General features: G+C 32.4%; 61 protein-coding genes and 2 tRNA genes (2 of these 63 cut by a window edge). 57 read left to right on the forward strand and 6 right to left on the reverse strand.

The genetic code is table 11. The annotated features are described in order from the left end of the window. From ACWJJT_RS16565 to def, 9 genes are all read left to right on the forward strand, one after another. On the forward strand, positions 1–1,873 hold the 3' portion of the coding sequence (locus tag ACWJJT_RS16565) for a V-type ATP synthase subunit I (protein WP_462955484.1). It extends 95 nt beyond the left edge of the window; only the last 1,873 of its 1,968 coding nucleotides appear in the window; its start codon lies beyond the left edge, outside the window; the stop codon is at positions 1,871–1,873. Positions 1,874–1,886: 13 nt separating this feature from the next. Next, complete coding sequence (locus ACWJJT_RS16570) at positions 1,887–2,363, forward strand: V-type ATP synthase subunit K (RefSeq protein WP_462955485.1); 477 nt, start codon at positions 1,887–1,889, stop codon at positions 2,361–2,363. A gap of 33 nt (positions 2,364–2,396) precedes the next feature. Further along, complete coding sequence (locus tag ACWJJT_RS16575) at positions 2,397–2,996, forward strand: V-type ATP synthase subunit E (RefSeq protein WP_462955486.1); 600 nt, start codon at positions 2,397–2,399, stop codon at positions 2,994–2,996. A 79-nt stretch (positions 2,997–3,075) separates the two neighbouring features. Further along, entirely contained in the window at positions 3,076–4,077 is a 1,002-nt protein-coding gene (locus ACWJJT_RS16580) for a V-type ATP synthase subunit C (protein ID WP_462955487.1), read from the forward strand. Next, the gene (locus ACWJJT_RS16585) at positions 4,070–4,378 is read left to right on the forward strand and encodes a V-type ATP synthase subunit F (protein ID WP_462955488.1); all 309 of its coding nucleotides are present in this window, start codon (positions 4,070–4,072) and stop codon (positions 4,376–4,378) included. The genes ACWJJT_RS16580 and ACWJJT_RS16585 overlap by 8 nt, the downstream gene beginning before the upstream one ends. Positions 4,379–4,395: 17 nt before the next feature. Continuing rightward, positions 4,396–6,168 (forward strand): V-type ATP synthase subunit A, encoded by a 1,773-nt coding sequence (locus tag ACWJJT_RS16590; protein ID WP_462955489.1) that lies wholly within the window; start codon positions 4,396–4,398, stop codon positions 6,166–6,168. After that, positions 6,161–7,543 (forward strand): V-type ATP synthase subunit B, encoded by a 1,383-nt coding sequence (locus ACWJJT_RS16595; RefSeq protein WP_462955490.1) that lies wholly within the window; start codon positions 6,161–6,163, stop codon positions 7,541–7,543. The genes ACWJJT_RS16590 and ACWJJT_RS16595 overlap by 8 nt, the downstream gene beginning before the upstream one ends. 2 nt (positions 7,544–7,545) lie before the next feature. Further along, complete coding sequence (locus ACWJJT_RS16600; protein WP_165411874.1) at positions 7,546–8,217, forward strand: V-type ATP synthase subunit D; 672 nt, start codon at positions 7,546–7,548, stop codon at positions 8,215–8,217. A 150-nt stretch (positions 8,218–8,367) separates the two neighbouring features. Continuing rightward, the gene (gene def, locus ACWJJT_RS16605; RefSeq protein WP_462955491.1) at positions 8,368–8,838 is read left to right on the forward strand and encodes a peptide deformylase; all 471 of its coding nucleotides are present in this window, start codon (positions 8,368–8,370) and stop codon (positions 8,836–8,838) included. Between the two features lie 54 nt (positions 8,839–8,892). Here def and ACWJJT_RS16610 read toward each other — a convergent pair whose 3' ends face one another. Next, complete coding sequence (locus tag ACWJJT_RS16610) at positions 8,893–9,729, reverse strand: SDR family oxidoreductase (protein ID WP_462955492.1); 837 nt, start codon at positions 9,727–9,729, stop codon at positions 8,893–8,895. A gap of 301 nt (positions 9,730–10,030) precedes the next feature. Here ACWJJT_RS16610 and ACWJJT_RS16615 point away from each other — a divergent pair, with 301 nt between their 5' ends. Beyond that, positions 10,031–11,206, forward strand: a complete 1,176-nt coding sequence (locus ACWJJT_RS16615; protein WP_462955493.1) for an FprA family A-type flavoprotein — start codon at positions 10,031–10,033, stop codon at positions 11,204–11,206. 224 nt (positions 11,207–11,430) lie between these two features. Next, on the forward strand, positions 11,431–11,829 hold the full coding sequence (locus ACWJJT_RS16620) for a hypothetical protein (RefSeq protein WP_462955494.1): 399 nt from the start codon (positions 11,431–11,433) through the stop codon (positions 11,827–11,829). Positions 11,830–11,845: 16 nt separating this feature from the next. Here the strand turns inward: ACWJJT_RS16620 and ACWJJT_RS16625 are convergent, their stop codons facing one another. Next, positions 11,846–12,022, reverse strand: coding sequence for a Spo0E family sporulation regulatory protein-aspartic acid phosphatase (locus ACWJJT_RS16625; protein ID WP_462955495.1), 177 nt, complete (start codon positions 12,020–12,022; stop codon positions 11,846–11,848). Between the two features lie 334 nt (positions 12,023–12,356). Here ACWJJT_RS16625 and ACWJJT_RS16630 point away from each other — a divergent pair, with 334 nt between their 5' ends. The 3 genes from ACWJJT_RS16630 to ACWJJT_RS16640 all read left to right on the forward strand — a co-directional run bounded on the left by ACWJJT_RS16630 (position 12,357) and on the right by ACWJJT_RS16640 (position 15,020). Beyond that, positions 12,357–12,524 carry a DUF896 domain-containing protein gene (locus tag ACWJJT_RS16630; RefSeq protein WP_462955496.1) on the forward strand — a complete coding sequence of 56 codons (168 nt, stop codon included), beginning with the start codon at positions 12,357–12,359 and terminating at the stop codon, positions 12,522–12,524. A gap of 53 nt (positions 12,525–12,577) precedes the next feature. Beyond that, a complete protein-coding gene (hprK, locus tag ACWJJT_RS16635; protein WP_462955497.1) occupies positions 12,578–13,498 on the forward strand; it encodes an HPr(Ser) kinase/phosphatase in 921 nt (306 codons plus the stop codon). Between the two features lie 115 nt (positions 13,499–13,613). Beyond that, positions 13,614–15,020 carry an aminopeptidase gene (locus ACWJJT_RS16640; RefSeq protein ID WP_462955498.1) on the forward strand — a complete coding sequence of 469 codons (1,407 nt, stop codon included), beginning with the start codon at positions 13,614–13,616 and terminating at the stop codon, positions 15,018–15,020. A 293-nt stretch (positions 15,021–15,313) separates the two neighbouring features. On the opposite strand, the gene ACWJJT_RS16645 is transcribed toward ACWJJT_RS16640, so the two are convergent. Next, positions 15,314–16,147 carry a PHP domain-containing protein gene (locus tag ACWJJT_RS16645; RefSeq protein WP_165415000.1) on the reverse strand — a complete coding sequence of 278 codons (834 nt, stop codon included), beginning with the start codon at positions 16,145–16,147 and terminating at the stop codon, positions 15,314–15,316. Positions 16,148–16,504: 357 nt separating this feature from the next. Between ACWJJT_RS16645 and ACWJJT_RS16650 the strand changes: the two genes are divergently transcribed. From ACWJJT_RS16650 to folK, 12 genes are all read left to right on the forward strand, one after another. Further along, a complete protein-coding gene (locus ACWJJT_RS16650; protein WP_462955499.1) occupies positions 16,505–17,131 on the forward strand; it encodes an ABC transporter ATP-binding protein in 627 nt (208 codons plus the stop codon). A gap of 198 nt (positions 17,132–17,329) precedes the next feature. Next, positions 17,330–18,022 (forward strand): response regulator transcription factor, encoded by a 693-nt coding sequence (locus tag ACWJJT_RS16655; RefSeq protein WP_216301741.1) that lies wholly within the window; start codon positions 17,330–17,332, stop codon positions 18,020–18,022. Continuing rightward, entirely contained in the window at positions 18,012–19,121 is a 1,110-nt protein-coding gene (locus ACWJJT_RS16660; protein ID WP_462955500.1) for a sensor histidine kinase, read from the forward strand. Before ACWJJT_RS16655 ends, ACWJJT_RS16660 begins: the two co-directional genes overlap by 11 nt. Positions 19,122–19,236: 115 nt before the next feature. Then, a complete protein-coding gene (locus ACWJJT_RS16665) occupies positions 19,237–20,100 on the forward strand; it encodes an ABC transporter ATP-binding protein (RefSeq protein WP_462955501.1) in 864 nt (287 codons plus the stop codon). A gap of 2 nt (positions 20,101–20,102) precedes the next feature. Further along, positions 20,103–21,320: an ABC transporter permease subunit gene (locus tag ACWJJT_RS16670; protein ID WP_462955502.1), complete on the forward strand. Its 1,218-nt coding sequence runs from the start codon at positions 20,103–20,105 to the stop codon at positions 21,318–21,320. Between the two features lie 4 nt (positions 21,321–21,324). Beyond that, positions 21,325–22,440: a hypothetical protein gene (locus ACWJJT_RS16675; RefSeq protein ID WP_462955503.1), complete on the forward strand. Its 1,116-nt coding sequence runs from the start codon at positions 21,325–21,327 to the stop codon at positions 22,438–22,440. A gap of 146 nt (positions 22,441–22,586) precedes the next feature. Then, the gene (locus ACWJJT_RS16680; protein WP_462955504.1) at positions 22,587–23,180 is read left to right on the forward strand and encodes an anthranilate synthase component II; all 594 of its coding nucleotides are present in this window, start codon (positions 22,587–22,589) and stop codon (positions 23,178–23,180) included. A 9-nt stretch (positions 23,181–23,189) separates the two neighbouring features. Next, positions 23,190–24,539, forward strand: coding sequence for an aminodeoxychorismate synthase component I (gene pabB, locus ACWJJT_RS16685; protein ID WP_462955505.1), 1,350 nt, complete (start codon positions 23,190–23,192; stop codon positions 24,537–24,539). A 73-nt stretch (positions 24,540–24,612) separates the two neighbouring features. Then, the gene (locus ACWJJT_RS16690) at positions 24,613–25,386 is read left to right on the forward strand and encodes an aminotransferase class IV (protein WP_462955506.1); all 774 of its coding nucleotides are present in this window, start codon (positions 24,613–24,615) and stop codon (positions 25,384–25,386) included. A 35-nt stretch (positions 25,387–25,421) separates the two neighbouring features. Beyond that, positions 25,422–25,928 (forward strand): HD domain-containing protein, encoded by a 507-nt coding sequence (locus tag ACWJJT_RS16695; RefSeq protein ID WP_462955507.1) that lies wholly within the window; start codon positions 25,422–25,424, stop codon positions 25,926–25,928. A 39-nt stretch (positions 25,929–25,967) separates the two neighbouring features. Next, positions 25,968–26,774 carry a dihydropteroate synthase gene (gene folP / locus ACWJJT_RS16700; RefSeq protein ID WP_462955508.1) on the forward strand — a complete coding sequence of 269 codons (807 nt, stop codon included), beginning with the start codon at positions 25,968–25,970 and terminating at the stop codon, positions 26,772–26,774. A 33-nt stretch (positions 26,775–26,807) separates the two neighbouring features. Next, on the forward strand, positions 26,808–27,623 hold the full coding sequence (folK, locus tag ACWJJT_RS16705; protein ID WP_462955509.1) for a 2-amino-4-hydroxy-6-hydroxymethyldihydropteridine diphosphokinase: 816 nt from the start codon (positions 26,808–26,810) through the stop codon (positions 27,621–27,623). Positions 27,624–27,649: 26 nt separating this feature from the next. On the opposite strand, the gene ACWJJT_RS16710 is transcribed toward folK, so the two are convergent. Both ACWJJT_RS16710 and ACWJJT_RS16715 read right to left on the reverse strand, forming a co-directional pair. Then, complete coding sequence (locus tag ACWJJT_RS16710) at positions 27,650–28,135, reverse strand: DUF4883 family protein (RefSeq protein WP_462955510.1); 486 nt, start codon at positions 28,133–28,135, stop codon at positions 27,650–27,652. A gap of 419 nt (positions 28,136–28,554) precedes the next feature. Next, a complete protein-coding gene (locus tag ACWJJT_RS16715; RefSeq protein ID WP_462955511.1) occupies positions 28,555–29,442 on the reverse strand; it encodes a LysR family transcriptional regulator in 888 nt (295 codons plus the stop codon). A gap of 455 nt (positions 29,443–29,897) precedes the next feature. Between ACWJJT_RS16715 and ACWJJT_RS16720 the strand changes: the two genes are divergently transcribed. From ACWJJT_RS16720 to ACWJJT_RS16760, 9 genes are all read left to right on the forward strand, one after another. Beyond that, positions 29,898–30,686: a CoB--CoM heterodisulfide reductase iron-sulfur subunit B family protein gene (locus ACWJJT_RS16720; protein WP_462955512.1), complete on the forward strand. Its 789-nt coding sequence runs from the start codon at positions 29,898–29,900 to the stop codon at positions 30,684–30,686. A 19-nt stretch (positions 30,687–30,705) separates the two neighbouring features. Next, complete coding sequence (locus tag ACWJJT_RS16725) at positions 30,706–31,116, forward strand: 4Fe-4S dicluster domain-containing protein (RefSeq protein WP_216301752.1); 411 nt, start codon at positions 30,706–30,708, stop codon at positions 31,114–31,116. Between the two features lie 47 nt (positions 31,117–31,163). Then, positions 31,164–33,149, forward strand: coding sequence for an FAD-dependent oxidoreductase (locus tag ACWJJT_RS16730; RefSeq protein ID WP_462955513.1), 1,986 nt, complete (start codon positions 31,164–31,166; stop codon positions 33,147–33,149). Continuing rightward, a complete protein-coding gene (locus ACWJJT_RS16735; RefSeq protein WP_462955514.1) occupies positions 33,140–33,604 on the forward strand; it encodes a hydrogenase iron-sulfur subunit in 465 nt (154 codons plus the stop codon). The genes ACWJJT_RS16730 and ACWJJT_RS16735 overlap by 10 nt, the downstream gene beginning before the upstream one ends. After that, the gene (locus tag ACWJJT_RS16740; RefSeq protein WP_165412858.1) at positions 33,592–34,575 is read left to right on the forward strand and encodes a 4Fe-4S dicluster domain-containing protein; all 984 of its coding nucleotides are present in this window, start codon (positions 33,592–33,594) and stop codon (positions 34,573–34,575) included. Before ACWJJT_RS16735 ends, ACWJJT_RS16740 begins: the two co-directional genes overlap by 13 nt. Then, positions 34,572–35,624, forward strand: coding sequence for a 4Fe-4S dicluster domain-containing protein (locus tag ACWJJT_RS16745; protein WP_462955515.1), 1,053 nt, complete (start codon positions 34,572–34,574; stop codon positions 35,622–35,624). The genes ACWJJT_RS16740 and ACWJJT_RS16745 overlap by 4 nt, the downstream gene beginning before the upstream one ends. Beyond that, positions 35,608–36,465 carry an FAD/NAD(P)-binding protein gene (locus tag ACWJJT_RS16750; RefSeq protein WP_462955516.1) on the forward strand — a complete coding sequence of 286 codons (858 nt, stop codon included), beginning with the start codon at positions 35,608–35,610 and terminating at the stop codon, positions 36,463–36,465. Before ACWJJT_RS16745 ends, ACWJJT_RS16750 begins: the two co-directional genes overlap by 17 nt. 61 nt (positions 36,466–36,526) lie before the next feature. After that, a complete protein-coding gene (locus ACWJJT_RS16755; RefSeq protein ID WP_462955517.1) occupies positions 36,527–37,207 on the forward strand; it encodes a 4Fe-4S dicluster domain-containing protein in 681 nt (226 codons plus the stop codon). Between the two features lie 51 nt (positions 37,208–37,258). Beyond that, entirely contained in the window at positions 37,259–38,869 is a 1,611-nt protein-coding gene (locus ACWJJT_RS16760; RefSeq protein ID WP_462955518.1) for an FAD-dependent oxidoreductase, read from the forward strand. 282 nt (positions 38,870–39,151) lie between these two features. On the opposite strand, the gene ACWJJT_RS16765 is transcribed toward ACWJJT_RS16760, so the two are convergent. Continuing rightward, positions 39,152–39,238: transfer RNA gene (locus tag ACWJJT_RS16765), tRNA-Leu, on the reverse strand. Positions 39,239–39,429: 191 nt separating this feature from the next. Between ACWJJT_RS16765 and polA the strand changes: the two genes are divergently transcribed. The 22 genes from polA to ACWJJT_RS16875 form a co-directional block, all read left to right on the forward strand. Continuing rightward, positions 39,430–42,045, forward strand: coding sequence for a DNA polymerase I (gene polA, locus ACWJJT_RS16770; RefSeq protein WP_462955519.1), 2,616 nt, complete (start codon positions 39,430–39,432; stop codon positions 42,043–42,045). Further along, positions 42,046–42,657, forward strand: a complete 612-nt coding sequence (coaE, locus tag ACWJJT_RS16775) for a dephospho-CoA kinase (RefSeq protein WP_462955520.1) — start codon at positions 42,046–42,048, stop codon at positions 42,655–42,657. Further along, on the forward strand, positions 42,657–43,217 hold the full coding sequence (locus ACWJJT_RS16780; protein ID WP_462955521.1) for a lytic transglycosylase domain-containing protein: 561 nt from the start codon (positions 42,657–42,659) through the stop codon (positions 43,215–43,217). The genes coaE and ACWJJT_RS16780 overlap by 1 nt, the downstream gene beginning before the upstream one ends. 119 nt (positions 43,218–43,336) lie before the next feature. Then, positions 43,337–43,418 (forward strand) — tRNA-Leu (locus ACWJJT_RS16785). 178 nt (positions 43,419–43,596) lie between these two features. Further along, on the forward strand, positions 43,597–43,719 hold the full coding sequence (locus tag ACWJJT_RS16790; protein WP_258280648.1) for a hypothetical protein: 123 nt from the start codon (positions 43,597–43,599) through the stop codon (positions 43,717–43,719). Between the two features lie 144 nt (positions 43,720–43,863). Beyond that, a complete protein-coding gene (locus tag ACWJJT_RS16795; RefSeq protein WP_462955522.1) occupies positions 43,864–44,382 on the forward strand; it encodes a hypothetical protein in 519 nt (172 codons plus the stop codon). A gap of 193 nt (positions 44,383–44,575) precedes the next feature. Further along, on the forward strand, positions 44,576–45,088 hold the full coding sequence (locus ACWJJT_RS16800) for a GNAT family N-acetyltransferase (RefSeq protein WP_462955523.1): 513 nt from the start codon (positions 44,576–44,578) through the stop codon (positions 45,086–45,088). A gap of 140 nt (positions 45,089–45,228) precedes the next feature. Continuing rightward, on the forward strand, positions 45,229–45,981 hold the full coding sequence (locus tag ACWJJT_RS16805) for an SPOR domain-containing protein (RefSeq protein ID WP_462955524.1): 753 nt from the start codon (positions 45,229–45,231) through the stop codon (positions 45,979–45,981). A gap of 202 nt (positions 45,982–46,183) precedes the next feature. Then, a complete protein-coding gene (locus ACWJJT_RS16810; protein ID WP_165412872.1) occupies positions 46,184–46,444 on the forward strand; it encodes a DUF4321 domain-containing protein in 261 nt (86 codons plus the stop codon). Between the two features lie 10 nt (positions 46,445–46,454). Next, positions 46,455–47,030 carry a Maf-like protein gene (locus ACWJJT_RS16815; protein ID WP_462955525.1) on the forward strand — a complete coding sequence of 192 codons (576 nt, stop codon included), beginning with the start codon at positions 46,455–46,457 and terminating at the stop codon, positions 47,028–47,030. A gap of 11 nt (positions 47,031–47,041) precedes the next feature. Continuing rightward, a complete protein-coding gene (gene radC / locus ACWJJT_RS16820) occupies positions 47,042–47,728 on the forward strand; it encodes a RadC family protein (RefSeq protein ID WP_462955526.1) in 687 nt (228 codons plus the stop codon). 20 nt (positions 47,729–47,748) lie between these two features. Then, positions 47,749–48,756, forward strand: coding sequence for a rod shape-determining protein (locus ACWJJT_RS16825; protein WP_462955527.1), 1,008 nt, complete (start codon positions 47,749–47,751; stop codon positions 48,754–48,756). 2 nt (positions 48,757–48,758) lie between these two features. Then, positions 48,759–49,610, forward strand: a complete 852-nt coding sequence (gene mreC, locus ACWJJT_RS16830) for a rod shape-determining protein MreC (RefSeq protein WP_462955528.1) — start codon at positions 48,759–48,761, stop codon at positions 49,608–49,610. A gap of 10 nt (positions 49,611–49,620) precedes the next feature. Beyond that, the gene (mreD, locus tag ACWJJT_RS16835; protein ID WP_220285969.1) at positions 49,621–50,112 is read left to right on the forward strand and encodes a rod shape-determining protein MreD; all 492 of its coding nucleotides are present in this window, start codon (positions 49,621–49,623) and stop codon (positions 50,110–50,112) included. Between the two features lie 40 nt (positions 50,113–50,152). Next, positions 50,153–53,014: a penicillin-binding transpeptidase domain-containing protein gene (locus ACWJJT_RS16840; RefSeq protein ID WP_462955529.1), complete on the forward strand. Its 2,862-nt coding sequence runs from the start codon at positions 50,153–50,155 to the stop codon at positions 53,012–53,014. A 232-nt stretch (positions 53,015–53,246) separates the two neighbouring features. After that, on the forward strand, positions 53,247–53,879 hold the full coding sequence (gene minC, locus ACWJJT_RS16845; RefSeq protein ID WP_462955530.1) for a septum site-determining protein MinC: 633 nt from the start codon (positions 53,247–53,249) through the stop codon (positions 53,877–53,879). A 14-nt stretch (positions 53,880–53,893) separates the two neighbouring features. After that, positions 53,894–54,700, forward strand: coding sequence for a septum site-determining protein MinD (minD, locus tag ACWJJT_RS16850; RefSeq protein ID WP_462955531.1), 807 nt, complete (start codon positions 53,894–53,896; stop codon positions 54,698–54,700). A 14-nt stretch (positions 54,701–54,714) separates the two neighbouring features. Next, positions 54,715–54,978, forward strand: coding sequence for a cell division topological specificity factor MinE (minE, locus tag ACWJJT_RS16855; protein ID WP_462955532.1), 264 nt, complete (start codon positions 54,715–54,717; stop codon positions 54,976–54,978). Positions 54,979–55,076: 98 nt separating this feature from the next. Further along, entirely contained in the window at positions 55,077–56,186 is a 1,110-nt protein-coding gene (gene rodA / locus ACWJJT_RS16860) for a rod shape-determining protein RodA (RefSeq protein ID WP_462956808.1), read from the forward strand. A 33-nt stretch (positions 56,187–56,219) separates the two neighbouring features. Continuing rightward, positions 56,220–56,591, forward strand: a complete 372-nt coding sequence (locus ACWJJT_RS16865) for a methylglyoxal synthase (protein ID WP_165412883.1) — start codon at positions 56,220–56,222, stop codon at positions 56,589–56,591. Positions 56,592–56,740: 149 nt separating this feature from the next. Then, a complete protein-coding gene (locus tag ACWJJT_RS16870) occupies positions 56,741–57,127 on the forward strand; it encodes a hypothetical protein (protein WP_462955533.1) in 387 nt (128 codons plus the stop codon). A gap of 171 nt (positions 57,128–57,298) precedes the next feature. Beyond that, positions 57,299–57,671: the 5' portion of a M50 family metallopeptidase gene (locus tag ACWJJT_RS16875; protein WP_462955534.1), read on the forward strand. The gene runs 488 nt beyond the window's last position; the window shows 373 of its 861 coding nt (coding positions 1–373); its start codon is at positions 57,299–57,301; its stop codon lies off the right edge, out of view.

The raw sequence follows: 57,671 nt of genomic DNA on the forward strand, positions 1-57,671 counted from the left end.
ATTTGTAAACCTACAAGAGAGTGCAGAAGAAGATTTGCAATCTCTTGTAAAAGACTCGGAAAATGAAAAAGTTTCTCATTTAGAAGGAGAGCAAGCAAAAGTAAAGTTTGCCCTAGATCTATTAATGAAGCACTCAGAAAAAGAGGGTGCTCTAAAATCTTTAATCAAGGGTAAAAGTTCTTTGGATTATGAAGAGTTAGAAACTTTAGCTAAAAAATCAAACTATAAAGAGAACTATCAAAAGTTAAAGGATCGAGATAATGATTTGATTCAAATGAAGAGTGAAAAAGCCAAAATTAATTCTGAAATAGGATCATTAACTCCATGGATGTCCTTAGATGCCTCCTTTAAGGATTTAAAATCATTAAATTCTTCAATATTCTTAATGGGGTCTTTGCCTAAAGCTTTTAAAGATGCTTTTAGAGAAGAGTTTGAAAGTAAAATTCCGTGTTCTTACTTAGAAGTTATTAGTGACGGAAAAAATGCAATTAATGTAATGGCGCTAGTGTATAAAGGGTATGAAGATAAAGCTAATGAAATACTTAAACATTATAGCTTCAATACTATTAATTTAAAATATGATGGAATTTCAGCAGAAATTGTACGAGAATTTAACAAAAGATTAGATGAGATATCTAAAGAAGAAGAAAAAATAAATACTGAAATAAAAAATGATTGCAAGTATTTAGAGGATTTTAAAATAGTATATGAATATTTATCAAATAAACATATAAAAGCTTCAGCTTGTAAAAATTTCTTAAAAACAGAGAACACCGTTGCTATAGAGGGATGGGTACCAACAGAATCAGCAAAAGATTTAGAAAATTTGATAAAGTCTACAACTAAGGAAGAGTTCTATTTAGAAATTGAAAAAGCTGTTAAGGAAGATGACAGGGTGCCTATACTTTTAAAGAATAGTGCAGTTGTAGAACCTTTTGAACTAATAGTATCAATGTATAGTTTACCTAAATATTCAGAGATAGATCCAACACCCGTAATGGCACCCTTTTACATGGTATTCTTTGGGATGATGCTCGCTGATCTTGGGTACGGGTTAGTAATGTTCATAGCTTGTGCAATTGCATTGAAAAAATTTAATTTAGAAGAAGGACAGAAAAAATTTGCTAAATTCTTCTTACTACTAAGCATACCAACTGCACTAGCAGGCGTTGTTTACGGAGGTTTCTTCGGGGATATAATTCCATTTATATCAACTCACAGTTTAATAAATCCTGGAGAAGATATAATGTTATTACTAATTATATCAATAGTAATAGGTGCAATCCAAATCTATTTTGGCCTTGGAGTTAAAGGTTATATGTTAATTCGCGATGGAAAGCCAATGGATGCTATTTATGATGTAGTGACATGGTACGCTGCATTAACTGGAGCATTTTTGTTATTAGGTGGAGCACAAATAGGATTAAGTCCTGCTGTAGTTAATATAGGTAAATGGGTTATGATAGTAGGAATGGTTGCACTAGTATTAACTCAAGGAAGACAAAACAAAGGTATTGGTGCAAAACTTGGGGGAGGTCTTTATGGGTTATATGGTATATCTAGTTATATAGGTGACTTAGTTTCCTACTCGAGAATCATGGCTCTTGGACTTGCAGGAGGATTTATAGCATCTGCTTTTAATATGCTTATTAAAATGATGCCAACACCATTTAATATTATTGTAGGTATAATTATATTCGTGTTTGCACAAACGTTTAATCTATTATTAAGTTCATTATCAGCTTTTGTTCACAGTGCTAGGCTTCAGTATGTAGAGTACTTTAGCAAGTTTTATGAAGGCGGAGGAAAAGCATTCAAGGTGTTTAAATCAAAGAATCAATATATTAACGTAATAAAAGGAAAGCAAATTTAAGGAGGAATTAATTATGACATTCATGGAATTTATGAGTAAAAACGGTGGATTTATCTTCGCTGCATTAGGAATGGCTTTAGCGGTAATTTTACCAGGTATAGGATCAGCAAAAGGAGTAGGTATGGTTGGTGAGGCAGCTGCAGGACTTACGACAGAAGAACCCGAAAAATTTGGTAAAGCTCTTATTCTTCAATTATTACCAGGTACTCAAGGACTTTATGGTTTCGTTATAGGACTTATGGTATTACTTAAATTAACTTCGGGTATGACTTTAGATACAGGCTTTTATTATTTGATGGCTTGTTTACCAATAGCTTTCGTAGGTTATTTTTCAGCATTATATCAAGCTAGGGCAGCTGCTGCCGGCATTGCAATAGTAGCTAAACAACCAGAGCATAGCACAAAAGCTATCATACTTGCAGCAATGGTTGAAACATATGCCATTTTAGCATTCGTTGTTTCAATAATACTCGTAAGTAAGACACTCTAATTTAAAAAGTGATGAGCTAGAGGGAGTGAGAATATGTCAAATTTAGATAAATTAGCTGACAAGATAATAGAAGATGCTAAAGTTAAAGCGGAAACTATTTTGAAAGAAGCTAAAAACAATGAAATTTTATTAATAGAAAAGAAAACAAAAGAAGCAGAGCTAGTAAAAAAACAAATGATAGAAAAAACTAAGGTTGAAGCTATTATGGTGAGTAAAAGAATTATATCAAATTCTCACCTAAAAGCACGAAATGAAAAGCTAGGGGCTATGCAAAAAATGATTGATAAGGTATTTGAGAGTGCTCTAGAAAAACTTATGGCTATAAATGATAATGATTATTTGGAACTTATAAAAAAATATCTTATATCAATGCCAATAGCAGGGGATGAGGAAATAATACTTCCTGGGAAATATAAAAGTATTGTAAGCGATGAATATTTATCTGAAATTAATATTTCACTAAAAACTAATGGAAAAATAGGTGAATTAAAATTAAGTTCCGATAATCGAGATATAAAAAGTGGATTTGTAGTACTTAAAAATGGTATAGAGATTAATAATACTTTTGAAAGTCTGGTTAACTCCTTAAGGGATGAACTAGAACCTGAAATTGTTAACGCATTATTTAAATAAATGCAAATAAAATTTAAGGAGTGGATACCAATTTATAATTGGTATCCACTCCTGATCAAAACAAGGAGGATAGCCATATATGAATAATATGGATTTTACACAAGCTGTGGCTAGGCTAAGAGTATTAGAAAAAAGACTCCTGAGTAAAGTAAAGATTGAGAGAATGATTGACAGCTCCTCGGCGGATGAAGTACTTAAAATTTTGAAGGAAACCGAATATGCAAGTTTGATGGGAAATGTAAAAAGAGCAGAGGACTACAACATATTACTTAAGGATGAGCTAAATAGAGTATACTCCCTTATGTATGAAGTTTCTCCATATCCTTCTATAGTAGATATTATGAGTTTGAAATATGATTATCATAATATAAAAGTGTTGTTAAAAGGAAGAACTTTAGATAAGGACTTTTCTCATATGCTAATTCCAGCAGGTACAGTAAATATAGAGGAATTAAAATTTTACATGACAACTATGGAATATAAGAAATTAGACACTAATATGAGGGAAGCTATAATTGAGGTGGAAAAAGTATACAAAGAACTTAATGATCCTCAAAAGATAGATATTATATTGGATAAGTATATGTATGTAGATATGTTAGCTAGGGCAGAAGAAACAAAAATTGATTTTATAATTGAATATGTTAAGAAAAGTATAGATTTTTCTAATATTAAGTCAATAATTAGATTGAAAAAACAACAAAAGGATGTTAACTTTTTTGAGGAAGTTAAACTGAGTGGTGGAGATATATCTAGTGATGTTTTATTAACAGCTTTTAGTGATCCAATTGATAATATGGCAACTAAATTTTCTTCGTCAAAATATGGAGAAGTTGTAAGAATTGGACTAGAAGAATATATTAAAACTGGTAAACTTTCTAGTTTAGAAAAATTATCAGAAAACTATATTATGGAGAAGCTAAGGGCCGCTAAGTATGTTACTTTTGGACCTGAGCCAATATTTGCGTATATCGCAGCAAAGGAAACAGAAATAAAGATAATAAGAATAATTACGGTTGGGAAATTAAATAATGTTGATACGACGCTCATAAGAGAAAGGATGCGTGAAGTTTATGCATAAAGTAGGAGTAGTTGGAGATAAAGATTCAATACTTGCTTTCAAAGCTCTTGGAATTGACGTATATCCGGTTATTGAAATAGAAGAGGCTAAAAAAGCTATAGATAAAATGGCGTTAAGTAATTATGCGGTTATATTTGTAACTGAGCAGATAGCTCAGCACTTAGATGAAACTATAGCAAGATATAACAGACAGATGATTCCTGCCATTATATTAATACCAAGTAATCAAGGCTCACTAAATATAGGAATGCAAAGAATTCGCGATAATGTAGAAAAAGCAGTGGGCGTAAATATTTTATAGAAAGGTAGTGAGATAACTTGAAAATCGGTAAAATTGTAAAAGTTTCAGGTCCATTAGTTGTTGCAAAGGATATGGACGAAGCTAATATATATGACGTAGTTAAGGTTGGAGATAAGGGTCTTATTGGCGAAATTATTGAAATGAGAGGAGATAGAGCCTCTATTCAAGTATATGAAGAAACATCAGGCCTAGGACCCGGAGATCCAATAGTTACTACTGGTGAACCACTAAGTGTTGAACTTGGACCAGGACTTATAGAATCAATGTTTGATGGTATTCAAAGACCGCTTGATAAAATAAGAGCTATAGCTGGTAATTACTTAACAAAAGGTGTAAATGTTTCGCCACTAGATAGAGAAAGAAAATGGAACTTTGTTCCTACGGCGTCCGTTGGAGATATTGTTTCATATGGTGTAGCTATAGGAACAGTTGCGGAAACTACTGTCATAACTCAAACGATAATGGTGCCTAAAGGAATAGAGGGGACTATAACGTCTATAACTGCAGGAGAATATACTGTAGAAGATGTAGTAGCAGAGGTGCAAACAAATGGCGGAATTAAGCAAATTACGTTAATGCAAAAGTGGCCAGTAAGACGTGGAAGACCTTATGCTGATAAATTAAATCCAATAGAACCACTAGTTACAGGTCAAAGAGTAATAGATACTTTCTTTCCAGTAACTAAAGGTGGTACGGCATGTGTTCCGGGTCCTTTTGGTAGTGGAAAAACTGTAGTTCAACATCAATTTGCAAAATGGGCAGATGCAGAAATAGTTGTTTACATAGGTTGCGGTGAACGTGGCAATGAAATGACAGATGTTTTGAATGAGTTTCCAGAACTTAAAGATCCCAAAACAGGTGAATCGCTAATGAAAAGAACAGTGCTCATTGCAAATACTTCTAATATGCCAGTTGCAGCTAGGGAAGCCTCTGTATATACAGGTATAACTATTGCAGAGTATTTTAGGGATATGGGATTTGCTGTAGCATTAATGGCAGATTCTACATCAAGATGGGCAGAGGCTTTACGCGAAATGTCAGGAAGACTTGAGGAAATGCCAGGTGATGAGGGGTATCCAGCATATCTAGGCTCACGTGTAGCAGATTTTTATGAAAGATCTGGAAAGGTAGTTTGCATTGGAGACGACAAAAGAATAGGAGCAATTACAGTTATTGGCGCAGTATCACCTCCTGGTGGAGATTTATCAGAGCCAGTTACTCAAGCAACGCTTAGAATAGTCAAAGTGTTTTGGGGACTAGACGCGCAACTTGCTTATAGAAGACATTTTCCATCAATAAATTGGTTAGATTCTTATTCACTATATTTGGATCAGCTGGCTAATTGGATGAATGAGAACATTGCTTCCGATTGGACTGAGCTTAGGGTTAAAGCTATGACTATTTTGCAAGAAGAAGCAAAGCTTGATGAAATAGTAAGACTTGTAGGTGTAGATGCTCTTTCTGAAAAAGATAGGTTAAAACTAGAAGTTGCAAAATCAATTAGAGAAGATTACCTGCAACAGAATGCATTCCATGAGGTTGATACTTTTACGTCGCTTAACAAACAATATAAAATGTTGAAGTTAGTTTTAGATTTCCATGTTGAGGGTGAAAAAGCATTGAATTTAGGGATTTATTTGAAAAAGATATTAGAAATTCCTGCGCGTGATAAAATAGCAAGAGCAAAATATATTGCAGAAACTGATATGTCAAAAATTGATGATATATTTACGGCCCTATCTAATGATATTGAAAAATTAATAACGGAAGGAGGAGTCGTAAATGATTAAAGAATACAAAACTATAACAGAAGTTGTAGGGCCACTTATGGTTGTAGAAAAAGTTCAAGGCGTTAGGTACGATGAACTAGTGGAAATAGAACTACAGAACGGTGAAATTCGTAGCGGAAAAGTACTTGAAATAAATGAAGATAAAGCAATGGTTCAGTTATTTGAAAGTTCTGCTGGAATTAACTTAAAAGGTAGTAAGGCTAAATTTTTAGGAAGACCACTAGAACTTGGAGTTTCAGAAGATATGCTCGGAAGAGTCTTTGATGGACTTGGTAGACCTAAAGACGGTGGTCCTAAAATTATTCCTGACAAGAGACTCGACATAAATGGAGAGGCATTGAACCCTGTGGCAAGAAACTATCCGTCAGAGTTTATTCAAACAGGTATTTCAGCTATTGATGGGCTTAATACTTTAGTTCGTGGACAAAAATTACCAGTGTTTTCTGGTTCGGGTCTTCCGCATGCGCAACTTGCAGCTCAAATAGCAAGGCAAGCAAAGGTATTAAATTCAGATACGAAATTTGTTGTTGTATTTGCAGCTATAGGAATAACTTTTCAAGAAGCGCAGTTTTTTACAGATGATTTTACAAAAACTGGTGCAATAGACAGAACTGTATTATTTATGAATCTTGCAAATGACCCAGCTATTGAGAGAATAGCTACGCCTAGAATGGCACTAACTACAGCTGAATATCTTGCTTACGAAAAAGGATTTCACGTACTTGTAATTATGACTGATCTTACAAATTACTGTGAGGCCCTGCGTGAAGTTTCAGCTGCAAGAAAAGAAGTTCCAGGTAGACGTGGATATCCAGGATATCTTTATACTGATCTTTCGACGCTATATGAAAGAGCCGGTAGGATTAAAGGACTTGAAGGTTCAATAACTCAAATTCCTATACTTACAATGCCAGAAGATGATATAACTCATCCAATTCCTGACTTAACAGGATATATAACTGAAGGGCAGATTATTTTAAGTCGAGAACTTTATAAAAAAGGCATTATGCCACCAGTAGATGTTCTACCATCGTTATCAAGACTTAAAGATAAAGGTATAGGCAAAGGCAAAACGCGCGAAGATCATGCTGATACGATGAATCAACTATTTGCTGCATATGCTCAAGGTAAGCAAGCAAAAGAGCTTGCAGTTATATTAGGAGAGTCAGCATTATCTGATGCAGACAAAAAATATGCAATATTTGCAGATGCTTTTGAAAAACGATATGTTTCCCAAGGATTTGAAACCAACAGGACTATTGAGGAAACAATAAATTTAGGATGGGAGCTTCTATCTATTCTCCCAAGAAATGAACTTAAGAGAATTAGAGATGAATATGTAGAAAAATACTTACCAAAAAAAGAGGGTGAGTAAACGTGGCGAGGCTCAATGTCAATCCAACTAGAATGGAGCTTACTAAACTAAAAAAAAGATTAGGTACAGCTACTCGTGGTCATAAATTATTAAAGGATAAGCAAGATGAGCTTATGAGAAGATTCATTGATCTTATAAAACATAACAATAAACTACGAGCGAAAGTTGAAGAAGAATTACAGAACTCTTTTAAGGATTTTGTTATGGCAAGTGCATTAATGTCATCAGAATTTCTAGAGGAAGCAATAGCGCAACCAAAAGAAAAAATTTCTGTAGAAGTTGAGACAAAAAATCTTATGAGTGTTAATGTTCCGATAATGAAGTTTAAAAGAGAATTAGAAGATGATCCTGGCAGTATATATCCATATGGATTTGCCAGCACTTCGGCAGATCTTGATGGAGCTATAGAAAAGTTATATTTAGCCTTGCCGGAGCTTTTAGAACTTGCAGAAGTAGAAAAATCTTGTCAGCTCATGGCAGATGAGATTGAAAAAACTAGAAGAACGGTTAATGCACTTGAATACATGACTATACCTCAACTAAATGAAACTATAAAGTATATAAGAATGAAGCTTGAGGAAAATGAGCGTGGAGCTTTAACTAGACTTATGAAGGTTAAAAGTATGATGGAGAAAGCTCAAGAATTAGCAGATGCAAAAAGAATTAGCACATAAATAAGGTGGAATTAAGGTGTCTTTAGTGATGCCTTAATTTTTTTGTAAAGATTTTAGTTGATGTATACATATATTTAGAATAGAATATATGTATACATTTAAAAGTTATTGCTGTGAAACGCAATTAATATAAAGAGAAGGAGAAAGCATATGGCAGTTAGGGAAATTTTACAGTATGGAGACGAGCGTCTTAATATGATTTGTGATAAGGTAGGAAAAATAGATAGGAAGATATTAAACACAATTGACGATATGATGGATACGCTTTATGAGGGTAATGGGATAGGACTTGCGGCTCCTCAAATAGGTATTTTAAAAAGGGTTATATTAATTGATTTAGGAGAGGAAGAAGAAAATCCAATAATAATTATAAATCCTAAAATAACAGCTCAGTCAGGAAATGAAAAGGATTATGAGGGCTGTTTAAGCTACTTAGGATATGAAGGTGAAGTATCTAGACCTACGAACGTTACAGTTGTAGGAATTAATATTAAGGGGAAACCAGTAACTTATGAAGCTTCAGGATTACTGGCAAGGGCCTTATGTCATGAAATTGATCATCTAGATGGAGTATTATATATGTCTAGAGCTGAGGAAATGTACGAAGTAACAACAGAATAATTTTGTAAAAAGGAGCATGCCTGAGATTACTAAAATCATAAGGCATGCTCTTTTTTACAATTTAATGTATTTATTAATGTAATATTTAAGTCTATCATCCCAAGGAGCAATTTCAATGCCAAGAGAATGTTTTATATGCGAATTATTTACACAGGTATATTTAGGTTCTTTAATGAGATTGGATAAAAGCTTATCTGAATTCACAACTAACGGAACATCGAGATTACTAAATTCTATAATACTATTTATTAGCATTGATTTTGATAAACAACCTTCATTGGTATAGTTATATATTCCATATTTATCGGTTTCTAATAGTCTCTGAAGGACTATAGTTAAATCTTCAATATAAGTTACGGAAAGGGTGGGATCCGAAAATAGATAAATTGCTGTATGTTTGCCATTTATGAGCTTTCTCACAAAACAATCATTGCCACCAAATATATTTGAGGTGCGGACAATAAAATATTTTTCACAAATGGTTTGTATTAATTCTTCTCCGCCTAATTTACTTTTGCTATAGGCGTTTATTGGAGTACATTCATCAACCTCACTGTAGGGTGTTGTATTAGTATCTCCGTATACATCTGTGCTAGATAGGTATACTAGGGGAATACTAAGTGAATTACAACAATTAGCAATGTTTAAAGTTCCTACAGTGTTTACATCATAGGCTAAAGATTCATGGTATTCACAAATATATTTATTTGTCATGCCCGCAGTATGAATTACAGCGTCAGGCTTTAATTCATACAGGGTTTTCTCGGTAGTTATTTTATCAGTTATGTTAAGTTCAGTTTTATCTAATCCATATATAGTATGTGATTTAGACAAGATATTACAAAGATAAGTTCCAATATTACCTTTTGCACCAGTTATTAAAATATTCATAGAGCCCTCCTTAAAGTTCGTGCTATTAAAGTATATGACTCAGTATCTTTATTATTAAAAAATTATTTTATTTTTCAAGATGTATAATAGAATATTTTAATATTTAAGTGACAAACTATAAAGTATATGCATTTCCATGTATATAAAAGATATGTTAACTAATAATCGTTATTAGTTGAATGGATTTGATAAATGTGGTAAAATATATTATATGTAAGATGATTAAAATCATATAGGTTTATAGGATGTCTAACAATTAATAATTGTTAGACACTAAGAGAACTAAAGGAGGACTTTGAGAATGGAAACAACAAAGTTAAAAAACAATATTTATTGGGTTGGGGTAAACGATCCTAAGCTCGAGGTATTTGATATTATAATGGAAACAAAGAAAGGAACTACATATAATTCATATTTAATAGATGATGAAAAAGTTGCTATAATAGATTGTGTCAAAAATGGTTTCTTTGAAGGGTTTTTAGGTAAAATAAAAGGTGTTATTGGAGAAAGAAAAGTTGATTACATAATTGTTCAACATACAGAACTCGACCATAGTGGTTCTTTAGGTAAGCTCTTAGAAGTTTATCCAGAGGCTGTTGTTCTAGCTTCAAAACCTGCTATAACGTATTTAAAAGAAATTACTAACAAAGAATTTAATAGTAGGCCAGCAGTAGGAGAGATTTGCTTAGGTAAAAACACATTACAATTTATTTCAGCACCAAATTTACATTGGCCTGATACAATGTTTACATATGCTAAGGAAGAAAAAGTATTGTTTACATGTGATGTAATGGGTTGCCATTATTCACCAGTTAATTGTATAACGGATGCTTGCTCAGGTGATTATTTTGACGAAATGAAATATTATTTTGATGTTATAATGGGACCATTTAAAAAATTTGTTAATATGGGATTAGATAAAATCAAAGATTTAGAATTAGATATGGTAGCGCCAAGCCATGGTCCTATACATGTAGAAGATATTAAAATGTATGTAGACCTTTATAGAAAGTGGGCTAAAACTTATGAGATAAAAGAAAAAAACATTCAAATATTATACATATCCGCTTATCATAATACTGAGGCTATGGCAAAATATATAACTAATAAAATTAATGAAAAGGGAATAGTGGCTGAAGTTCATGAAATAACATCTATGAATTTAAGTGAGCTTGTATCATTAATTGAAAAAGCCTCAGGTATTATGATTGGTTCTCCAACTATCAATCAAGATGCTGTAAAGCCTGCTTGGGATGTTCTATCTCTTGTGTGTCCAATAACAAATAGAGGTAAAGTCGCAGCAGCTTTCGGATCATATGGATGGAGTGGTGAAGGAGTTCCGATGCTTACACAAAGGCTAAAATCTTTAAAATTTAAAGTAGTCGAGGAAGGACTTAAATTTAAATTCGTCCCAGACAGCAAGGAATTTGAGCAAGCTGATAAATTCGTGGAGGAGTATTTACAACTCTTTAATTAATAAGTTGCTAGGGTGACTTAGGCTACAACATTTATTATAGTAAATAAAAGAAAATCTCACTTGGTTAGTGAAATTTTTTTTTTATAAAGAATTAAAAATATTTCAAATGCAAAGAATATAATGACCAGGATACTAAATATTATTGTAAAAAAGTTTTGCAATAATATCCAGACAAGAATTAAATCGCAATAAATAATTCACAAATGATTTATGGAGGGGTATATTTGAATAAGCAAAATATAATAAATTTTCTAAATAAGAATGACCTAAGTGACATAGTTGAAATTCAATATAAAAAGGACACTATAGCACTGAAATTTAAATATTATTATGATGAAGTAGAAATTGAAGCTGCTACATCTTATGCAAATGAAGAGGGCGATTTTAAGCAAAATGAAGAAGATTGGTATGAAGAATTTTTCTTGCCTTATTTAAGTGATATTTCAGCAGATAATGTGGAAGATATAATGGAAGAATGCGCTGAGGAAATGAAAATTGAATATGAATTCATCGGTTGTGATATATCAGAAGATGCATATGAATTTAATGAATTCGCGGTAGTTTTTTATGGTGCAGATGTAAATATTGAAATTGATGATATTTTAATTGAGTTGGATATCTAAAATCATGTGAGGATTATCAAGCCACTTTTTCTAAAATGGCTTGAAATTTCTGATATTTAATTATAACTTCATCTAATCGTTGACTGCATGATACAACTATTTTATCTGTAGGTTCTTTACAATTTAGTAAAAAATGTAATATTGTTCTTAACGATTCTAATTCTTCCTTTATAATTTTTAATTTAATATCCATTCATCAACACCTCTTCGCTTTATTTTGTTTTTGGAATAAATACATAATAACATATTATTCAAACTATGTTAAATTTTTAGTTAGTCACTAAAATATAAAATAATACAAAATATACTATAATTTGTTAAATAAAACATCTATATAATGGTAAAATATAACAAAAAAATCCTTGCAGATGTTGAAAAAACTTACATGGAACAATATGTAAATGACGAAAAAAGTCTTAATTTTCTTATGTTATAATTATAAAATCAGAATATGTTTAAGTTATACTATTTATGAATAAAATATTTTGGTATAATAGAAAAGTTAAAAATAGTCTAGGAGTGATATTATGAATATTGATGAATTAACTAACAGAATAAATTACCTTTATAAGAAAAGCAAAGAAAGTCAACTTACAGAGGAAGAGAAATTAGAACAACAACAGTTAAGACAAAAGTACATTGACAATGTTAAAAGAAATTTTAGAGCACAATTAGATACAATTAAAAAAGTATAATATCTTTATTAAAAACAATAAATTTTAAAATCAGTATAAATGGGGGAGTTTTAATGGATGTTACTATAGAGGAATTAATAGAGCATTTTAAGTTAGAGGTTTTAGTAGAAGGAGAAAAGGGTAACTTAATTAATGTTAGTGATATTAATAGACCAGGGCTTCAAATTGCAGGCTTTTACCAGTATTTCGATAATAATCGAGTTCAATTAATAGGTATGGCAGAATGGAGTTTTCTAGATTGTATGGAAGAAGACCTTAGGAAGAAACGATTGAATAAATACTTTAAATTAGATATACCTTGCGTTATAGTCACTAGGCAGATGCAACCTCATAAGGAACTTATGGAGGCAGCAAGGGGAAATGGACGATGGGTTTTACGAACAAAATTAATTTCTACAAGATTTATTAGTAAATTTACAAATTACGTAGATACTAAGTTAGCTCCAGAAACTAGACTTCACGGTGTTCTAGTAGATGTTTATGGTATAGGCATGTTATTAAGTGGAGAAAGTGGGATAGGTAAGAGTGAATGTGCGTTAGAACTTATAAAAAGGGGACACAGGCTGATTGCAGACGATGCAGTTGACATTAAAGAAATTGATGGTGTATTACTTGGAAGTTGCCCATACATAACCTCAGGAATGCTGGAGGTCAGAGGTATGGGGATAATAGATATTCCAGCAATATATGGTATGAGTTCGGTTCTAAACACTAAGACTATTAGTTTGTTGATATCACTTACTCAGTGGAATGAGAGTGAAGAATATGATAGGCTTGGTATAGATAATGACTTTATGGATATTCTAAATGTGCCTGTAAGAAAAATAACATTGCCAATTAGGCCAGGTAGGAATATAGCAGTAATTATTGAAGCGGCTGCAGCTAATTATAGATACAGTTTAAATTCTAAGATAACTCCTGTTGAAACTATAAATATGAGAATAGAGGAAGTAACTGCAACTCCTAAGAAATAAAAAAATGGGATTAACATAGAGTTTAATTTTTTTGAACTTTAAATGTTTGTAATTTTAGGAAATATTTAGTAGAATAGTAAGTGCAGGAATTATTTATAATAGGGAGGGAATAAACATGTCTGAAATTAAAAGTTTAGAAAAAAAATATGAAGTAGCTTGGGATAAATACACAAAAAGTGATCTTAAAAAGGTATTTGCATTATCTGACAATTATATAGATTTCATGTCAAAATGCAAAACTGAAAGAGAATGCGTTACAGAGTTTGTTACACTAGCTAAAAAAAACGGTTACAAAAACATTGATACTTATATAAGTGAAGGTACTAAATTAAAAGCTGGTGATAAGGTTTACGCTAGCAGTATGGGAAAAACCTTAGCCTTGTTTTTAATTGGGTCTGAGCCTATTGAAAAGGGTTTTAAAATTTTAGGTGCTCACGTGGACTCACCAAGACTCGATTTAAAACAAAATCCATTATATGAGGATTCAGATCTAGCATTAGCTAAAACACATTACTATGGTGGAATTAAGAAGTACCAATGGGTTACGTTACCTTTAGCTATCCATGGTGTTATTGTTAAAAAGGATGGTACAGTAATAAATGTAGTAATAGGAGAAGATGAAAAAGAACCAGTAGTTGGAATTTCAGATCTTCTAATTCACTTATCAGCAGATCAATTGAAAAAGACTTTAGACAAAGGTATCGAAGGTGAAGATTTAAACGTATTTATGGGAAGTATACCAATCGACGATAAGGATGCAAAAAATAGAGTTAAGTTAAATATATTAAAACTTTTAAATGATAAATATGATATAGATGAAGAAGATTTCGTATCATCAGAATTAGAAGTAGTACCTGCAGGGCGCGCTAGAAACTATGGATTAGATAGCAGTATGATTATGGCTTATGGACAAGATGATAGAGTGTGTGCATACACTTCTTATGAAGCATTAATGAACATTAAGGAAACAGATAAAACTTGTATTGTTTTACTTGTGGATAAAGAGGAAGTTGGAAGTATTGGTGCAACAGGAATGCAATCAAAATTCTTCGAAAACACAGTAGCTGAAGTTGTTAATTTAATGGGAGAGTATAGTGATTTAAAAGTTAGAAGGGCATTAGCAAATTCAAAAATGTTATCATCAGACGTAAGTGCAGCATATGATCCAAACTTTCCTTCGGTTATGGAAAAACGTAATTCTGCATATTTTGGAAAAGGTATAGTTTTAAACAAGTATACTGGAGCTCGCGGAAAGGGCGGATGCAACGATGCAAATCCAGAATTTATTGCACAGCTTAGAACCATAATGGAAAAACATAATATTTCATGGCAAACATCAGAGCTTGGCAAAGTGGACCAAGGCGGCGGAGGTACAATAGCTTATATACTTGCCGGGTTTGGTATGCAGGTTATAGATTCAGGGGTTGCTCTTCATAATATGCATGCGCCATGGGAAATTGCAAGCAAAGCAGACATATATGAAGCTTTTAGAGCTTATGAAGCTTTCCTAACAGAAATATAAAAGAAAAAGCATATATTACTACAATTGCATCTTACTTCACAGAGTAATTCTAAGCTAATTTTATTGAAAGATACTAAAAAGTACAAATTCGCGAGCGGTCAAACATGTACTTTTCTTAACGTATATTTCATAAAATAATCTAGGAATTACTAATGTTTGTTTAAATGCAGTTTACGTAATATATGCTCTTTTTCTTTAGCTTTCGATTTTGTAAAATAACAGTTATTTAATATGCAAAAAAGTATATATTACTATTAATGCATTGCATTAATAGTAATATATACTTTTTTCTTTTATGATTCTAAAGCATTTACAAAGGTAGCTAGTTCATTATGGCTTAAGGAAACTGAACCAACGACGCCATGACTGGTATCTGAGATTGTAATTCCATGAAAATCTGAACCTGCAGTAATTAACTTACCATATTCTTTAGCTTTTGACTTTAAAAGAGATTTTTGCTTTTTTGTATTTATTGGGTAAACTGCTTCAATACCATCAAAATCTAAGCTTAGCATTTCATCTATGGTTGATTTTTTAATTAGAACAGGGTGTGCAAGTACAACTAATGCATTAACTTTTTTTAATATAGTTATGCCATCGGCTGTTGAAATTCTCTTAATGTGTACATATGCAGGGCTACTGTTTGAAAGGAAATTATCAAATATATATTTCCAATCATATTTATAACCAGCATCAATTATGGCTTTAGCTATATGGGGTCTAGCTATTACTCCTTTAGCTTCATCTAAAACTTTTTGATAGTCTAGTTTTATTTTGAAAAACGTATCTAAATTTTCCACTATTTTTTTAGCTCTTAATATTCTGAAATCATCTATGTCTTTTAAGAAATTTTGAAAATCAACATCTTTATATTTATCATCTTTAAAATAACCCAATATGTGAATGCTTTCGTTATTATAAATAGTAGATAGTTCTATACCAGGTATTACCCTTATATTTTCAATTAGACCTTCTCTGATTCCTTCCTCAACATTTAAAGTTGTGTCATGATCTGTTATTGCAATAATATCCAAACCATTTAAAGACGCTTCATGAATTAGTTCTTTAGGACTTAGTTTTCCATCAGACGCATTTGTATGAAGATGGAAATCACCTCGATTGTACATATAATCACCTCGAATTTAAAGTTTAGCATAAGGCACATAAAAATAAATAACAAGACAGTATACTGGTCTATTCTAGCCAGGTCTATTCTAGCCTATTTATTTTTATGTGCCTAATACCATTTTAACCAATATTGGTGAATATTAAAAGGGGATTACAATAAATAATAATTATTATAGAATATTTATTAAATGTTAGGCTCTTTTTTGCAAATGTATAGGTGGTAGCCTGCGAGATAGTTACTCGTATAACTAATCTTTATAATTTACTTATTTTTAAAACATATATTTCATACATTTCATATTTTATAATTGTAAATGTGACTTGATTACAATTATAAAAATTTGGAGGGTACTTATATGATTCAATTAAAAGCTGTGAATAAAAAATATAAACGCGAAAATATGGAGCAGGAGGTTCTAAAAAACATAGACATGACAATCGAGGAAGGGGATTTTATTACTATAATGGGTCCTTCAGGAGGTGGAAAATCTACACTTCTATATATTTTGTCAATGCTTGAAACTTCAAGCACTGGTGAAGTCTTTTTTGACAATAAGATTGTCAGTGGTAAGAAAGAAAAAGAAATAGAGGTATTAAGACGTAAAAATATCGGACTTATTTTTCAAAATTCTAATTTAATAACGGGTTTGACACCTTTAGAAAATTTATTATTAACTATGGATAGCAAAGAAGGTAAAAAAGAGAAAATAGAAAAATGTGAAGCTTTATTAAAAAAGGTAGGCTTGTTAGATAAGAAAAATGCTAAGGCAACCTCACTTTCTGGTGGAGAAGCCCAAAGAGTAGCTGTAGTGAGAGCACTTGTTAACAGTCCTAGATTCATACTATGTGATGAACCTACAGGTGCTCTAGATTCTGAAAATGGTAAAAGGGTTATTGAACTTTTAATGAGGGTTAAAGCGGAAAGTGGTTGCTGCCTTGCTATAGTAACTCATGATGAAAGAATAGGCTCTTTGGAATTATAAAAGGCTTTAAAGAAAAGGAAGAGGTAGTATTTAAATTATTTATAAAATAATAGCAAGTTAAAATTTCCGATTTATGTTAAAATCAATGATTTTATTGGGATTATTGATATAATACTATTAGGTCAGGTGACGCTATATATGTTTAAATGGAACTGAGAATATAATAAACTTTTTAATATAAACACATGGAGGAATTAAATGGAGAGAATTTTGATTGTGGAAGATGATAAAGATATTCGAGATATATTAAAAATCTATTTAAAAGCTGAATCTTTCGAAATATGGGAAGCTGAAAATGGTAAGAAAGCTTTTGAAGTTCTTGAAGATAAAGAGGTAGATTTAGTTGTTTTGGACTTAATGCTGCCAGATATAAGTGGGCTAAACATTTGTAAAAATATACGCACTAAATACAAATTTCCTATAATAATGCTCACTGCAAAAACAGCGGATCAAGATAAAATAATAGGTCTTACTTATGGTGCCGATGATTATATGATTAAGCCTTTTAATCCCTTGGAAGTTATGGCAAGGGTTAAAGCTCAGCTTAGGAGATACAAGCAGTATGGGGAAGGTACAAAGGAAGATGATAATACTATATATTATAAAGGGTTAATCTTAGATAAAAATAGTAGGCATGTTAATTTAAATGGCAAGGAACTAAAACTAACACCTACAGAATTTAACCTTATTGAAATATTACTACTAAACAAAGGACATGTTTTAAATGGAGAAAAGCTATTTCATTTGTTGAGGGAGGATGAGTATTATTCAAAATCAACAAATACAATAACAGTTCATATTCGAAACTTAAGAGAAAAAATGGATGAGTCTTTTGAACATCCGGAATATATTAAAACTGTTTGGGGGGTAGGCTATATCATTGAAGATTAAAAAATGGAAATGGAATTATTATATTTTAGCTTTTTTTATATTTATAGGATTAATGTTATTTATTGATTTAAAATTAGAAGGAACTGTGGCAGAATTTTTTGAAAGGCAAATATTATTTGATAGAGAAAAGGTATTGTTTGTTGGCATGGATCATACCAGGGGAACCTTTTATTGGCCACGACTTAGAGATATATTGAAGAATATGGTTATTGGAGGTTTTGTTCTTTTAGAGATGGTTGTTTACTTTACATCAAGATACTCACAAAATAAGCAGCGAAAAAAGATAATAACTCAGTTAGAGCAAAGAATATCTTTGCTCAGCAAGGGAGAGGTACCTGAAAAAGTTCAAGAACTAAAACTAATTGATTTTGAGATAAATGAAATTAGACATGAGAATGAACTTGTGAAGCAGGAGATATTAATGGAGATGAGCAAGAAAAATGACCTTGTAACCTATTTAGCACACGATTTAAAAACTCCATTAACAAGCATCGTTGGCTATCTTACAATTTTAGATGAATCTGAGGTACCAGAGGAGGTTCGTAAGGAGTATATAAAGAAACTTTTGGTAAAATCCTATAGAATGGAAGAGTTAACGAATCAGTTTTTTGATATTACTCGCTTTAATCTTCAGGAAATCCCTTTGAATAAAAGTATACTAGATGCAGAGTTTTTCCTAGAACAGTTGACTGAGGAACTATATCCTTTACTTAAGGAGAAAAATTTAAAATTTAATATAAACCTTACTCCGAGTATTAAGATTTATGCCGACGGATCACTATTTGCCAGGGTGTTAAACAATTTATTAAAGAATGCTATAGCATATAGCCACAAGGATTCTGTCATAAAAATAAAGGCCGAAATGGGAAAATGTAGTATGCAATTGTTTGTAGAAAATGATGGTGACGTAATAAGTCAGCAGGAATTAAAACTTATATTTGAAAAGTTTTATCGAAGAGATCAGTCAAGAAGTCAATCAAACGGGGCAGGACTTGGTTTGGCTATTGCAAGAGAAATTGTACAAAAGCATCAGGGCTCTTTAGACGCGGAAAGTCAGGATGGACATACTGTGTTTATTATTACTCTACCCAATTCTTAATAAAATCTTTATAAATACTAAATAATTTATGAATAAACCTTTCTTTTATCCCAGTTATACTGAAGATAGAAGAAAGGTTTTTTATTGCTTTTGCTTTAATAAGGAGGAAAAAAATATGAAATTATTTGCTTATAATATTTCTAAGGAGTTTAAAGATTTAAAGGCTGTTGATAATATAAATCTTGAATTTACTCCAGGGATTTGGGGACTTTTAGGACCAAATGGTGCGGGGAAAACAACATTAATGAGAATGCTAGCTTCTAATACAACTCCAAGTAAGGGTAAAGTAATGTTAGACGATGTAAATATCGCCAGCCTTAAGGATTCGTATCTAGATAAAATAGGATATTTGCCTCAGCACTTTGGATATGACAAAAATCAATCTGTTGAAGATTTTCTCCATTATATTGGATCTTTAAAGGGGCTTAATAAAGAAATTAGAAATAAAAGAATCAGTGAATTATTAAATGAATTTAATTTATCAGAAGTTAGAAAAAAAAAGATTGATAAGCTTTCCGGAGGTATGAAGCGTAGAGTTGGAATATGCCAAGCTATGTTAAACAATCCTGATATTTTAATTGTAGATGAGCCTACCGCTGGTTTAGATATTGAGGAAAGAAACAAATTTCGTAAGTATTTAACTGCAATAAGCAAAGAGAAAATCATTATTGTATCTACACATATTGTTTCAGATATTGAATTTATTGCTAATTTCCTTGTGCTTATGGAAAAAGGTAAAGTAATTGCAGCAGGAGAAGCTCATTCTTTAATTGAAACACTTGATGGTAATGTGTTTGAGACTGTTATTGATGAAAATGAACTTTCACGGCTAGAAAATGAATATAAAATTATGAATTTTCGTAATGAATCTAGTGGGAAGGTTTCAATTCGTTATGTTGCAAATGTTCCATTAAAAAATAGTAAATTAGTTTCACCTTCTCTTAATGATTTTTATCTTTCAAAAGTTAAGGAGGTATAAAAATGGATGTATTTTTTCAAGAGTTAAAAAGACAACTAAATTTTAAAAGGCTTCTAACATATGTTTTAATTGCAATTGCTTTGGCAGGATTATGGACATGGTTTATTGTGTGGGGAGCTACAGAAGACTTTTTGCAGCAAGGAGTTTACAAAGAATATAAAGGTAGATCAGCAATAGAAGCAGCAGGTAATGATAGAGTAGGCGCTGAAGGAGAAATGACTTTAGATAAATTTCAAAGTGGCTGTGATATTTTTCTAAAGTCATTAAAAGGTGATAATGAAAGCGATTTAGTAATTACTAAAGACTTGTTGAAATATACTGTCTATGCTGACCAATTAATTCTCCAGGAGTTTCGCTTGAAAACTATGATAGGAGAATCAACAAGTGACCTTTTGCATATTCCTAAGGGTGCAGGAATGAATTTTTATGAAAATGAAGATTTATTCTATGGTAAATATATTGATAAAAATGCACTTAATGAAAATGAAAAGACCTTGTCCATCTCTCTATTGGATAAAGTGAAAAAACCTTATACTTATTACACTGGATTTAAAGAATGGAATGATGGAATTGGACATATGATGTTTTTCTCATTTGTACTTATGGTTATGTTAGGGGTTTTTTCAAGTTCCATAATAACCAATGATAAAGAAAATGGAATGGATGAAATTATAACTACTACAGTAAATGGCAGGAAAAGCCTCACTATAGCAAAAATTAGTATACCTTTAATTATGGCATCTATTGTATATCTTTGTGGAGTTGGTCTTTATGTTTTGCTATTAAAGTATTTATTACCTGCTGATGCTTTAAATACTTCAATACAGGTTTCAAGTAGAAGTTTTCTTCCATATACTCAAGGTGACTTACTTAGAAATGTATTTATCGTAGGCTGGATAGGAATTTTAATAGTGTCAAGCTTTTCTACTTGGATTTCATCTATATCTAAAAAATCCTCAAAAGCCATCCAATTCTCGATACTTACAATATTAGGTTCTTTTATTTTAGGCGTATCTATCACTAGTCACTCTAGGAATATGGATATAATTAAGATGCTTATACCAGGAGGAATAGGATTTTCATATGTACAATCTATAGACTTTCCATTCATTACAATTTTAGGGAAGACTCTATGGATGCCATCCATTTTGCTCATAGCAAGCTCAATTATATTTTTACTTAGTACCATTTTTACAACACTTAATTATAGAAGGAGGTAAGGAGATGATATATCAAGAATTAAAGCGTCGCCTTTTTACAAGATATGTTTTCTTCTCAATAATAGGTCTACTTTTGCTTACATGTGTATTAAATCTACGCACTATAGCAATAAATGAAAATCTACATGAAGTCATTAAAGAAGAGTCTGTATATGCTGGTGAAATGACTGAAGATAAATTATGGCTAGGTCTAGAAAAAGTGCGGGACAAAAAGTCAGATGAAATAAAATATAGCCCACTTATAGCTTTTATAAGTCGGTTAGTTTATTCTTATCCCGGAATACTATACAATGAAGATAAACTAACCGAATTTCCTGATTATTATGCTAAAAATTTTTATGCATGTTGGGAAAAAAAATCTACTGCACTTATAGAAAAAATATCTAAAAATAATCAAGCAAAAGCATTGGAAGAACTAGCTAAGGTGAAAACACCTTTTTATCAATATGAAGGCTATTATCTTTGGACTGAAAGCTTTAATATTCTTAAGATTCTTTATCTAATAATTATATTTATGGTAACATTTTTTGCGGCATCCACCTATTCTGATAGCATGGAAGACGGTAGTATGGAAATTATGTCTGCAACAGTTTTTGGCAAAAAGATGATGGGCATTCGCCTTCTTCCTGTTATGATATATGGTTTGCTTTTAACTTTGGCAGCAACACTTTGCAGCGTATTAATTTTAGGTTCAGCTACTGGACTTCAGACTTTAAAGAGTAGTTTAAAGGTATTTGCATTATTTTCTATAGGTAACGCTACATTAGGAAGTGGAATACTCTTAATGTTTGCATGTGAACTTTTAGGGGTGCTATCGTTAACAACTATTATGGGATGGATATCCTACAAAACAGCAAGTACAAGCCTTGCTACATCAATAGGAATAGGAATAAATATTTTCTATATCATCATGGCTTTATTTATTAAGCTTCCGTGGAAATTTTTCCAATTTATCTTAAATGCATTGCCACTGGCATCATCACAAATTATAAATGAAGTGTCTGGATTTCAGTTTGACATGGGGATTTGGAGACCATATGCAGTTATGGTAAGTATGGTTTTGGTGTTTATTGCATTCGGTATGTTGCTTAGTCATGCAGTTTGCAGAGAGGAAATATAATTAAATCATTTTAGAAAATCTTATATGATATAATTACTCATAGGCACACGCCCACAACCAACAATGAAAGTTGATTTTAATCCTAATGATTTTACGCAAACTATTTGATATAATATAAGTAATTATAAGAGAATAGGAGATAGTTTATGTTTTTGATGATAGACAATTATGATTCATTTGTATACAACCTAGTTAGATACTTTGAAGAGCTAGGTGAGGAAATATTAGTATATAGAAACGATAAAATTTCCTTTGCGGATATTGAGAAAATTAAACCCGAAGGAATAATCATTTCACCTGGTCCAAAATCTCCTGAATATGCGGGGATTTGCATGGAAATAGTAGAAAACTTTAAAGGCAGCATACCTATTTTGGGAATATGTTTAGGTCATCAGATTATTGGTAAGGTGTTTGGTGCTAAAATTATTAAGGGAAATGAACCAGTGCATGGGAAAGTATTTGAAATAAAGCATAGTGGAAAATATGTGTTTAAAAATATTGTGAGTCCAATGAAGGTTACGAGATACCATTCCTTAATAATAGAGAGAGAATCCTTGCCAGAGGCATTAGAAATAACTAGTGAAACAGAGGATGGTGTTATAATGGGTATAAGACATAAGCAATATCACATTGAAGGGGTACAATTTCACCCTGAAGCAGAGCTTACGGAATATGGACATGAAATTCTTAAAAATTTTATTAATGAAGTTAGAATTCAAGATAAATTTGTTGAAAACTAAGGAGAAGAAATGAAACTGATAATTGAACAAGTTAATACTAACCTTGATGGGTTTGGTATATATTCATTATTTAAAGAAGATTTAAACACTATATTATTAGATAGTGCTAGAGACGAAGAAACGTTAGGAAGATATTCTTTTATAGGAACTAACTGTTTTTTAACATTTAAAAGTAAAAATGGTACCTGCTATAAGGGAAAAGAAGTATATGAAGGGGATACATTTGAAGAGTTAAATAAAATTATTGAAGAATACGCTATAGAAAATAATACTGGGCTGCCTTTTGTATCTGGCGGTATAGGATACTTTTCCTACGACCTGGCTAGGGAAGTTGAAGAGCTACCCAATATAGCAAAGGATGATGTAGATATACCTCACTGCTATTATAATTTTTATGATAACATTATCATTTTAGATAATTTTAAGAAAAGTGTTTATATATCTGCACTAGGAATACTTAAATCTCAGAAAGACAGTATTGAAGGTATTAGGCAGCGTATACAAAAGGGCAATAAAATTGTATATGAAAAAGTAGGAGTTATAAAGAATAAATTTACTTCGGACTTTGAAAAGAACAATTATATAAATACTGTATCAAAGGTAAGAGCTTATATAAAAAGTGGAGATATATATATCACGAATTTAACTCAAAGATTTAGTTGTAACACTCGTAAAAGCGCATATGAAATATATAAAGATCTAAGAAATATAAATCCAGCTCCTTTTGCTGCATTTATGAATTTTGAAGATTTTAATATAATATGTTCTTCTCCAGAAAGATTTTTAAGTATTAGAAATAGAATGGTAGAAACTAGACCTATAAAAGGAACTATGCCAAGAGGGATGGATGCAGGGGAAGATCTTAAAAATAAAAACATACTTATAAATAGCGAAAAAGATAAGTCTGAACTTCTAATGGTGGTAGATTTAGAAAGAAATGATTTAAGCAAAGTTTGTAAGCCGAATTCTGTTAAGGTAACGGAACTTTTTAAATTAGAGGAGTATAGCACAGTATTTCATTTGGTATCTACAGTAGTAGGTGAATTAAAAGATGGAGTATGCTCACTAGAATGCATTAAAGCTTGTTTTCCAGGAGGGTCAATAACAGGAACCCCTAAAATACGCTCATTAGAGATTATTGAGGAATTAGAGCCTGTGCGTAGAAACATATATACGGGCGCTCTTGGATATTTAGGGTTTGACGGAAATGTAGATTTGAATATAATTATTAGAACGATCTTAATAAAAGACAATAAAGCCTATTTTGGTGTAGGTGGTGGAATAACGTGGGATTCCAATGAAGAATGTGAATATGATGAGACCTTAGATAAAGCAAAAGCGTTAATGCGAGTGTTATAGGCTGGTGAATAAAGTTGTAAACTAAATTATAGAATTTGCCACGTGTCACATGGGTGGAACCTAAGGGGGTATTATGATATTTGTAAATGGTGAATTAAGTGTGGATAAGATATCCTTAGATAGTGGGTTTTTCTTTGGAAGAGGAGTTTTTGAGACTATATTAGTTAAAGAAAAGCCAATATTTCTAAGGGAACATATAGAAAGGTTAAATAGAGGGCTTAACACACTAAACGTAAATAAAAAAATTACTGAAACAGAAATTTATGCTGCTACTCAAAAACTCAATTGTAAAAACTGCGTGCTCAAAATTATGGTATCTGAGAAAAACACTATAATTACTAAAAGAGAAATGGCCTATAAACAAAGTGATTACGAAAAAGGTTTTGGCTTAGGATTAAGTGAGGTTAGGCGAAATGCGCATTCAAATTTAACATATGTGAAATCCTTCAACTACATTGAAAACATAATTGAACGAGATAAAATTATAGATAAAGGGTACAATGAAGCACTATTTCTAAACACAGAGGGATTTATAAGTGAGGGAGCTGTAAGCAATATATTTTTCATCAAGAATGGAATTATATTTACACCAAAGATTAAATGTGGGTTATTACCGGGTATAGTGCGAGATTTTGTTATTCGAAATTTGTTGTCTATAGGATTTATTGTACAAGAAGGCGAGTTTACATTAGAAGAATTAATGAAAGCTGAGGGTGTTTTTATAACTAATAGTATTATGGGTATAATGAAGGTGAATAAGATCGAAGATAAAGCTTTCAATGAAAGCACAGTTGTATCTGAAATAAAAAGGTATTATGATAGATATGTAGAAAATCATAAGGAATAAGGCTACTCTAGGAATAAGGCTACTCTAAAAGGGGGGTGGAAATTATAGATAATAATTTAATGAATGATAAAATAAATCTTATTATAGAAAACTATAGCTTTGTGTATAATTTAAGGAAGATAGAAAACTTCGAAGAACATAGAGAATTTTGCCTGCATGATATGCAGCATTTTTTAGACGTGGCACGACTTATGTACATAATGAGTTTAGAAAAGCATTTGAATATACCAAAACACATAATTTATACAACTGCACTTTTGCATGATATAGGTCGGGGAGAAGAATATGAAAATGGGACACCTCATGATATTGCTAGTCGGCAAATTGCTAAAAACATATTAAAGCAGTGCAAATATAGTGCTAAGGAAATAGATGAGATTCTAGAGGCTATAGGTAAACATAGAAGCAATACTGAAAATTTAAATAGTTTAAGTGATGTATTATATAAGTGTGACAAGCTTTCAAGAAATTGTTTTAATTGCGAAGCTATTGATGGGTGTAAATGGCCAGTAGAGAATAGGAATTTGAAGATAACATACTAGAAGTACAGTTGAGTGAATGAGATTATGAGGAGGAAGTTTATGAAAATGGGAAACCGAAATTTTGAAATAGGAAAAAGAACTTACATAATGGGGATTTTAAATGTAACTCCTGATTCCTTTTCTGATGGTGGAAAATTTAGTGATATTAGTTCAGCAATAAATCATGCGAAAAAAATGGTTGCTGACGGGGCAGATATTATTGATATTGGTGGCGAATCCACAAGACCGGGACATGACCCCGTAAGTGAAGAAGAAGAAATTAAAAGGGTAGTGCCTATTATAGAGGCTTTAAAGAAGGAAATAAGAGTCCCTATTTCTGTGGACACATATAAAGGCAGAGTTGCAGAGCTTGCAGTAAAGGCAGGGGCAGCAATGATTAATGATGTATGGGGGTTTAAGAAGGACGCATATATTGCAAACGTTGCTGCTAAGTATAATGTGCCTTGTTGTTTAATGCACAATAGAGATAATAAAAATTATACTAACTTAGTTTGTGATATACTTAATGATTTGGAAGAAAGTATAACAATTGCACTAAAAGCAGGAGTTAAAAAAGAAAATATTATTTTGGATCCAGGCATTGGTTTTGCAAAAAGTTATGAAGATAATTTAAAAACTATGAATAACCTGGAAAAGCTAAATAGTTTAGGGTATCCTGTACTTCTAGGAACCTCCAGAAAATCCATGATAGGGTTTGCACTAGACTTACCTGCAAGTGATAGGCTTGAGGGAACACTTGCAACTACAACTATTGGAATAATGAAGGGCTGCGAATTTATAAGGGTACACGATGTATTAGAGAATAAAAGGGTTTGCATTATGACAGATGCTATATGTAGAAGCTAAGAAAACACCCTTATTTATAAAGGAGACAATACTATGGACAAAATGTACATAAAAGATTTAGAGGTTTACGGACACCATGGTGTCTTTAAGGAAGAAAAAACCTTAGGACAACGTTTTTTAATTTCATTGGAGCTTTTCCTTAGTTTAAGAGAGGCAGGCATCACTGATGATTTAACTAAGACGGTTCATTATGGTGAGCTTTGTCAATTGGTTGAGGAAGAATTTAATAAGGAAAGTTATGATTTAATAGAGAAAGCTACAGAAAAATTAGCTGAGTTTATACTCTTAAAATATGATTTAGTTCAAAGAGTAAAGGTTAAAATAAAAAAACCTTGGGCGCCAATTGGAAAACCACTACAATATGCAGCGGTAGAAATAGATAGAAAATGGCATACAGCGTATATTGGTATAGGTGGAAATATGGGGGACAAAGAGAAAAATGTGAAAGAGTCATTAGAGCTTATAAACAATTCTTATCATACCCAAATAACAAAAACATCAAAATTTTATGAAACGAAGCCAGTAGGATATCTAGAGCAAGATGATTTCTTAAATTGTGCTATTGAAATAAAAACACTTTTAAATCCATTAGAGATTGTAAGATTCCTGCTATCTATAGAAAAAGAATTAAAAAGGGAGAGAGTTATAAGATGGGGTCCTAGAACAGTAGATTTGGATGTGCTACTGTATGATGATATTATTAGTTCTTTAGATGAAATAATATTGCCTCATCCAAGAATGCAGGAGAGAATGTTTGTTTTAGAGCCACTGTGTGATATAGCACCTTATGTTATGCATCCAATTTTAAATAAATCTATAATTGAAATCAAGGCATCCTTAAAGGAATAACCGGATAAAAACAAATACCTTATACCTTATTTAGGTATAAGGTATTTGCATAATCCATAAAGATTATAGGCTTTGTACATTTTACTAGTATCAATGTAATCCATTTTGTAGGAGCCATCCCAGGGATATATGGAAATGAATTTTTCGTTATAGACATTTATCATATATTTATTTTTGCTGAAGGTTAAAAATATCTTATATATTGGTTTATCTGGTAAGTTCGCTGGTTTATCTATGAAACTATCATTATTTAATGAATTAAAAAACTTGGCGAATGAAGATAAATCCTCCTTGGAAAAATCTTTCTTCTTATAAAAATTCATATATAGAGCATAATGCTCAGTAGGATTTTCTAGAGATAAATCTTTCATTAATAACTTGGTATAGTAAAAATTGTTTGGTTTACTTTTTATAAAAATGCTTTTATCAAAATTGTATCTACAGCCGAAGAGACTTAAAGAAAAAAACACACAAATTACGAGTAAAATACATTTCCTTTTGTTAATATTCAAATAACCACATCCTTTAAATAAAATATGTTGATTAATTATCTTTTAGTACACAAAATAGTAATGTTTGGATATTTTAATATTTATATGGTGATGGAATTGATATCAAAAGAACTCATATATATATATAATTATCTAAATGCTTTAGGAAATCAAAACAAAAATGAAAGAACCGCCTGAAGCCAGGTGGTTCTTTCATTTTTGTTCCATATAACATCTTATTATTTCTTATAGGATCCAGGTTTTACAATGCTGTGCAATTCCTGACAGTTGGTTTAGGGCGATTCCACTTATACTCAATAATATACTCTTCATTTACATTAATCAGAGCATATTCATTTTTAGTGTACTAAAGGGGGTGTAGTTCACTATCATCTCAAATTATGTAATTAATTATATTATAAAATTATTTGTAGCTAAGATTAACTCTTAAGAGGGGTTATGGGATTTGTAATTAAGAAATCAATAAATGCCTTTGAAGCGTTGGATAGATAACGATCTTTTTTCCAAACGACAGCAATTTTTATGGGAATAGCAGTACTTAATGGAACTTTTGTTATATTTTCATTATCTTCAACAATTTCCTTTAGTAAAAAGGAAATGCCAACCCCGTTGGTAATAAGGCCCTTGATGGTTTCTAATTGTGTGGACGATAAAATAATATTAGGTTGAATATTGCATTCATTAAAAGATTCTAATATCTTTTGTCTGATGTAGAAGCCTTCTTTTAGTAGGATAATAGGTTCGTTCTTAATATCTTTAAATGTAATGGTTGATTGTTTGCTTAAAGGGTGTTCCTTTTTTAAGCAAACGAAGAGCTCACTATTTAAAATGGGAAGGGAAGCTAGGGACTTATCGGAGGAATCGATGATAATGAGACCTAAATCAAGGTCTCCATTTTCGACCATTTGTTTTGTTGTAAGGGACCCATATTCGGAAATATTGAGTTTAATATTTGGATGTGATTTTTGGAAATCAATAAATACTCTTGGAAATATAAAAGTGCTGATCAGTGGAGGGATACCTATCGTCAGGATGACATTTTTAAGATCCTGGCAATCCTTCATTTCTGCAACGGCATTGGTTACTTGTCTTAAAATATCATCTACCCTTTTTAAGAAGATTTTGCCTTCGTCTGTTAGGGAAAGCTGTTTTTTAGAGCGGTCAAAGAGCACAATGGACAGTTCCTTTTCTAGATTTTTGATAGAATTGGTAATAGAAGGCTGAGTTACATAAAGTTTTTTGGCAGCCTGTGTAATATTATTTAATTGACATACCATTTGAAAATACTCTAACTGTCTTAATTCCATAACATATCCCCCTAATTATAAGTTTTAACTATTATATCATAGTTAAATGATATTTTTAATTTATAACAACGCGTGTTATAGTTTTAACAAGAATTTAAATAAAATAACATAAATGTTAAAAAGAGAAAAGCAATGTTTCTTTTTAAAAAATGTTAAAATATTAACATGCTTAGAGGGATAAAAATCTGTAATCGTTTTAAATTTACAATGTATATTCCTCTCTAATTATAAGCTTAGACCATTATATCATAGTTTAATGGTTTTTTTAATTTAGGATAACATTTGTTATAGCTTTATCAATAAATTAAATAAAGCCCCAGTGTTTTTTTAAAATCATTAATGTTAAAAAGAAAAAATCCATATTTCTTTGCCAATAAGTGTTGAAATATTAACAAACTCGAAGGGAGGTGTAAATCTAGACTTGTTCGTTTGTTTAAAAGTCTAGATGAATAAATATGAAGTATAGTTATTATCCAGGTTGTACGTTAAAGACGAAAGCTCAGGAATTAGAAAAGTTTGCACTGGATGCTGCAAACGTTTTGGGGTTTGAGTTAGAAGAGCAAAAGGAGTGGCAGTGTTGTGGTGCTGTATATCCCATGGCCACTGATGAAATAGCTACTAAGTTATCCTCAGTAAGAAGCCTAGCAGGAGCACGGGACAAAGGTGAAAAACTAGTTACTTTATGTGCAGCATGCCATCACGTGATTAAAAGGGTCAATGAAGATATGAGGACCAAAGATGACATAAGAACAAAGGTTAACAATTACTTGGAGCTAACGAAAGAATACGCGGGAGAGACGGAAGTCCTTCACTATCTTGAAGTGCTCAGGGATGAAATAGGATTTGATGAACTCGCTAAAAAAGTAACAAATCCTCTTACTAACCGTAAAATTGGTGCATATTATGGATGCTTGCTACTTCGTCCCAGCGGAACAATGAATTTTGATGATCCAGAAAACCCTTCTATTATAGAGGATTTTATAAAAGCCATTGGTGCAACTCCTGTAATATATCCTTATAGAACGGAGTGTTGTGGAGGGTATCTTTGTTTAGATCAAAAGGATCTTGTAAATAACATGACAAATACTATAATTCAATCAGCTGTAAAAAATGATGTAGAAGAGATTGTTACTGCATGCCCACTTTGTAAATATAATCTAGAAATTAGTAATGATGGGGCCAAAAATAAACTATCTATCAGCTATTTCACGGAGCTTTTAGCAGAAGCGTTAGGTGTCAAATAAGATAGGAGGGGATAGTGCAATGAAAAGAGTGAAAATATATTCTGACAAAAAATTAAAAGAGTTAGATCAAATTTCTCAAATTAGTGGGCAGAGGATACAAGATTGCATCCAATGTGGGAAATGTTCAGCAAGTTGTCCTGCAAGTGAAGGTATGGATATCCTGCCTCATCAGGTCATAAGATTACTTCAGACAGGAGAATTAGACAAGGTTACAGAGAGTAAAACAATTTGGTCTTGTGCTTCATGTTTTACATGTTCCCAGCGTTGTCCTAGGAATATAGATATTGCAAACGTTTTAGAGGCAGTTAGGCTTATAATCCTTAGACGTACAGGAGAAAACAGAATAAAAGCTGAAGAGGTCTTTGGAAAAATAGATGATAAAATGCCCCAGCAGGCAATTGTAAGTGCATTTAGAAAGTATAATAAATAATTTTTACAAAAAAATAATGACACTGTTATTTTAAAGGAGGAATCAAATTGCAGAAAATTGGAGTTTTTGTTTGTTGGTGTGGAAGCAATATAGCAGCTACCGTGGACATTGATAAAGTTATAAAAGAAGCTGAAAAAATGCCTGGAGTTGTATATGCTAAAGACTATCAATATATGTGTTCCGAAGTAGGCCAGAATTTGATTAAGAATGCGATAAAAGAGCAAAAATTAGATCGAGTTGTGGTAGCATCATGTTCTCCTAGAATGCATGAGGCAACATTTCGAAAAGCGGCAAAGGCAGCGGGATTAAATCCTTATTTATTAGAAGTTGCAAATATTCGCGAACATTGTTCTTGGATACATAAAGATAAAGAGATAGCAACCCCGAAGGCCATAGCTCTTGTTAGGGCTGCAGTGGCTAAAGCAACATTAAATAGTGAACTTGTACCAGGTGAAATAGATGTAACGAAAAGGGCACTTATTATTGGTGGAGGAATTGCAGGAATCCAAACGGCTCTTGATATTGCTGAGGCTGGTTATCAAGTGGATATCATTGAGAAGTCACCAAGCATTGGTGGAAAAATGTCTCAGCTAGATAAAACATTCCCTACCCTGGATTGTTCTGCATGCATTTTAACGCCGAAAATGGTAGATGCGGCGTCTCATACAAATATAAACATATACACCTACAGTGAGCTAGAGTCAGTTAAGGGATATGTGGGAAACTTTGAAGCAACCATTAACCAAAAATCACGAAGTGTAGATATGGACAAGTGTACTGGTTGTGGCGTTTGTGCTGAAAAATGTCCTTCAAAAAAAGCTAAAAATGAATTTAATGAAGGCTTAAACAATAGAGGAGCTATTTATATGCCTTTTGCTCAGGCTGTGCCAAACGTACCTGTTATAGATAGAGAACAGTGTATCAAGTTTAGAACAGGGAAATGTGGACTTTGCGAAAAAGTATGTACAGCGGGTGCCATTGATTTTTCTCAGGAAGATACCAAAATAACAAAACAATATGGGGCTATAGTGGTATGCACAGGTTATGATCTTATAGGTTTAAATAAATTTGGAGAATATCAGTATGGTGAGCACCCTGATGTAATTACATCTCTTGAATTTGAGAGATTAACAAATGCTGCAGGACCAACAGCAGGCCATCTTGTGTGTCCATCGAATCATAGAGTGCCTAAAAAAGTAGTGTTTATACAATGTGTGGGATCAAGGGACAAATCTTCTAGGGGTAAACCTTATTGTTCTAAAATTTGTTGTATGTATACAGCAAAACATGCAATGTTACTCAAGGATCATTATCCCGATATGGAAGCCTATATTTTTTATATTGATGTTCGTACACCAGGGAAAAACTTTGAAGAGTTCCAGCGAAGAGCTGTTGAAGAATATGGTGTTCATTATATTAAAGGTATGGTTGGTAAAGTTTTTCCAAATGGAGATAATCTTCAAGTTAATGCTATTGATGCTTCGACTGGAGAAACAGTTCAAATTGATGCAGATTTAGTAGTGCTCGCAGCGGCGACTAAGGCCAAAGACGATGCAACTACAATTAAAAGGATATTAGGTATAAGTACAGATACAAATAATTTTTTTACAGAGGCTCATCCAAAACTTCGTCCAGTGGAAACTCATTCTGCAGGAATATATTTAGCAGGAGCATGCCAAGGACCAAAAGATATCCCAGAAACGGTGTCACAAGCTAGTGCTGCAGCAGCAAAGGTAATTGGGGTATTAAGTAAGGATAAATTGGTTAACAATCCTTGTGTTTCAGAAGTAGATGAATCAATTTGTAGTGGATGCCTTGCGTGTACTAAAATTTGTCCATATGATGCAATTTCATCAAGTACAATTGAAGTTAAAGAGAACGGAAAAACAATTACAAAAATAGTTGCAAAGGTAAATGAAGCACTTTGCCAAGGTTGTGGTGGATGCACAGTAGCTTGTCGTCCTGGTGCCATTGATCTTAAAGGATTTACAAATAAACAGATTTTAGCGGAGGTGGATGCCATATGTCGATAGAAGCCGAAAAAATCGAGGGATTAGATGAAAATAAATTTGAACCCTTAATTGTAGCCTTTTGTTGTAACTGGTGTAGTTATGCAGGAGCAGATTTAGCAGGAACAAGCAGATTAGCATATCCTGCCAATGTTAAAATTATTCGGGTTCCATGCTCATGCAGAGTAAGTGAAAACTTCATACTCAGAGCATTCCAACATGGAGCTGACGGCGTAGTAATTGCCGGTTGTCATCCAGGGGATTGTCATTATACAAGTGGAAACTATCATACAAGACGACGTTTTTCAGTTTTGGCAAATTTACTTGTATTTATGGGAATAGAAAAAGAACGTTTTAGAGTGGATTGGATTTCAGCAGCAGAGGGACAAAAATTTTCAAGCGTTATGAATGATGTATTAGAGAAAGTTCATAAACTTGGTCCTAATAGAAAGTTGAGGGATGAAAGATGGATAAGATAACTGAAAAAATAAGAGCGACCGCAAAACTTGCCCTAGAAAATGGGGAAGTAGAAAAAATTATAGGATGGGAAAAGGGAGATACCTTTGATGATTCCTATCCCGTATTTATTACAGAAGCGGATAAAGTAGATTCTTTAATATGGGACTGCTTCTGTGTTAATAACCTAAGTAAATATTTACTTAAGGAATTAAAGGACAATAAAAAAGTAGGTATATTTTTAAAAGGATGCGATTCTCTTGGATTTAACCAACTGATAAATGATAACAGAATAGACCGCGCGAAGGTTGTGGTCTATGGAGTAAGTTGCTCTGGTATGATTGATCCAGAAAAAGTAAAAAAAGGAGGGTTAAATAAAGGCCTTCTAAGCGTGAAAAGATCTGGGGATGAAATTATATTTGTGAAAAATGATGGTGAAAAGAAGGTTTCAGCAAGTGAATTTGAATATGACAAATGCATTAAATGTAGACAGCCGAATCCTGTAGTATATGACCAGTTGATGTCGGATTTTGTAGGGAGAGAAGTGGATCCACTAGAACGATTTAAAGATGTGGAAAAACTTGAATCCCTAACAGATAAGCAGCGATCTGATTTTTGGGCTGCTCAATTTTCAAAATGCATAAGATGTAATGCTTGTCGTAATATATGTCCTGCATGTAATTGTGTAAAATGTATTTTTGACAATGATAAGGCAGACGTATCAGGTAAAGCAAAATTAGATAGTGAAGAGCAGTTTTATCATATTATTAGGGCTTATCACGTTGGTGGTCGTTGTGTGGACTGTGGAGAATGTAGCAGAGTATGTCCAGCAAATATCCCACTTCACCTATTAAATAGTAAAATCATGAAAGATATAAATGAACTTTACGGTGAATATGATGCGGGGTTAGATCCATCTAAACAAGCCCCAATCGGAATGTATAAACTGGATGATAGTGATTCCTTTACATCGCATGGAGGTGGGAAAAAATGATGAAGAAAATATTAAAGAATCAGTTTTCGCAGCTTTTTAGTATGATTGTTAAATCCTATGAACTGTTTTTGCCTATTGAAGTGGATGGAGATGTAAACTTCAACCTGTGGAAACAAGGAGATACGGTGAATGTAGAAAAACTGAAAACTAATATTTCACCAAAAAGTTTTATTTTCCCCCAAAGTGAAACCTACTTAAAGTTTAAAAGAGATGGAAAGAAACTTGAACTAGAAAATGTAGGAGGAAAGAAAGAGGACTATGTACTATTTGGTGTGAGACATTGTGATGCAGCGAGCTTTAAGCTACTTGACAATGTATTCCTCGTTGATCCTGTAGATGCTTTATACGAGGAAAGACGAGAAAAAGGAACCATCGTTTCTATGGCCTGTTTTGATCCAGAGGAAACTTGCTTTTGTAGTTCATTTGGAATAGAACCACAGACAGCTTCTAAAGAAGTAGATGTTAACACATGGGATATGGGAGATAGCATACTTTGGAATCCACAAACCCCAAAAGGTGAAAACTTAACGGAGAAATTAAAGGACATTTTAGAAGATGCAACTGAGCAGGATATAAGTGAATTAAAGGCATTGAAAGAGGCTACAAAAGTGAAAGTTAAAAATCTTCCTTTAGCAAATATAGACCCTAAAAAAATAACGGGAGAGCTTAAGGAGTTATTTGAATCTAAAATTTGGGGAGAACTTAGTGAGCGTTGTTTAGGTTGTGGTTCATGTACTTATGTATGTCCTACTTGTCATTGTTATGATATTGGTGACTTTAAGGGTGATACATCTGGAGAAAGATTCCGTTGCTGGGATTCATGTATGTTTTCGGACTTTACCCTGATGGCTCATGGAAATATCAGAAAAACGCAAAAGGAAAGGTTCAGACAGCGGTTTATGCATAAGCTTGTTTATTATCCAAATAAACAAAATGGTGTATACGCTTGCGTTGGATGTGGAAGGTGCATAGAAAAATGTCCAGTTCATTTGGATATTGTTAAAGTAATTAAAAAGTTAGGTGGTGAACAAAATGAGCTGCAATTGTAATATACATGAACATAAACATGTAAATCCTTTAATGCCAGAACTAGCTGAAATAGTGGACATTAGGGAAGAAACACACGATGTAACTACTTTTAGAGTTACAAAACCTGGTGGTGGAAAATCATTTGAACATATGCCAGGTCAATGTGCGATGATTTCGGTTCCTCCACTTGGAGAAGCGATTTTCTCAATCACTTCTTCTCCAACAGAAAAGGATTATATGGAGTTTAGTGTAAAAAGATGTGGAGTAGTTACAGAATATCTACATGGTTTGGAAGTTGGGAGTGAAATAGGTATTAGAGGACCATACGGAAATAATTTCCCTGTAGAGGATGAGCTAAAAGGAAAAGATCTTCTTTTCATCGGTGGGGGTATAGGACTAGCACCCATTCGTTCCGTTATAAACTATGTAATGGATAATCGAGACGATTATGGAAAGGTAGATATTTTATATGGGGCAAGAACGCCTGGAGATCTTGTCCAGACAAAAGACATCTTTGAAAATTGGCCATCAAGGTCTAATACAGACGTTTATTTGACGGTTGATCGAGAAGTCGAGGGATGGGAAGGACATGTAGGATTTGTTCCCAGTTATATTAAAGAGATTGGATTTAGCACAAATAAAGTGGCTTTGGTATGTGGACCGCCAATTATGATTAAATTTGTTCTTCAAACGCTTGAAGAAATGGGATTTAAGAAGGATCAGGTATACACCACATTGGAATTAAAAATGAAATGTGGCGTAGGGAAATGCGGACGTTGCAACATCGGAGATAAATATGTGTGTAAAGATGGTCCCGTATTTAGATGCGATGAGATAGATCAACTTCCAGATGAATATTAATGTAAACACTAAAACGGTTTAACCCATTAGAGATTAGGGGTAAACAAAGGAGGCATATAAAATGGCCAATAAAGAAATGGTGGAAATATATATATTAAATAAAAAGTACTCTGTACCTTCAAGCCTTACAATCATGGATTCCATGGAATATGCAGGGTACCAATTAGTTAGAGGATGTGGATGTAGGTCGGGCTTTTGCGGTGCTTGTGCTACGATATATAGAATTAAAGGTAAGAAAGAATTAAAGGTATGTTTAGCATGTCAAACAAAGGTTGAAGATGGTATGTATCTTACTCAATTGCCATTCTTTCCTGGAGACAAAAAATTATATGATATGAATGAATTAGAGCCAACGGCTGATACAATGATGAAGCTTTATCCTGAAATATACAGCTGCATTGGATGTAACTCTTGTACGAAGGGATGCCCCCAGGACCTTAATGTTATGCAGTATATTGCCTATGCCCAAAGAGGAGACATTGAGAAATGTGCCCATGAATCTTTCGACTGTGTTATGTGCGGAATCTGTGCTTCTAGGTGTCCTGCCAATATAACTCATTACCAAGTAGGGGTGATTGCACGCCGGCTTACAGGTAAATACATTGCCCATGAAACAGAACATTTGACACAGAGGGTACAACATATTAAAGAAGGCATGCATGATGATTCATTAAGAGAACTAATGGCTAAAAATGTTGATGAATTAAAGGGAGTATACAATACAAGGGATATTGAAACGTAAAAATTAGCTTAGAATTACATAAAAATATAGTTTTACCAGGGAGGTATTTAAATGTATACAGCAGAAATGAGGGGGCTAATAAAGAAGGTAGAGGCCACCCGTTCCCAAAGATTGGGAGTCCAGTTTCCGAGAATGAGTCCCCAAGAAAAAGAAGATATATTAAAGGAAAATTATCCGGATTATAGAGATAATGAATTCAAAAATCTAAGTTTAGGGCCAAATAAAGGATCAAAGGTTCCCCTAGAGTTGGCGGATATTATTGAAGCTAAAAGTAGACTTCAAGATCTGGACATGGATTTAACTAAAGTAAACTATGACGTGGATGTGTTGATAATAGGTGGGGGAGGAGCTGGAGCATCGGCAGCCCTAGAGGCTCACAAAAAAGGCGCCAATGTATTGATTACCACAAAATTACGTTTCGGTGACGCTAATACCATGATGGCCGAAGGGGGGATCCAGGCTGCTGATAAGCCAGAAGATTCTCCTGCGAAACACTACATGGATGTAATGGGTGGCGGACACTTTACTAACAAAAAAGAACTTGTTAATGCCCTTGTAAAGGATGCTCCGGGAGCAATCAAATGGTTAAATGACCTTGGGGTAATGTTTGATAAAGAAGAGGATGGCACCATGGTTACTACCCACGGAGGTGGAACCTCGAGAAAGAGGATGCACGCCGCTGCCGACTATTCGGGAGCTGAGATCATGCGTGTGCTTAGGGATGAAGTGATTAACAAAGGGATTGAAGTGGTGGAATTTTCCCCTGCTGTGGAGATCCTATTAGACAAGGATGGTAAAGCTGCTGGAGCCATATTATTCAATCTTGAAACAGAGGAATATTTAATCGCAAGGGCTAAAACAGTTATTATAACCACGGGAGGGGCTGGAAGACTTCACTATCAGGGTTTTCCAACATCAAATCATTATGGTGCAACAGCGGATGGTCTTGTTTTGGGATACAGAGCCGGAGCAGAACTTATCTTCGCAGATGCTGTGCAATATCACCCTACTGGGGTAGCATACCCTCCCCAAATTTTTGGGGCACTTGTTACGGAGAAGGTCCGTAGTTTAGGGGCAACGCCTCTTAATATTCATGGTGAGCAATTTACTTATCATCTTGAAACAAGGGATGTAGAAACATCTGCAATCATCAGAGAATGTCATGTAAGAAATAATGGTATTGAGACACCTTTAGGGGTAAAGGGTGTATGGTTGGATACTCCTTTAATCGAAATAATCAATGGGGAAGGAACGATTGAGAAAAGACTTCCTGCCATGCTGAGGATGTATCAGAAATTTGGTATTGATATGAGAAAAGAGCCAATTCTCGTATATCCAACCCTTCATTACCAAAACGGAGGACTTTTAATTGATGAAAACGGTCAAACCAAGGTAGAAAACCTCTATGTGGCAGGAGAAGCTTCAGGAGGGATACACGGTAGAAACAGATTGATGGGTAATTCACTATTAGATATTATTGTTTTCGGACGTAGGACAGGGTTCCATGCAGGTGAAAAGTGCAAAGTGGTTAAATTAAAAGAACTGAGCCTTGACCATGTTAAAGAATACCACAAAAGCCTTGAGGGAAACGGTGTGAATACAGACAAGATTTCTCCTGTACTACTGCCCCATTATACCCATGGAAGAGAAAATGATAAATAATATTATTTAGTTTGATTTTTACTATGAATAAGAGTATTTATTTTAGTTATAATAGACATCCAAGGCAATAATCTTTATGAAACAAAAATAAAAAAATATCAGAAATAAAAACTGTATTGTAAAATTCCAATACGGTTTTTGTTTTCTTTGAAAAAACTTATTTTAAATATCGAAGACTTAAATATGGGAATAGAAAAGCTAATCCATGAATAAAAGTTTTGTGTCACCTTTTTGCAATTTTGGTCATAAAAAAAGACTATCAAGAAACTCTTGATAGTCTTTTGGTGCCGAAGGCGGGAATCGAACCCGCACGGTATTGCTACCTCTGGATTTTGAGTCCAGCGCGTCTGCCAGTTCCACCACTTCGGCATGCCTGACAAGAAGAATTTTAACATATATTTATAATTAATGCAACACTTATAGTATATTTTTATTAATAAATTTTGTATCTACCTTCATATTATTTAAATCATTGATGTTTTTATTGACGAAGTATATTATAATGTAGAACATAGCACAATATATAAAGTTATAAACATACTAGAAAGAAGGGATTTACAATGTCTAAGGAAAGACTATTAATTTTAGATGGCCATAGTCTTATGTATAGAGCTTTTTATGCATTACCAGCCCTAACAAATTCGGATGGCATATACACTAATGCAATTTATGGTTTTACAAATATGCTTTTAAAGATGAAGGAAGAGTTTGAGCCAGATTATATTGTTACAACATTTGATAGGAAGGCGCCTACTTTTCGTCATGAAGAATATAAAGATTATAAGGCAGGAAGAAAAAAAATGCCTGATGAGCTCCGCGATCAGTTTCCTCTAGTTAGGGAACTTTTAGAGAAAATGGCTATAGATATTTTTGAATTAGATGGCTTTGAAGCAGATGATTTAATAGGAACATTAGCTGTATTTGCAGAAAAACAAGGACTTGAAGTTTTTATAATAACAGGAGACCGAGATGCACTCCAGCTTGCCACAGATAATGTTAAAGTTGTTATAAACAAAAAGGGAATGTCACAAAAGGAAATATATGATAGAAATCGAATAATAGAAGAGTTTGGAGTAACTCCTACAGAATTTATAGATGTAAAAGGGCTAATGGGAGACGCTTCTGATAATATTCCAGGTGTACCAGGAATTGGTGAAAAAACTGCTTATAAGCTAATTAAAGAGTATAAGAGTATAGAAAATCTTCTTATGAATATTGATAAGATTAGTGGAAAAAAACTTGTAGAAAATTTAACTGCTTATAGTGAACAGGCTATTTTCAGTAAAAAATTAGCTACTATTACTACATGTGTGCCTATGGAAATGGAATTAAGCTCAATTAAATCAAAAGAAAAATATGATGTACGGGCTGTAAAAGATTTATTCTACAAATTACAATTTAAATCTTTAATAGGGAAAATACCGGATGATGAGGATTCAATCGAAGAAACATTTTCTGCAGATTTTACGGTAATAGATAAATTGTCGAAGCTTCTGGAAGTTATTAGTGAAATTAAAGAGACTATTTATATAACTTTCGATATTGCAGATTCTAATGTGTTTTCTAAAATTAGAGTAAATAACATATATTTTAATAATAAGGGAAAGAACTATTTGATTAGGGTTACTGATTTATTTAATGAGGATGAAGAAAAAACTATAAGTTATTTGAAAACTATACTTGAGAGTAATGATATTAAAAAGGTAAGTCACGGCGTAAAGAATGCTTACACTGCGCTTAATAAAAAAGGCATTAAGTTACAAGGAGTAAAATTTGATACAGAACTTGGGGCTTATTTGCTCGATTCAGCTAAAAAGGAGTATAGCCTGGAAACTCTTATAGATAAAATTCTAAGAATCTGTATTATAGGTGAGGGTCATGAAAGAGAGATTAATAAAGTAGCATTACTAAAAGAGCTTTATGAAATCTTAGAAAAGAAGATTGAAGAGTACAAAATGGAAGAACTGCTATATGAGGTGGAGCAACCATTAACAGAAGCTATATCATATATGGAGGCAGAAGGATTTACAATAGACAAGGCTAGATTAGCGGAACTTGGCATAAAATTCGCTCAAGATATAAAAGAAATGGAAAGCACTATTTTTGTTTTATCTGGAGAAGAATTTAATATTAAATCTCCAAAGCAACTAGGCAAGATATTATTTGAAAAATTAGATTTACCTGTTATAAAGAAAACAAAAACAGGATATTCAACTAATGCTGAGGTTTTAGAGGCACTAGCAGATAAGCATCCCATTATCACAGAAATTACAAGGTATAGACAGTTAACGAAGATTTTTTCTACTTATATTGAGGGGCTACAAGCAGTAATTGATACAGATTGTAGAGTACATTCAAACTTTACACAAACAGTTACAACAACAGGAAGACTATCAAGTACTGAACCTAATTTGCAAAATATCCCTATAAGACATGAAATGGGTAGAGCTATAAGAAAAGTATTCATACCACACAATGATCAGTGTGTTATTTTATCTGCGGATTATTCACAGATAGAGCTTAGAGTATTAGCTCATATAGCAGGGGATGAAAATTTAATTGAGGCTTTCATTAAACATTGTGATATTCATACTAAAACTGCTTCGGAGGTATTTAATGTACCGATAGGAGAAGTTACGGCGCTTATGAGAAGTAATGCAAAAGCTGTAAACTTCGGAATAGTATATGGTATTGGAGAATTTAGCTTAGCAAAAGACTTAAATATATCTAGAAAAGAAGCTAAAACATACATAGAAACATATTTTGAAAGATATCCAAATGTTAAAAAATACATGGAGGATATAGTGGTTGAAGCTGAGAAAAATAGTAGTGTTACTACAATAATGAATAGAAGAAGATTTATCTATGAAATAAATTCAACAAACAAAATTGTGAAGTCCTTTGGTAAAAGGCTTGCTATGAATACACCGATACAAGGAAGTGCAGCAGATATTATTAAACTTGCTATGATAAATGTATTTGATAAATTAAAGCAGGAGGGATTAAAGAGTACTTTAATTCTCCAAGTGCACGATGAATTAATATTAAACGTATATAAGGATGAGCTTAAGCAAGTTGAATATTTGGTTAAGGAACAGATGGAAAATGTAGTTAAACTCTCAGTTCCACTAGAAGTAGAAATAAGCATTGGAGAAACTTGGTATGAGGCAAAATAGTTGAAAACGCTAAGGGTTGGGATAACAGGTGGAATCGGTAGTGGAAAGAGCACAGTGACTAATATGCTAATAGAGAAGGGTCTTCCGGTTGTTGATGCAGACATTGTAGCTAGAGAGGTTTTTATAATATACCCTGAGATGATGAGCAGAATTAAAGGGGAATTCGGGTATGAGTTTTTTGACAGTGAAGGTAATCTTAATAGGAAAGAGTTTGGAAACTATATATTTAAGAGTGATGCTCGAAGAAAAAAACTTGAAAGTATAATGATGCCGTTTATAACAAAAGAAATACAAGACAGAATAAAAATGTACGAAGAAGGTAATTGGCAATTTTGCTTTTTAGATGCACCTACTTTAATAGAAAACAATTTTCATACTAGTATGGATATAACTATTTTAGTGTGGGTGAGTAGTGACATTCAAGTACAAAGGGTTATGAATCGAGATGCTTTAAAAATAGACGAAACATGGGATAGAATAAGAGCTCAAATGCCAATAGATGAAAAGAAAAAATTTGCGGATTTTGTTATTGATAATGGCGGGAGTATTGAAAATACAAAGTTACAACTAGAGTTGATTATTAGGAAGTTAGAAGGGTTAGGAGTGAAGTGATGAAATTTAAAAAAATTATAAAAATCTTAATCTTGATTTTTTTGGTTATTATAGTTATTAACATTAAAAGCATTTTTAAAAGTTTTTACCCAATAAAATATGGAAATCAAATAGTTAAGTATTCGCAAAGGTATAATGTGGATCCTTGTTTGGTTGCAGCTGTAATTAGGGCAGAAAGTAATTTTGATGGAAACGCTGTTTCTCCAAAAGGTGCCTATGGGCTTATGCAGATAATGCCTGATACTGCATTGTGGGTTGCAGAAAATATGAAATTAAAAGATTTTGATGTGGAAAAGTTATATGAAAGTGAAATTAATATTGCTATGGGATGTTGGTATATTAATAATTTAAACACTGAATTTAATGGGAATATAGACTTGGTGTTGGCAGCTTACAATGGTGGACGTGGAAATGTACAAAAATGGCTTAATAATAAAGAATATTCTAGCGATGGAAAAACATTAAATGTAATACCTTTCGGGGAAACAGATAAATATGTTAAAAAGGTAAAAACAAATTATAATATTTATTTGAAATTATATGGTGATGAAATCAAATAAAAACAGAAAAAACTATTGACAATTTATACTAGAATAATATATAATCAATCTTGTAGTTGCAAGTTTTAAAATACATATGACTATAAGATTTGATCCTTTATATTAAATAAACAATATTTGCGATAGTGGCGGAATGGCAGACGCGCACGTTTAAGGGACGTGTGGGAGACCATACGGGTTCAAGTCCCGTCTGTCGCACCAAAAATTTATATTACTTTAAAAAAGAGGTAGAATACCTCTTTTTTTTTACGGCTTTCATTCAGAAGTTGTTAATATTGCAGCACCGCGAGTGATGATTTAATTGGAAGGATAAAAATCTGTAAAAAGTGAATTTTTTAAAGAAATATGGAAAAACTAACATCTGAAAGAGGTGTTATTTATGAAAAACAAAAACAATAATTCTAATGAAAAACAGGAGAAGCCACTTAAAAATAAAGAAAATAATCCAGTTACTATAAATGGTGATAGTAATATGAGAAAGCCTGTAAGAGGATTAAAGTAGAGGCACTATAAAAAGTGAGTGCTATAAAGAGGGTGTAATTACATCTTCTTTATTTTTTTTTGCATATTGTCATAAAATTAGTATCAAAACATGGCCTCTAGCATAAATTGTTAATGTATTAAGTTATAAATAAGGAGGGCGGTTATGAAACTAGAGGACAGAAATATTGAAGATATAGACATGAAGGAAGAATATGAAATGGTTCCACTAGAACCTATGATGTATGGATATGGGCAAATGAATATGATGCCGAATGTGGGCATGAACTCAAATATGGGTATGAACCCAATGGGAATGCAAATGGGAGATATGCAGGATGTAAATCCAAATATGGGGATTAATTCGCTTATGGGAATGAACCAATTTAATGAAGACATGTTCATGAATGGGTCCAATCCAATGGGTATGACGTATGGAGATGTATATATGAAAGGTTTTGAGCAGGGGGATGAAGATTTAAGGCAATTAGATAATTATCAAGATAGATCCCCATTTGATAAACCTAATCCCCAATACAATGATGTTGAGTCTATTGTAAGAAGAATTGAGAGGTATAACCCTGCCATATTTAGGAGGTTAAATAGGTGCGGGATACCATATTTAGAAGCAAAAGAAATAGTTAGAAGAATCGTTAGAGTAACACTTATGTACAGAGATGAATAAAAAATAGTAATCATTTAACATAAAGAAAAACAAAATTCATTTAAAACCCTATAAAAACTTATAGGGTTATTTGATTTATAATGATTTTATAAAAAAATCATAGCAGTATTAATATAATTTTTTTTGAAGGGGATTTAAAAGTAACGTAGAATTTAATTATTAAAGAGGCATAAAATGTTAAAGAGGAGTAAATATGTTTAATATAGATCTTAAATTTGATGATGTTAGCATTATGAATGTAGAAAAAGAGGATATTTTAAAAATTAAAAATTGGACTAATAAAAAGCAAGCTTTTAATATAGAAGCAAGGTTAGATTATGATATTAAGGGATTTTATGAAAGATATTTAGAGTGTTATGTGAGTGAGGGGGAATACTTTCTTAAAGTGTTACGTGGTAGTGAACTTATAGGTATTATAAAAGGTAGAATAGAATTTAAAAATCCAAATGAAGTATGGATTATGTGTTATTTAATAGAAATTAGACTATATGATGCTGATATATCAAACACAATTATTAATGAGTTTTCAAAACATTTACGTGAAAATTATGGAATGTGTAATTTCTATACTTTTGTTTCATCTAATAATAATGCAATGGTGGAATTTTGGAAACGAAATAACTTTGAAGAAAGTAGGATAGCAAGCAATTTTTTAAAGATAAATAGCGAAGACAAGGATATAATAATTCTAAAAAAAACAATTTAATATATAAATATATTTTTTTAATTCTAAAATCAATTTTAAAATAATAGTATTTTAAATAAGGCATCTAAAAAAATAGACTACAAGTTACTAGTTATTTTTTTAAAGATGTTTAAAGATTTATTAAATTAGGGGATGATAAAGTGAGATATACTAGATATAATTATAAGACACCTAGGAAAAACAATAATTTCATGATTGTAATTACATTAACTTTGATAGCAGCCATTGCCTTGGGAACAATGTTGTCTAAGCTAATACCTAATAATAACGTAAAAACAGGTACAGGTGATAAAACTACTAAAATGGATATAGTAAAAGACAATAAAGTAAATAAAGGTAGTAAAGTGAACAAAGAGAGTGTAGATGTTTCTAAAGTTATTCCTCAAACTAATATTAAAGATTATGTAGCAATACAATGTGGCGTTTTTAGCGCGAAGGAAAATGCTTTAATTCTGAAAAAAAGTTTGATGGAGTTTAGTACACCATTTATTATTGAAGAAGATAAATTATATAAAGTTTTGGTTGGTGTTTATCCTAAAGATGGGATTGGTAATATTATTAAACAACTTGATCAAAAAAAAATATTGTATACTAAAATTAATTTTCAATTGAGTGGAAAGGATTCAACAAGTGCACAAACTAATGAAATGATAAGTGCTGATCTTAAAATATTAAATAAACTTTCAGAAAAGGATACTAAGTCAATTAAAACTGTAGAATTAAAAAAATGGATAGGTTCTTTAAAGGGTGCGGAAGAAAAAAGTAAAAATTATAGTACCATGACTGAAATGAAATCATATTTAACTGCAATGCCAGCGGAATTAAAAAAGGAAAAAACAGAGGATGGATATATCTACATTTATAAATTTATAAAGAAGATATTAAAGAAGTAGAATGATGTGGAGTTAAATAATTAAAAATACAAATAGATTATTTGAATCTATTTGTATTTTTTTTATCTAAATGCCAGTGGATGTTTTTGCATCTTAATAAATTACAATTATAAACTTTTTTTGAATAATAAATTTATACACTTGTGTATGAATTTATTAAATGTTAAAATGTATAGGATATAAGTAAAGTGGGGGGTACAATTTGAAAAGTGCAGAAGGAAGAAATCCGTATTTTATTTTTTTTATACTGATTGGAGCAATTTCTGGAAGTTTTATAGGTGAGCTATTAGGAGATAACGTAAGCGCACTCAAATTTTTAAAGAGTACATACACCATAGGAATGAATACTCCTATGCTTATAGATTTTAAAGTATTAGCAGTAACTTTCGGTATAAATTTTAATATTAATATAATGTCTATTATAGGCATTGTTTTGGCAATAATTTTATATAGAAAATATTAGGAGTGGTGTAGTGGATATTATTCTAGCTTCTGCATCTTTGCGTAGGTTGGAACTTTTAAAAAAAATAACTAGTAATTTTAAGGTAATAGTAAGTGACTTTGAGGAGAGTGACTTATTATTTTCTGGGAATTGTGGGGACTACGTTATGACTTTAGCAAAAGGAAAGGCTGTAGCTGTTTGTAGTAGCGTTAAAAAACCAGCTGTTATAATAGGGTGTGATACTATTGTTTATTTCAAAGGCAAAGTGCTTGGTAAACCTAAAAATAACAAGCAAGCTTTTCAAATGATTAGTGATTTAAGTGATAATACACATGAGGTATATACAGGAATTGCAGTAATAAACACCGAAACTCAAGAGATTAGTACTGAGTATGTTTGTACGGAAGTGAAATTTTCAAAATTATCTTCGATAGAAATAAACAATTACATAGAAAAGGGCGAGTCACTTGATAAGGCTGGAGCTTATGGAATACAAGGAGCAGCATCTCTATTTGTTGAAGAAATAAAGGGCTGTTACTATAGTGTGGTGGGGCTACCAGTAAATAAATTATATTTTATGTTAAGGGAGATGGGGGTCAATCTATAAAGGAGTTGTTTATGGGTATGACGTGCAAAATCATGGATTTGCCTCAAAATGAAAGACCAAGGGAGAAATTGTTAAGATACGGTGCTGAAGCTTTATCCAACAATGAGCTATTAGCTATAATACTTAGAATAGGATCAAAAAATGAAAATATTATAAGTCTTTGTGATAGGATAATTTCTGAGTGTGGCGGACTAAATGGACTTCTAAGTTCAAGTGCAGAAGAATTTATGAATTTAAAGGGTGTTGGAAATGCTAAAGCAACACAACTTTTAGCACTTACAGAAATTTCAAAAAGATTTAGAAGTTTTAAATCAGGAGAAGATTACAAAATTACTTCCCCAAAAGATGTTGCAGAATATCTTATGGAGGAAATGAGATATTTAAAAAAAGAATATCTTAAATTAGTTATGCTAAACACAAAGAATGTCATTATAAGTATAAAAGATATCTCAATTGGTAATTTAAACACTTCGATAGTTCATCCAAGAGAAGTTTTTTACGAAGCTATTAAAAAATGTAGTGCTTCTGTGGTTATTTGTCACAATCATCCGTCTGGAGATCCAACTCCTAGCAAGGAAGATGTAAACATCACTATAAGACTTCAAGAATGTGGTAAATTACTAGGAATAGAAGTGCTTGATCATATAATTATTGGGAATGGAACTTATACGAGCTTAAAAGAAAAAGGAATACTTTAGATACGAAGGGAGAAATTAAAATGGGAATGTTTGGAACGACTCGAGATATGGGAATAGATTTAGGAACAGCAAATACATTAATTTACTTGAAGGGGAAAGGAATTGTACTAAGAGAACCTTCTGTTGTAGCTATAAATGTAAATACTAATAAGGTATTAGCCGTTGGTGAAGAAGCAAAACAGATGATAGGTAGAACACCAGGTAACATTGTTGCCATTAGACCTATGCAGGATGGAGTAATTGCAGATTTTGAGATTACTGAAAAAATGCTTAGACACTTTATAAATAAAATTAGTTCAAAAGGTCTTACAAGTCCAAGAATTGTAGTCGGATTTCCGTCTGGTGTAACTGAGGTTGAAAAGAGAGCAATTGAGGAAGCAACTAAAAGAGCGGGTGCAAGAGAAGCATATTTAATGGAAGAACCGATGGCTGCAGCAATTGGAGCTGGACTTCCTGTAAATGAACCAACCGGAAGTATGATAGTGGATATTGGGGGCGGAACTACGGAAGTGGCAATAATTTCATTAGGTGGAATTGTAACAAGCAAGTCTCTAAGAGTGGCAGGGGACAAGTTAGATCAATCGATAATAGCCTTTGTTAAAAAACAGTACAGCCTTATGATAGGTGAGAGAACTGCGGAAAATATTAAAACGGAGCTTGGATCAGTATATGAGCTAGAAGATGATGATATGAGTATGGAAATAACAGGAAGAGATTTGATAACTGGATTACCAAAAGTGATCGAAGTAACGCAAAAGGAAGTAAGGGAAGCACTTAGTGAGCCAGTTCAAGCAATAATTGAGGCAATAATAACAACCCTTGAAAAAACCCCACCAGAGCTTGCGTCAGATATTATGGAAAAAGGAATTATGTTAACTGGAGGCGGCGCGTTACTAAAAGGAATAGATACACTTATAAATCACGAAACGCATATGCCTGTACACATAGCTGAAAATCCACTTGATTGTGTTGCCATAGGAGCAGGAAAAGCTCTCGTTAATATAGACGTCATGAGTAAAAGAAGATAAATATGGGATTTTTAAAAAATAAACTGGCAGTAGTTATTATAATACTGTCAGTTACATTTTTATCTTTAATAGGATATAGTGCAAATCGAGAAAAAATATCTTTCGTGGAGAATGGTGTGGGTGTAACGTTAAATTCAGTGCAGGGTATATTTTATGGTGGGTTTCATAAAATAAAGGGTTCTTTTAAATTTATAACAAACTTTTCAAATGTTAAAGCGCAAAATGAAAAACTTCTAAAAACTAATAGCGAGTTACAAGTTAAAGCATTAGAATATGATACCGCAATAAAAGAGAATGAAAGGTTAAGAGAAATGCTTAATTTTTCAAAGCAAACAGATGAATACAAATATGTAGGTGCTGAAATAAGAGGATTAAGTGGAATTAGTTTTTCAGATGGATTTATAATAAATAAAGGCACAAATAAAGGCATAAAAAAAAATATGATAGCCATGACTGGAGAAGGGCTTGTAGGTCAGGTTACATCTGTTGGTGATGATTGGGCTACCGTTCAATGTTTATCTAATGAAAATATTGCAGTGGCAGGTCTTGTTCAAAGCACAAGAGATAATAATGGTATGGTTAAAGGCTATAAAGATGAAAACAATAAATTACTAGCCGAAATACAGCATCTATCTGTAGATTCGACTATAAAAAAAGACGATATAATAGTAACATCTGGCCTGGGTCGCAGATATCCAACTGGAATTAGAATAGGAAAGGTGCTAAGTGTTCATGAGGATAAAGGTGAAGTAATGAAAAGTGCTATAATCGAGCCATATGTTGACTTTTCAAAAATTGAAGAAGTTTTTATTGTAGTACCAAAACATATAAAAGATGGTGAAATAATATATTAGGAGTTGTAGTATGAAGAGGATATTAACAGTAGTGTGGTTATGTATTCTATTCCTAATATTAGATAATACGTTGATGCCTTTACTCAAAATAAACGGTACATATCCAAGTTTAATATTTACTTTTGCACTGTGTTATTCGATTGTTAGTTCGCCAAAAGATGCAGTAATAATTGGAGTTTTTACTGGTGCACTGCAGGACATCTATTTCTTAAATGGATTTGGAATCAATATGTTAAGTAATATGCTAATGTGCGCTATAGCTGCAAACATAGGTAAAAATATATTTGTTGAAAAACCATTTTTGCCAATAGTTTCAACTTTTGTGTTAAGTTTAGTAAAAGGGTTAATAGTATTTTCTATATTGTTTTTGATAAAGCAATATACGCATATGGGGGTAGTATTATATCATGGAATATATAATCTAATAGTTTCTATTTTTATGTATAGATTCGTATATAAACTTTCACAAAAAGAATATATGAAGAAAGAGTGGAAATTTTGATGCAGTACATTTATATGATTTTTAAAAGGTTGGTGCAAAAGTGAGAAAGAAAAATAAAAATAACAATAAATTTTCTAGATTTAATGCTTTAATTGTAATTATGATATTGATTTTCTCAGCTATTATTTTCAAATTAGTGAATATACAGGTAATCAATGGCCGGGTGTATATGGAAACTGCAAATCAACAAAATCATAAGATAATATCTAAAGTAGCACCAAGAGGTGAGATAATTGATAGAAATGGTGCGAAACTCGCTACAAGCAAGCAAAGTTATATAGTGACATTTACTAAAACAAAAGAGAGTGAAGAAAATTTATTACCAACTATTGATAAGGTATTTAAAATTCTTGATGATAACAAGCAAACTCAGGTAGATGAGTTTGCACTTAAAGTAAAGACTAGTGAGGATAAAAAAGATGTAGAGTATAGTTTTGACTTTAAAACCTTAGATAAAACATCACAAGAGTGGACAGAACTTAGATTTAAAAAAGATAGAGGCTTTGATGAGGCAGCTATTAAAAAACTTTATAAGGGGAAAAAGAAAGATGATTTAACTGCTGATCAACTTAAAAAAGTTGATGAAGAGCTTTTAAAGGTTACGCCAGAAGAAGTGTTTAATCAACTAATAGTGGATTATAAGCTGGACAAAATTAAAGATTCTAAAAGCAAAGAAGAGCTCAGACGGTATATGGTAGTTAAGGACAATATAAAGATGCAGAGTCTTTCTGGATATAAGCCAGTAGCTATAGCTAACAATTTATCTAAGGACGTTGCATTTATTTTTGAACAAATGCAACCTGAAATTCCTGGTATTAGTGTTATGACTCAGCCCATTAGGGTCTATCCTAATAAGGATCTAGGTTCAGCTTTCCTAGGTTATATTTCTAAGATAAATCCTTGGGATTCATCTAAGTATGAAGAAAAAGGTTATGATATAAGTACGGACTCTATAGGTGCCTCAGGAATCGAATCAGCCTTTGAAGACGTTTTAAAGGGAACTAAGGGACAAGAAAGTATCACAGTTAATAAACAAGGACGTAAAGTTAATACTTTAGGTGAGATTGCAACTTATCCTGGGCAAACAGTGCAACTTAATATAGATAAAAATATGCAATATGCTGCAGAGAAATCTTTAGATGCAGTTATGACTAAACTACAAAAGGAAGGGAATAATTCATCCCAAAGTGTAAATACAACTAATGCAACCAGAAGTGCTGCTGTGGTAATTGAAGTTAAGACGGGAAAAATATTAGCTCTGGCAAGTAGACCTGGGTATGATCCTAATATGTTTGCAGAGGGGTTATCTAGTGATCAGTATGATGATTTGCTAGGCCCAGTTACAGAGAAAACGGGACTAGATTATATTAGAAGACGAGGACTTGTAAATATTAAAGGTATACTAAAGGATACAGACATGGCAAAATCTATAGAGGAAAGAGAGAAAATATTGCTTAATTATATGTTCCCAATAGACAAAAGTGTAAAAGGGAATACTACAATAAGGAAGGATAATAGTGATATTTTTCCAAAAGCGACTTTCAATTATGCAACAAAATCCTTAATTCCTCCTGGCTCTGTTTTTAAGCCGCTTACAGCTATTGCAGGGCTAGAGGAAGGCGTTATAGACGAGAATTATTCAGTGAAAGATGGTGGCGAAAATACTAAGGGCAATGGGGCATACAATCACCGGTACCCATCAGTTAATGCTGCCTGTTGGTTATTTAATGAGCAAGGTTATGGACATGGAATGGTAGATTTAAGAAAGGCTATGAGAGAGTCTTGTAATTATTACTTTTATGATGTAGCTGATAGACTTTATGCAAAGGCGGGAGAAAATAAAACTGGTTTAGACTTACTAGCAAAATATGCATGGAAATTTGGTCTTGGCATAGATCCGAAGAGTGATAAAACACCTGCTACAGGTATAGAGATACCAGAAAACTTTGGACAGGTATATAATTATGAATCCAGTAAAGAAATAGTAGCTAATATGCATAGAAGTAGTCTGGTAGAATCTCTACAAAGCGGGGCAAAGCCTCTCGATTTAGTTTCGCAAAGTGAAAGTGGAACCAAGAAAGAAATAGACGAAATTAAAAAATTAAATGAAAACAAAGTTAAGTTTCTTGCTTTAATTAAGACAGAAATGAAAAAAGAAAAGGATGGTTCCATTAATACAAGTACGGTAAAGAAATTCATTGAAAATTCTCCAGCATTAAAAAGTAACAATTACACAGATAAAAATATTAGTAATATGGCTCTCACTATAAATAATGAAATAAGTGCTTCTAATACTGAAATTAGGACTGCTTCCAATGCATACAATGCAGCTATAGGACAAGGGTTTAATGCGTTTACACCGCTGCAGTTAGCCAATTATGTCGCTACTATGGTAAATGGGGGGAATAGATACGAACTGCATTTGGTTGATAAATTTTTAGATCCAGAAGGAAATGTAATTAAAAAAAATGATCCTGTAGTTTTAGAAAAAACTGAAATAAGTGCTAAAACAACTGAGTTAATTAAAGAGGGGATGTTAGAAGTTACTACTGATCCTCAAGGTACAGCATATAACGCATTTAAAGGTTTTTCTATACCTAATGGAGGGAAAACAGGTTCGGCTACTTTTAATGATGTTACACAATCAGCTCTCGGAAGGACTTCCTATGGATATTATATAGGATTTGCTCCCTATGATAAACCTGAAATAGCTGTTTGCGCAGTGGTTTTTGATGGAGGTCATGGTGGCTGGGTTGCGCCAGTTGCAAAAGCAGTTTATGAGCAATATTTTAAAGCTGAATTACTTGAAAAAGATCCTAAATATAAATTTATGGTTGATCCAGATCATGAAACTAGTAATATAGATTTAGATCATGCTAAAACTGGAAATTCCCATGATTAGTAAAAAAAAATATAAATAAATTAGAACTTTAAATAAACTCTGACAAATTTGTTTGTTAGAGTTTATTTAATTGTAAAAGCATGGAGAAAAAATAAAAAAATATATTTATATTGAAATTAAGCAGGAATTTACTGTTAATATGTTGAAATAATAGCTTAAGTTCAATTATGGAGAAAAACGATTATTTATTTAAAAGTTACGTACACCAGATGAGAACTAGGAGGTTAAAATTATGGTTACAGATAAAATAATCATTAAGGGAAATAAAGAGGGATTAAATGTAGTTATAAATATGAATCATTTCAATGATTTTGATGACATGTTAGAGTCTTTAATTAATAAGCTATCACAAGGGAGAAAATTTTATAAAGGTAGCACTTTGAAAATTACTACTGAACTTAAATACATAAATGAAAGGGAATGTATAAAATTAAAGGAAATATTATTTGATGAATTTTTAATTAGTGATTGTATTTTTCAGGAGCAGGAAGATTCCATAGGAAAAGTGTTTACTGGAATTTATGAGGGGAAAACTAAGTTTTTGAGGAAAACTATAAGGAGCGGACAAAGTATAAATTATCCTGGTAATATAGTTATAGTTGGTGATGTTAACCCGGGAGCTGAAATATATGCAGCAGGAAATATAATTGTTATTGGTACTTTAAGAGGGGTTGTACATGCGGGTACTAATGGTAATGAAAAAGCTATAATTGCGGCAGTTAAGTTGCAACCTCAAATACTTCAGATAGGAAACATAGTAACGAGGTCCCCTGAGGATGAAGTTAAGCCTCTATATCCAGAGGTGGCAAAAATTAAAAATGGCAATATCATTGTAGAACCGTATTTAGCAAATAAATATATATAATGGAGGTAATGCACATGGGAGAATCTATAGTTATAACTTCGGGTAAGGGTGGTGTAGGTAAGACAACTACCACAGCAAATATTGGAACAGCTATTGCATCTATGGACAAAAGAGTAGTAGTTATTGATGGAGATACAGGACTTCGAAACCTTGATGTATTAATGGGACTTGAGAATAGAGTAGTATTTACATTGGTAGATGTTATTGAAAAAAAATGCAGGTTAAAGCAAGCCCTAATAAAAGATAAAAGGTTTAACAATTTATATTTGTTACCAACAGCTCAAACAAGAGACAAGAATGACATTGATATAAAGGATATGCTTTTAGTAGTAAAGGAGTTAAAAGAAAACTTTGATTACGTTATTATAGACTGTCCTGCAGGTATTGAACAAGGATTTGAAAATGCTATAGTAGGAGCTGATAGAGCTATTATAGTGGTTAATCCTGAACTCACTTCAGTTAGGGATGCAGATAGGGTAATAGGGAAATTAGATTCTAAGGGTATAGATAGACATGAGGTTATAATAAACAGAATGAACTATGAAATGACGAAAAATGGAGATATGCTATCTGTAGATGATATTATAGAATGTTTGGCCATTAAATTAATAGGTGTTGTTCCAGATGATAGGAAGGTTACTATTTCAACTAACAAAGGGGAACCAATCGTACTTGATGAAAAATCTTTGGCGGGTCTAGCTTTTAAAAACATAGCAAGGCGAATAATGGGAGAGGAAGTATCATATGCTTCACTAGATGGATCATCATGTAGTGGGATAGGATTCTTTGCTTCTCTAAAAAGAATATTTAAAGGGATATAGGGGGTAGGGCATTAATGAATTTATTTAAAATGTTTTCTAATAAAATGTTTTCAAAGGATATTGCAAGTGATAGATTAAAGCTGATTTTAATACATGATAGAGCGGACTTTTCACCTAATTTTCTAGAAATGATTAAGTCCGACATACTAAAGGTAATTTCAAAATACGCCGAAATAGAAACTGGGGAAATTGAGGTTAGATTAACAACAACGGAAGAATATGAAGGGAATTCACCAGCATTAATTGCAAATATACCTATTAAAAAAATAAAGAGATAAGTTAGCAAAGGCTATGTATAATTAACAACTTATGCATAGCTTTTTTTTTTTAATATGATATAATCATATTTGAGATGGAGGTAGGCTAAACCATGAAAATTTTACAAAACCTAAGACTTAATAAAAAACTGTTAAGAGAATTGGATTATAGTGTAATTATAGTAGCAATTTCTATTGTGATTTTTGGATGCATAAATATTTATAGTGCTACAGTGAAGAATTATGGAACTAAGTTAGTTAAAATGCAAATTGTATGGTTAATAGTAAGTATTGCCGTGATGTATGTTCTTTTAGTCTTTGATTACATTTTAATAGAAAATTATGCCGTTATAATATATTGGGCAGGCGTTGCATTGTTAATATATGGTGATGTTTTTGGAACTGTTGTAAATGGTGCAAGATCTTGGATAAATATAGGCATAGGCACCCTGCAACCTTCAGAATTTGCTAAGATTGGCATGATAATAATGCTGGCTAAGAAATTAGATGAAATGGAAGGGCGAATTAATGATCCTAAGAATTTGTTGGAGTTAACATTTTATGTGGCAGTGCCAATGTTATTAATTATTATTCAACCGGATATGGGAATGACTATGGTAAGCTTTTTTATAGTACTAGGGATATTTTATTGTATAGGACTAAATTACAAAGTGATAATTGGAGGAATGACTTCAATTTTACTTATAGTTGTTGGTGTATGGAATTCTCCAATTATGAAAACTTATTGGAAAGGAAGGCTCACTTCATTCTTGCATCCTGAGCAATTTGCACAAGGGTATGGTCATCAGCTTATTCAAGCAAGACTTGCTATAGGCTCCGGAGGAATACTAGGAAGAGGTTTTGGAAAAGGAGTGCAGTTTAGTTCTGTTCCAGAAAATCAGACGGATTTTATTTTTGCCGTCTTAGCAGAAGAATGGGGACTTATTGGTGCATTATTATTATTATTATTATATGGACTACTTATATGCAGGTTAGTAAAAACTGCGAAAGAATCGAAAGATATTTTTGGAACTGTGTTGTGTGTGGGATTTATTTCAAATTTACTATTTTCAATAATGCAAAATATGGGAATGACAATGGGACTTATGCCTATTACAGGAATAACGCTACCATTTATGAGTTATGGTGGGAGCTCGCTTTTAACGACTTTTATATCATTAGGATTAGTGCTTAATGTAGGTATGAGAAGGAAAAAAATAAATTTTTGATTATATTCAAATAAGTTATGAGGGAGGATAGATATGAGAATAGCACTAGTAGCCCATGATAAAAAAAAGGCTGATATGATTGACTTTGCAACAAGGTACAAGGATGTTTTAGAAAAACATGATTTATACGGAACAGGGACAACAGGAAAATTAATAAGTGAACAAGTGGGACTTGATGTTACTAGGTTTTTATCAGGACCACTTGGCGGTGACCAGCAAATAGGTGCAAAGCTTGCACAAGAAGAATTGGATATGATAATTTTTTTAAGGGATCCACTAACGCCTCAACCTCATGAACCAGATATTTCAGCACTTCTTAGATTATGTGATGTGCATTGTGTTCCACTTGCCACAAATTTAGGTACAGCTGAAGTATTAATGAGAAGTTTAAAAAATCGTAAATAGAACAATATAATCGAGTAAGCACTGCATAGTTTGCAGTGCTTATTTTGTTTAAGATGATATAATATATACTTTTTTTTCTTATAATATGTAATATAAATGGTAGAAATTAAATATATATGAATAGTAAAAGATTGTTAGAGGGGGATAAAATGGGTAATTATAATATGCAGTACCAAAGCTATTATAATAATTTGGCAAAAAAGCATAGAAGCGCAAATAGGTTTCATAGTGAAAATAACAAACAAAGTGGAATGCCTAATTTTTATATAAAAAGATTAACCAGGGAATTGATTGGTGTACTAGTATTGTTTATTTTTGTATTATGCTTAAAAGTAGTAGTTACACCTAAAACTCAATATGTTTATAATTATTCTAAGCAAGCAATAAACAAAGAGTATGATTATGGTACATTAATAGATAAAGCGAAAGGCGTTAAATTTAAAGATGTAGAAGCTGTTACAGTGAATTTCATAGAGAAGGTTAAAAGCAAAATTTCAAGTGGGGATGGAATAAATAGTAAAGATATTAATTTTTGATGATTTAATGACAGTTCAGAAGGGAAGCCGGCCGCTTCTATAAGTAGGAGGTCCATACTATAGCAAAAAAGAAACTTTAGTGGGAATATAGATCTCCTTCTGAAGTCGTTAATATTGCAGCTCCGCAGGAGATGATTTAATGACAGTTCAGCAATTGCTTTGGGGGATTAATTGATAAGAATAAGTAAGTTATTTATACCGTATATTATTTTGTTAATAATATTAGGATTTAAAGGAGAGTTAGTAGTAGCTTTCGCTTTTGTATTCATCCATGAGATGATGCATTATTTAACTGCTAGAATTTTAGGATTTTCAGGCTTTGATATCGAAATTCTTCCTATAGGAGCCGTACTTAAGGTGAAAGATTTAGATGAAGCAAGTGCTAAAGAGGATTTAATAATTTCTTTATCGGGTCCTCTATTAAACTTATTATTAGCAGTTATTTTTTATATTTTATTTATATTATTCAATAGACCTTATTTGAATTTAATTTATAAAAGCAATTTAGCCTTAGGCATTTTTAATCTTATACCAGCCTTTCCAC

The organism is Clostridium sp. CM041 (assembly GCF_055081035.1).

What these genes read in the sequence shown, in the direction of transcription:
- ACWJJT_RS16780 (WP_462955521.1), top strand. Translation starts at nt 42,657, where the DNA reads ATGAAATTTAAAAAAATTATAAAAATCTTAATCTTGATTTTTTTGGTT.
- polA (WP_462955519.1), top strand. Translation starts at nt 39,430, where the DNA reads ATGTCTAAGGAAAGACTATTAATTTTAGATGGCCATAGTCTTATGTAT.
- ACWJJT_RS16625 (WP_462955495.1), bottom strand. Translation starts at nt 12,022, where the DNA reads ATGGATATTAAATTAAAAATTATAAAGGAAGAATTAGAATCGTTAAGA.
- ACWJJT_RS16715 (WP_462955511.1), bottom strand. Translation starts at nt 29,442, where the DNA reads ATGGAATTAAGACAGTTAGAGTATTTTCAAATGGTATGTCAATTAAAT.
- ACWJJT_RS16655 (WP_216301741.1), top strand. Translation starts at nt 17,330, where the DNA reads ATGGAGAGAATTTTGATTGTGGAAGATGATAAAGATATTCGAGATATA.
- minE (WP_462955532.1), top strand. Translation starts at nt 54,715, where the DNA reads ATGAATTTATTTAAAATGTTTTCTAATAAAATGTTTTCAAAGGATATT.
- ACWJJT_RS16580 (WP_462955487.1), top strand. Translation starts at nt 3,076, where the DNA reads ATGAATAATATGGATTTTACACAAGCTGTGGCTAGGCTAAGAGTATTA.
- minC (WP_462955530.1), top strand. Translation starts at nt 53,247, where the DNA reads ATGGTTACAGATAAAATAATCATTAAGGGAAATAAAGAGGGATTAAAT.
- hprK (WP_462955497.1), top strand. Translation starts at nt 12,578, where the DNA reads ATGGATGTTACTATAGAGGAATTAATAGAGCATTTTAAGTTAGAGGTT.
- ACWJJT_RS16750 (WP_462955516.1), top strand. Translation starts at nt 35,608, where the DNA reads ATGAGCTGCAATTGTAATATACATGAACATAAACATGTAAATCCTTTA.
- ACWJJT_RS16610 (WP_462955492.1), bottom strand. Translation starts at nt 9,729, where the DNA reads ATGAATATTTTAATAACTGGTGCAAAAGGTAATATTGGAACTTATCTT.
- radC (WP_462955526.1), top strand. Translation starts at nt 47,042, where the DNA reads ATGGGTATGACGTGCAAAATCATGGATTTGCCTCAAAATGAAAGACCA.
- ACWJJT_RS16690 (WP_462955506.1), top strand. Translation starts at nt 24,613, where the DNA reads ATGATATTTGTAAATGGTGAATTAAGTGTGGATAAGATATCCTTAGAT.
- ACWJJT_RS16680 (WP_462955504.1), top strand. Translation starts at nt 22,587, where the DNA reads ATGTTTTTGATGATAGACAATTATGATTCATTTGTATACAACCTAGTT.
- folK (WP_462955509.1), top strand. Translation starts at nt 26,808, where the DNA reads ATGGACAAAATGTACATAAAAGATTTAGAGGTTTACGGACACCATGGT.
- ACWJJT_RS16725 (WP_216301752.1), top strand. Translation starts at nt 30,706, where the DNA reads ATGAAAAGAGTGAAAATATATTCTGACAAAAAATTAAAAGAGTTAGAT.
- ACWJJT_RS16790 (WP_258280648.1), top strand. Translation starts at nt 43,597, where the DNA reads ATGAAAAACAAAAACAATAATTCTAATGAAAAACAGGAGAAGCCACTT.
- ACWJJT_RS16800 (WP_462955523.1), top strand. Translation starts at nt 44,576, where the DNA reads ATGTTTAATATAGATCTTAAATTTGATGATGTTAGCATTATGAATGTA.
- ACWJJT_RS16740 (WP_165412858.1), top strand. Translation starts at nt 33,592, where the DNA reads ATGGATAAGATAACTGAAAAAATAAGAGCGACCGCAAAACTTGCCCTA.
- ACWJJT_RS16825 (WP_462955527.1), top strand. Translation starts at nt 47,749, where the DNA reads ATGGGAATGTTTGGAACGACTCGAGATATGGGAATAGATTTAGGAACA.
- ACWJJT_RS16735 (WP_462955514.1), top strand. Translation starts at nt 33,140, where the DNA reads ATGTCGATAGAAGCCGAAAAAATCGAGGGATTAGATGAAAATAAATTT.
- ACWJJT_RS16595 (WP_462955490.1), top strand. Translation starts at nt 6,161, where the DNA reads ATGATTAAAGAATACAAAACTATAACAGAAGTTGTAGGGCCACTTATG.
- def (WP_462955491.1), top strand. Translation starts at nt 8,368, where the DNA reads ATGGCAGTTAGGGAAATTTTACAGTATGGAGACGAGCGTCTTAATATG.
- mreD (WP_220285969.1), top strand. Translation starts at nt 49,621, where the DNA reads ATGAAGAGGATATTAACAGTAGTGTGGTTATGTATTCTATTCCTAATA.
- ACWJJT_RS16870 (WP_462955533.1), top strand. Translation starts at nt 56,741, where the DNA reads ATGGGTAATTATAATATGCAGTACCAAAGCTATTATAATAATTTGGCA.
- mreC (WP_462955528.1), top strand. Translation starts at nt 48,759, where the DNA reads ATGGGATTTTTAAAAAATAAACTGGCAGTAGTTATTATAATACTGTCA.
- ACWJJT_RS16665 (WP_462955501.1), top strand. Translation starts at nt 19,237, where the DNA reads ATGAAATTATTTGCTTATAATATTTCTAAGGAGTTTAAAGATTTAAAG.
- ACWJJT_RS16795 (WP_462955522.1), top strand. Translation starts at nt 43,864, where the DNA reads ATGAAACTAGAGGACAGAAATATTGAAGATATAGACATGAAGGAAGAA.
- minD (WP_462955531.1), top strand. Translation starts at nt 53,894, where the DNA reads ATGGGAGAATCTATAGTTATAACTTCGGGTAAGGGTGGTGTAGGTAAG.
- ACWJJT_RS16670 (WP_462955502.1), top strand. Translation starts at nt 20,103, where the DNA reads ATGGATGTATTTTTTCAAGAGTTAAAAAGACAACTAAATTTTAAAAGG.
- ACWJJT_RS16720 (WP_462955512.1), top strand. Translation starts at nt 29,898, where the DNA reads ATGAAGTATAGTTATTATCCAGGTTGTACGTTAAAGACGAAAGCTCAG.
- ACWJJT_RS16640 (WP_462955498.1), top strand. Translation starts at nt 13,614, where the DNA reads ATGTCTGAAATTAAAAGTTTAGAAAAAAAATATGAAGTAGCTTGGGAT.
- ACWJJT_RS16755 (WP_462955517.1), top strand. Translation starts at nt 36,527, where the DNA reads ATGGCCAATAAAGAAATGGTGGAAATATATATATTAAATAAAAAGTAC.
- ACWJJT_RS16585 (WP_462955488.1), top strand. Translation starts at nt 4,070, where the DNA reads ATGCATAAAGTAGGAGTAGTTGGAGATAAAGATTCAATACTTGCTTTC.
- ACWJJT_RS16630 (WP_462955496.1), top strand. Translation starts at nt 12,357, where the DNA reads ATGAATATTGATGAATTAACTAACAGAATAAATTACCTTTATAAGAAA.
- ACWJJT_RS16760 (WP_462955518.1), top strand. Translation starts at nt 37,259, where the DNA reads ATGTATACAGCAGAAATGAGGGGGCTAATAAAGAAGGTAGAGGCCACC.
- ACWJJT_RS16745 (WP_462955515.1), top strand. Translation starts at nt 34,572, where the DNA reads ATGATGAAGAAAATATTAAAGAATCAGTTTTCGCAGCTTTTTAGTATG.
- ACWJJT_RS16650 (WP_462955499.1), top strand. Translation starts at nt 16,505, where the DNA reads ATGATTCAATTAAAAGCTGTGAATAAAAAATATAAACGCGAAAATATG.
- ACWJJT_RS16675 (WP_462955503.1), top strand. Translation starts at nt 21,325, where the DNA reads ATGATATATCAAGAATTAAAGCGTCGCCTTTTTACAAGATATGTTTTC.
- pabB (WP_462955505.1), top strand. Translation starts at nt 23,190, where the DNA reads ATGAAACTGATAATTGAACAAGTTAATACTAACCTTGATGGGTTTGGT.
- folP (WP_462955508.1), top strand. Translation starts at nt 25,968, where the DNA reads ATGAAAATGGGAAACCGAAATTTTGAAATAGGAAAAAGAACTTACATA.
- ACWJJT_RS16865 (WP_165412883.1), top strand. Translation starts at nt 56,220, where the DNA reads ATGAGAATAGCACTAGTAGCCCATGATAAAAAAAAGGCTGATATGATT.
- ACWJJT_RS16575 (WP_462955486.1), top strand. Translation starts at nt 2,397, where the DNA reads ATGTCAAATTTAGATAAATTAGCTGACAAGATAATAGAAGATGCTAAA.
- ACWJJT_RS16645 (WP_165415000.1), bottom strand. Translation starts at nt 16,147, where the DNA reads ATGTACAATCGAGGTGATTTCCATCTTCATACAAATGCGTCTGATGGA.
- ACWJJT_RS16570 (WP_462955485.1), top strand. Translation starts at nt 1,887, where the DNA reads ATGACATTCATGGAATTTATGAGTAAAAACGGTGGATTTATCTTCGCT.
- ACWJJT_RS16615 (WP_462955493.1), top strand. Translation starts at nt 10,031, where the DNA reads ATGGAAACAACAAAGTTAAAAAACAATATTTATTGGGTTGGGGTAAAC.